Source organism: Streptomyces sp. NPDC005962, from assembly GCF_040629205.1.
GTDB lineage: Bacteria > Actinomycetota > Actinomycetes > Streptomycetales > Streptomycetaceae > Streptomyces.
Window position 1 is genome coordinate 283,693 of sequence record NZ_JBEXVE010000005.1, and the last position, 57,671, is coordinate 341,363.

Annotated in this window: 43 protein-coding genes, 1 tRNA gene and 2 pseudogenes (2 of these 46 only partly in view); 22 read left to right on the top strand and 24 right to left on the bottom strand. The window is 68.4% G+C overall.

Going from position 1 to position 57,671, the window contains the following annotated elements:
* From ABZ370_RS11605 to ABZ370_RS11630, 6 genes and pseudogenes are all read right to left on the bottom strand, one after another.
* Nucleotides 1-321, bottom strand: a pseudogene (locus tag ABZ370_RS11605) (ATP-binding protein) (its annotated part extends 3 nt beyond the left edge of the window); the annotation flags it as partial.
* Between the two features lie 557 nt (nt 322-878).
* Entirely contained in the window at nt 879-2,132 is a 1,254-nt protein-coding gene (locus ABZ370_RS11610) for a HAMP domain-containing sensor histidine kinase (RefSeq protein WP_358619213.1), read from the bottom strand.
* Between the two features lies 1 nt (nt 2,133).
* Nucleotides 2,134-2,880, bottom strand: coding sequence for a two-component system response regulator CseB (gene cseB, locus ABZ370_RS11615; protein ID WP_358619214.1), 747 nt, complete (start codon nt 2,878-2,880; stop codon nt 2,134-2,136).
* A gap of 129 nt (nt 2,881-3,009) precedes the next feature.
* A complete protein-coding gene (locus tag ABZ370_RS11620) occupies nt 3,010-4,575 on the bottom strand; it encodes a serine protease (RefSeq protein ID WP_358619216.1) in 1,566 nt (521 codons plus the stop codon).
* 611 nt (nt 4,576-5,186) lie between these two features.
* On the bottom strand, nt 5,187-5,387 hold the full coding sequence (locus ABZ370_RS11625) for a hypothetical protein (RefSeq protein ID WP_358619218.1): 201 nt from the start codon (nt 5,385-5,387) through the stop codon (nt 5,187-5,189).
* Nucleotides 5,388-5,539: 152 nt separating this feature from the next.
* Entirely contained in the window at nt 5,540-6,361 is an 822-nt protein-coding gene (locus tag ABZ370_RS11630) for an SDR family NAD(P)-dependent oxidoreductase (protein WP_358619220.1), read from the bottom strand.
* Nucleotides 6,362-6,477: 116 nt separating this feature from the next.
* On the opposite strand from ABZ370_RS11630, the gene ABZ370_RS11635 reads away from it, so the two are divergent.
* The gene (locus tag ABZ370_RS11635; RefSeq protein ID WP_358619222.1) at nt 6,478-7,095 is read left to right on the top strand and encodes a TetR/AcrR family transcriptional regulator; all 618 of its coding nucleotides are present in this window, start codon (nt 6,478-6,480) and stop codon (nt 7,093-7,095) included.
* A gap of 195 nt (nt 7,096-7,290) precedes the next feature.
* Here the strand turns inward: ABZ370_RS11635 and ABZ370_RS11640 are convergent, their stop codons facing one another.
* From ABZ370_RS11640 to ABZ370_RS11650, 3 genes are all read right to left on the bottom strand, one after another.
* Nucleotides 7,291-7,809, bottom strand: a complete 519-nt coding sequence (locus ABZ370_RS11640) for a helix-turn-helix domain-containing protein (RefSeq protein ID WP_358619223.1) — start codon at nt 7,807-7,809, stop codon at nt 7,291-7,293.
* Between the two features lie 160 nt (nt 7,810-7,969).
* Nucleotides 7,970-8,620: a nucleotidyl transferase AbiEii/AbiGii toxin family protein gene (locus ABZ370_RS11645; RefSeq protein WP_358619329.1), complete on the bottom strand. Its 651-nt coding sequence runs from the start codon at nt 8,618-8,620 to the stop codon at nt 7,970-7,972.
* Nucleotides 8,610-8,936 carry a hypothetical protein gene (locus ABZ370_RS11650; protein ID WP_358619225.1) on the bottom strand — a complete coding sequence of 109 codons (327 nt, stop codon included), beginning with the start codon at nt 8,934-8,936 and terminating at the stop codon, nt 8,610-8,612. Before ABZ370_RS11650 ends, ABZ370_RS11645 begins: the two co-directional genes overlap by 11 nt.
* A 1,106-nt stretch (nt 8,937-10,042) precedes the next feature.
* On the opposite strand from ABZ370_RS11650, the gene ABZ370_RS11655 reads away from it, so the two are divergent.
* Genes ABZ370_RS11655 through ABZ370_RS11665 form a run of 3 tightly spaced genes read left to right on the top strand, consistent with a single transcriptional unit; the run spans nt 10,043 to nt 15,413 of the window.
* Nucleotides 10,043-10,411: an SseB family protein gene (locus ABZ370_RS11655; protein WP_358619227.1), complete on the top strand. Its 369-nt coding sequence runs from the start codon at nt 10,043-10,045 to the stop codon at nt 10,409-10,411.
* Between the two features lie 2 nt (nt 10,412-10,413).
* Entirely contained in the window at nt 10,414-10,971 is a 558-nt protein-coding gene (locus ABZ370_RS11660) for a hypothetical protein (RefSeq protein WP_358619228.1), read from the top strand.
* Nucleotides 10,968-15,413 (top strand): DUF6531 domain-containing protein, encoded by a 4,446-nt coding sequence (locus ABZ370_RS11665; RefSeq protein ID WP_358619230.1) that lies wholly within the window; start codon nt 10,968-10,970, stop codon nt 15,411-15,413. The genes ABZ370_RS11660 and ABZ370_RS11665 overlap by 4 nt, the downstream gene beginning before the upstream one ends.
* 331 nt (nt 15,414-15,744) lie before the next feature.
* On the opposite strand, the gene ABZ370_RS11670 is transcribed toward ABZ370_RS11665, so the two are convergent.
* The 6 genes from ABZ370_RS11670 to ABZ370_RS11695 form a co-directional block, all read right to left on the bottom strand.
* The gene (locus ABZ370_RS11670; protein ID WP_358619232.1) at nt 15,745-16,032 is read right to left on the bottom strand and encodes a hypothetical protein; all 288 of its coding nucleotides are present in this window, start codon (nt 16,030-16,032) and stop codon (nt 15,745-15,747) included.
* 256 nt (nt 16,033-16,288) lie between these two features.
* Nucleotides 16,289-17,335 (bottom strand): transcriptional regulator, encoded by a 1,047-nt coding sequence (locus ABZ370_RS11675; RefSeq protein WP_358619233.1) that lies wholly within the window; start codon nt 17,333-17,335, stop codon nt 16,289-16,291.
* A gap of 293 nt (nt 17,336-17,628) precedes the next feature.
* On the bottom strand, nt 17,629-19,350 hold the full coding sequence (locus ABZ370_RS11680) for a mobilization protein (protein WP_358619234.1): 1,722 nt from the start codon (nt 19,348-19,350) through the stop codon (nt 17,629-17,631).
* Nucleotides 19,347-19,988 (bottom strand): plasmid mobilization relaxosome protein MobC, encoded by a 642-nt coding sequence (gene mobC, locus ABZ370_RS11685; RefSeq protein WP_358619330.1) that lies wholly within the window; start codon nt 19,986-19,988, stop codon nt 19,347-19,349. The genes ABZ370_RS11680 and mobC overlap by 4 nt, the downstream gene beginning before the upstream one ends.
* A gap of 139 nt (nt 19,989-20,127) precedes the next feature.
* Nucleotides 20,128-20,973: a DUF2637 domain-containing protein gene (locus ABZ370_RS11690; protein WP_358619235.1), complete on the bottom strand. Its 846-nt coding sequence runs from the start codon at nt 20,971-20,973 to the stop codon at nt 20,128-20,130.
* Between the two features lie 159 nt (nt 20,974-21,132).
* Nucleotides 21,133-22,326 carry a DUF3631 domain-containing protein gene (locus tag ABZ370_RS11695; RefSeq protein WP_358619237.1) on the bottom strand — a complete coding sequence of 398 codons (1,194 nt, stop codon included), beginning with the start codon at nt 22,324-22,326 and terminating at the stop codon, nt 21,133-21,135.
* 261 nt (nt 22,327-22,587) lie between these two features.
* On the opposite strand from ABZ370_RS11695, the gene ABZ370_RS11700 reads away from it, so the two are divergent.
* The 4 genes from ABZ370_RS11700 to ABZ370_RS11715 all read left to right on the top strand — a co-directional run bounded on the left by ABZ370_RS11700 (nt 22,588) and on the right by ABZ370_RS11715 (nt 29,854).
* On the top strand, nt 22,588-23,145 hold the full coding sequence (locus ABZ370_RS11700; RefSeq protein ID WP_358619239.1) for a helix-turn-helix transcriptional regulator: 558 nt from the start codon (nt 22,588-22,590) through the stop codon (nt 23,143-23,145).
* 191 nt (nt 23,146-23,336) lie between these two features.
* On the top strand, nt 23,337-23,549 hold the full coding sequence (locus tag ABZ370_RS11705) for an excisionase family DNA-binding protein (protein ID WP_358619241.1): 213 nt from the start codon (nt 23,337-23,339) through the stop codon (nt 23,547-23,549).
* Nucleotides 23,549-24,697: a site-specific integrase gene (locus ABZ370_RS11710; RefSeq protein WP_358619243.1), complete on the top strand. Its 1,149-nt coding sequence runs from the start codon at nt 23,549-23,551 to the stop codon at nt 24,695-24,697. Before ABZ370_RS11705 ends, ABZ370_RS11710 begins: the two co-directional genes overlap by 1 nt.
* Nucleotides 24,698-24,850: 153 nt before the next feature.
* Complete coding sequence (locus tag ABZ370_RS11715; protein WP_358619245.1) at nt 24,851-29,854, top strand: hypothetical protein; 5,004 nt, start codon at nt 24,851-24,853, stop codon at nt 29,852-29,854.
* A 392-nt stretch (nt 29,855-30,246) separates the two neighbouring features.
* Here the strand turns inward: ABZ370_RS11715 and ABZ370_RS11720 are convergent.
* Nucleotides 30,247-30,320 (bottom strand) — tRNA-Gly (locus ABZ370_RS11720).
* A 549-nt stretch (nt 30,321-30,869) separates the two neighbouring features.
* On the opposite strand from ABZ370_RS11720, the gene dcd reads away from it, so the two are divergent.
* The 3 genes from dcd to ABZ370_RS11735 all read left to right on the top strand — a co-directional run bounded on the left by dcd (nt 30,870) and on the right by ABZ370_RS11735 (nt 32,652).
* Nucleotides 30,870-31,463, top strand: coding sequence for a dCTP deaminase (gene dcd / locus ABZ370_RS11725; protein WP_358619246.1), 594 nt, complete (start codon nt 30,870-30,872; stop codon nt 31,461-31,463).
* A complete protein-coding gene (locus ABZ370_RS11730) occupies nt 31,453-31,965 on the top strand; it encodes a phosphoribosyltransferase (protein ID WP_358619248.1) in 513 nt (170 codons plus the stop codon). Before dcd ends, ABZ370_RS11730 begins: the two co-directional genes overlap by 11 nt.
* A 306-nt stretch (nt 31,966-32,271) precedes the next feature.
* Nucleotides 32,272-32,652, top strand: coding sequence for a hypothetical protein (locus ABZ370_RS11735; RefSeq protein ID WP_358619250.1), 381 nt, complete (start codon nt 32,272-32,274; stop codon nt 32,650-32,652).
* A gap of 227 nt (nt 32,653-32,879) precedes the next feature.
* Here ABZ370_RS11735 and ABZ370_RS11740 read toward each other — a convergent pair whose 3' ends face one another.
* Both ABZ370_RS11740 and ABZ370_RS11745 read right to left on the bottom strand, forming a co-directional pair.
* A complete protein-coding gene (locus tag ABZ370_RS11740) occupies nt 32,880-33,878 on the bottom strand; it encodes a Yip1 family protein (RefSeq protein ID WP_358619251.1) in 999 nt (332 codons plus the stop codon).
* A 138-nt stretch (nt 33,879-34,016) separates the two neighbouring features.
* Nucleotides 34,017-35,519 carry a VCBS repeat-containing protein gene (locus ABZ370_RS11745; protein WP_358619252.1) on the bottom strand — a complete coding sequence of 501 codons (1,503 nt, stop codon included), beginning with the start codon at nt 35,517-35,519 and terminating at the stop codon, nt 34,017-34,019.
* Between the two features lie 551 nt (nt 35,520-36,070).
* On the opposite strand from ABZ370_RS11745, the gene ABZ370_RS11750 reads away from it, so the two are divergent.
* Nucleotides 36,071-39,034: a SpoIIE family protein phosphatase gene (locus ABZ370_RS11750; RefSeq protein ID WP_358619254.1), complete on the top strand. Its 2,964-nt coding sequence runs from the start codon at nt 36,071-36,073 to the stop codon at nt 39,032-39,034.
* A 68-nt stretch (nt 39,035-39,102) separates the two neighbouring features.
* Here the strand turns inward: ABZ370_RS11750 and ABZ370_RS11755 are convergent, their stop codons facing one another.
* The gene (locus ABZ370_RS11755) at nt 39,103-41,367 is read right to left on the bottom strand and encodes a (Fe-S)-binding protein (protein ID WP_358619255.1); all 2,265 of its coding nucleotides are present in this window, start codon (nt 41,365-41,367) and stop codon (nt 39,103-39,105) included.
* A gap of 272 nt (nt 41,368-41,639) precedes the next feature.
* Between ABZ370_RS11755 and dnaK the strand changes: the two genes are divergently transcribed.
* From dnaK to ABZ370_RS11780, 5 genes are all read left to right on the top strand, one after another.
* Complete coding sequence (dnaK, locus tag ABZ370_RS11760) at nt 41,640-43,511, top strand: molecular chaperone DnaK (protein WP_358619257.1); 1,872 nt, start codon at nt 41,640-41,642, stop codon at nt 43,509-43,511.
* Nucleotides 43,508-44,167 carry a nucleotide exchange factor GrpE gene (gene grpE / locus ABZ370_RS11765; protein ID WP_358619258.1) on the top strand — a complete coding sequence of 220 codons (660 nt, stop codon included), beginning with the start codon at nt 43,508-43,510 and terminating at the stop codon, nt 44,165-44,167. Before dnaK ends, grpE begins: the two co-directional genes overlap by 4 nt.
* Before the next feature lie 63 nt (nt 44,168-44,230).
* Nucleotides 44,231-45,418 carry a molecular chaperone DnaJ gene (gene dnaJ / locus ABZ370_RS11770; RefSeq protein WP_358619259.1) on the top strand — a complete coding sequence of 396 codons (1,188 nt, stop codon included), beginning with the start codon at nt 44,231-44,233 and terminating at the stop codon, nt 45,416-45,418.
* Nucleotides 45,419-45,422: 4 nt separating this feature from the next.
* Nucleotides 45,423-45,908, top strand: coding sequence for a helix-turn-helix domain-containing protein (locus ABZ370_RS11775; protein WP_358619260.1), 486 nt, complete (start codon nt 45,423-45,425; stop codon nt 45,906-45,908).
* A gap of 103 nt (nt 45,909-46,011) precedes the next feature.
* A complete protein-coding gene (locus ABZ370_RS11780; protein ID WP_358619261.1) occupies nt 46,012-46,383 on the top strand; it encodes a cupin domain-containing protein in 372 nt (123 codons plus the stop codon).
* A 65-nt stretch (nt 46,384-46,448) separates the two neighbouring features.
* On the opposite strand, the gene ABZ370_RS11785 is transcribed toward ABZ370_RS11780, so the two are convergent.
* Nucleotides 46,449-46,886 (bottom strand): pyridoxamine 5'-phosphate oxidase family protein, encoded by a 438-nt coding sequence (locus ABZ370_RS11785; protein WP_358619262.1) that lies wholly within the window; start codon nt 46,884-46,886, stop codon nt 46,449-46,451.
* 123 nt (nt 46,887-47,009) lie between these two features.
* Between ABZ370_RS11785 and clpB the strand changes: the two genes are divergently transcribed.
* The 3 genes from clpB to ABZ370_RS11800 all read left to right on the top strand — a co-directional run bounded on the left by clpB (nt 47,010) and on the right by ABZ370_RS11800 (nt 50,771).
* Entirely contained in the window at nt 47,010-49,604 is a 2,595-nt protein-coding gene (gene clpB, locus ABZ370_RS11790) for an ATP-dependent chaperone ClpB (protein WP_358619264.1), read from the top strand.
* Between the two features lie 102 nt (nt 49,605-49,706).
* Nucleotides 49,707-50,240, top strand: a complete 534-nt coding sequence (locus ABZ370_RS11795; protein WP_358619266.1) for a YbjN domain-containing protein — start codon at nt 49,707-49,709, stop codon at nt 50,238-50,240.
* Between the two features lie 186 nt (nt 50,241-50,426).
* Nucleotides 50,427-50,771 (top strand): ATP-binding cassette domain-containing protein, encoded by a 345-nt coding sequence (locus ABZ370_RS11800; protein ID WP_358619267.1) that lies wholly within the window; start codon nt 50,427-50,429, stop codon nt 50,769-50,771.
* A gap of 10 nt (nt 50,772-50,781) precedes the next feature.
* Here ABZ370_RS11800 and ABZ370_RS11805 read toward each other — a convergent pair whose 3' ends face one another.
* From ABZ370_RS11805 to ABZ370_RS11815, 3 genes and pseudogenes are all read right to left on the bottom strand, one after another.
* Nucleotides 50,782-51,645, bottom strand: coding sequence for an immunity 49 family protein (locus tag ABZ370_RS11805; RefSeq protein WP_358619268.1), 864 nt, complete (start codon nt 51,643-51,645; stop codon nt 50,782-50,784).
* Nucleotides 51,642-54,440 (bottom strand): hypothetical protein, encoded by a 2,799-nt coding sequence (locus ABZ370_RS11810; RefSeq protein WP_358619270.1) that lies wholly within the window; start codon nt 54,438-54,440, stop codon nt 51,642-51,644. Before ABZ370_RS11810 ends, ABZ370_RS11805 begins: the two co-directional genes overlap by 4 nt.
* Before the next feature lie 306 nt (nt 54,441-54,746).
* A pseudogene (locus tag ABZ370_RS11815) lies at nt 54,747-55,037 on the bottom strand (aminotransferase class I/II-fold pyridoxal phosphate-dependent enzyme); the annotation flags it as partial.
* A gap of 281 nt (nt 55,038-55,318) precedes the next feature.
* On the opposite strand from ABZ370_RS11815, the gene ABZ370_RS11820 reads away from it, so the two are divergent.
* A complete protein-coding gene (locus ABZ370_RS11820) occupies nt 55,319-56,425 on the top strand; it encodes an aminotransferase class I/II-fold pyridoxal phosphate-dependent enzyme (RefSeq protein ID WP_358619271.1) in 1,107 nt (368 codons plus the stop codon).
* 24 nt (nt 56,426-56,449) lie between these two features.
* Here ABZ370_RS11820 and ABZ370_RS11825 read toward each other — a convergent pair whose 3' ends face one another.
* Nucleotides 56,450-57,013 (bottom strand): flavoprotein, encoded by a 564-nt coding sequence (locus ABZ370_RS11825; RefSeq protein WP_358619273.1) that lies wholly within the window; start codon nt 57,011-57,013, stop codon nt 56,450-56,452.
* Between the two features lie 137 nt (nt 57,014-57,150).
* Between ABZ370_RS11825 and ABZ370_RS11830 the strand changes: the two genes are divergently transcribed.
* A protein-coding gene (locus tag ABZ370_RS11830) for a helix-turn-helix transcriptional regulator (protein WP_358619275.1) crosses the window boundary here: on the top strand, nt 57,151-57,671 show its 5' end (the start). It continues 664 nt past the right edge of the window; 521 of the gene's 1,185 nt are visible here — the first part of the coding sequence; it begins with the start codon at nt 57,151-57,153; its stop codon lies off the right edge, out of view.

Genomic DNA, 57,671 nt, shown 5'->3' on the forward strand with positions numbered 1-57,671 from the left:
GTCCGTGCTGAGGGGAATCCGCAGCCGCACCCGGTAGCCGCCCTCGGCGGTCGGGCCGGACTCCAGGGTGCCGTGCAGGATTTCGGCCCGTTCTCGCAGACCGACCAAGCCCTGCTGCGAACCGGGGAGGGCCAGGGAGGGACGCGTGGGCGGGGTGTTGGTGACGGTTACCCCGGCGTCGTCGCCGTCCTGCCACAGCTCGACTGTGGCGGTGGCGCCAGGGGCGTGCTTGCGGACGTTGGTCAACGCTTCCTGGACCGTACGGTAGAGGGCCCGTTGGGCGGGTGTGCCCACAGTGGGCGGAAGCCCACCCGTCAGCTGCGCCTGAGGGTGGCGACCTGCAGGGCTCCGGCCCGTACGGCGATCAGGCTGACCCCGACGCATCGCCTACGCGGTGGTCGGCGGCTCTCTGGAGCCCACGCACCGCAGCAGCGCGGGTCCGGGACAGCCGACCGGACCCGCGCCCCGGCCCGATCGCGGCTCGCGACAGCTCCTGGTATCCGCTGTCGCCCGTGGCCCCACCGCTCGTTCTCGCCCGCGTCTGGAACGCCTGTACCGCAGTCGCCTTCGCGGTAATTCGGTTGCCCCGGCGAATTACTGATCTGTGGCGTCAGGTGCTGATGGGCGAGGCAAAGACGACGGTGATGTCTACCGCCTTGGTGCCGGTGCGGTAGAAGTGTGGGGCGTCCCCGGCGAAGGCGAGCATGTCGCCGGGGCACAGGTCCTGCGGGCCGCGTACCGCTGCGATCAGGCCGCCTGGCCGGGGAATCGGCGGCGGCCCGCCGTATCCCGGCGGAGGGGGGGGAACGAGTTTCTGGCCCGGCGCCTCGCGGCCAGGTTCCGCCGCAGAAGCCGTTATCGCGGCGTTCCGTGACGCGTCAGTCGGCTGCCGGGAGGCGAAGCGTGGCGACGGCCCCGCCGTCGGCCGCGTTGGCGAAGGACAGCGACGCCCCGATGACCTGGGCCTGGCCGAGCGCGATGGTCAGCCCGAGGCCGTGGCCCCGGCCGCGTTCCGACGCCCCGGTGCGAAACCGCCCAGGCCCGTCGGCGAGTAGCTCGCGGGGGAAGCCCGGGCCGTGGTCCCGTACGGTCACGCAGGTCCCCGCCACCTCGACCTCGACGGGTGCGCGACCATGCCGGTGGGCGTTGACGACCAGGTTGGCGACGATCCTGTCGAGCCGGCGCGGGTCGGTGTCGGCGGACAGGGCGCCGGCCGTGGTGAGCTGTGTCTGCAGCCCGGTGCGGACCAGCGACTCCCCGACCGCCTCGGCGAGCGGAACGGGTCTGAGGTCGGCCCGCTCGGCGCCCGCGTCGAGCCGGGAGATCTCCAGCAGGTCCTCCACCAGGGTCCGCAGTAGCGCGACCCGGTCCCTGACCAGTTCCGTGGCCTCCCCCTCGGCGAGCAGTCCGCTCGCGACGACCAGACCCATCAGCGGGGTGCGCAATTCGTGAGCGACGTCGGCGGTGAAGCGCTGCTCGGCCAGCAGCCGCCCGAGCAGGCTGTCGGCCATCGAATCGACGGTGGCGGAGATCTCGGCGATCTCGTCGCTGCCGCGTCCGGTCGCGGTCCTGGCGGCCAGATCACCGGCCGCGATCCGGCGTGCGGTCCACGCCACCCGCCGCAGCCTGCGGTTGGGCAGTTCCGCGGCAAGCGCCGACAGTGGTACGACGACGGCCAGCGCGACCAGGGAGTACTTCCACATGTGCCGGTCCAGGGCGCGCCGCGTGAGCAGGTCGGGCGTCATGTCGACCTCCACCGCCACGGGGCTGCCCCGGTACATCTGCGCGGCCCACATCGAGGGGTGGTCCCCGGGGCCGTCACCGTCGTACCAGGTGGCATACCCGTCCCTCAGACCCTGCGGGGCCCGGAGCCGGCGCAGCAGTTCGACAGGCATGGCCTCGGGCGACATCCGAAGGGACTCGGGTGGGGTGGCGTCCCGCTCGTGGTCCCGCAGGTCTCGGGACAGCTGCGTCACGGCCTTGGCCCTGCCGTCGTTCAGCGACCGGGCCAGGGTGCTGCGGTGGACCAGCACTCCGACGGTCAGCGCGATGGCGCAGCAGGCCACGGCGACAAGCGCAGCGATCTTCCAGCGCAGCGAACGCCAGTTCAGCAGGTCGCGCAGGACATCCACGTCAGCGCCGCAACTTGTAGCCGAACCCGCGGACGGTCTGGATCCGCTCGGCTCCGATCTTCCTCCGCAGCCGCTGGACGCACAGGTCGACCACGCGGCTGTCGCCGTCCCAGCCGTAGTCCCACACGTTGCGCAGCAGTATGTGCCGGTCCAGAACGATGCCGGGGTTCGCGGCGAACTCCAGCAGGAGCCGCAGCTCGGTGGGGGCCAGCACAACCGGTTCGCCCGCCTGGAACACCTCGAGGCCGGCGGTGTCGATGGTCAGGTCGCCGAAGACCAGCGGGGCGTGGTCGCCCGGGCGACCGAAGTCCTGCGGTACGGCCGGGGCGGCCGGGGCGACGGCGGGGCTGAAGGTCGCCCGCCGCAGCAGCGAGCGGATGCGGGCCACAAGCACCGCGGTGTCGACGGGTTTGACCACGTAGTCGTCGGCGCCCGCCTCCAGGCCGGAGACCACGTCCAGGGCGTCGCCGCGCGCGGACATCATCAGGATCGGGTCCATGCTGGTCTCTCTGATCCGGCGGCACAGTCCGATGCCGTCGAGGGCGGGCAGCATCACGTCCAGCAGCAGCAGGTCGTGGCGGCCTTCCCGGAACAGTTCGAGTCCGGTCAGACCGTCACCGGCGGAGGTGACACGGTAGCCGTAGCGCTCCAGTGCCAACGTGACCGATCTGCGGATCACCTCGTCGTCCTCGACGAGCAGGATCGTCACGGGCGCCGGGGCGGTCCCCCCGGCCACTGGAACCGACATCTCTCCCCATCGGACGCAGGTGGTGGAGGTCCATCATGCGACGGGGCATCCTGCCCTGCCGAATTCTGCCTCCACCGCGCCTACGCCTACGCCTGGGCCGGGTTCGCCGGTGACAGCGATCGGTCGGAGTCAGCGGGTCCGGGGCGTGGCACCGGTGAGGGTGCAGCCCTGGCGGGACAGGTCCAGTTTCGATCCCTTGGCCAGGCACTTCGTGATCGTGTGAACCTGCTGGCCATAGCTACGACCCTTTTGGGAGGTCACCTTCCCGTCCGGGCCCACTTCGCAGGGGTTGTTGTCGGTGCATTGCGCGCCGTCGTCGTTGTGCGTGTTGTGGATTCCCACGACCGTGGTGCCGTCGGGGGCCAGCAGCGCCGAACCGGAGTCGCCGTGCCAGGGGGCGCAGTTGTCGCTCGTGGCGTAGCGGATCGAGTTGTCCATCTGGTAGCCGCCCTCCCGCAGGTGGGGGACCACGGCCTCGGCGGTGCACTTGTGGCGTTGGCCGGCGGACGCCACGGTCAGCGAGTCGCCCGCGCGTACGGGGGCGGAGGCGAGTTGGAAGACTTTCGCGCGTTCGGCCTTCAACTGCGCGTAGGTCTTGTCCAGGCGGTAGAGCGCGATGTCGGTGCCGGTCATCGTCGCGTACACCAGGCGATTCGCACGGGCGGTGGCTTGGGTATAGCCCTGACGGTCGGCGATGGGCACTTCGCGGTCGGCCGGCTGGTCCACTGTCGCGGTTCCGGGCGCGGGCCAATCTCCTTGCACGCAGTGACCGTTGGTCAGCATCAGCGCCGGGTCCTGCGGCCGGGAGGCGGGGGTGCGGACCACCGAGCCCGCACAGCCGCTCAGGTCCGTCGTTCCTTCCATGTCCGGGATCAGATCATCGGGGGGCACGTCGGTACCCTTGATGATGCCGTTGATCCAGTCGGCGTGCTTGGTGACATCCGTGTACAGCGTCTTGCCGCTCTCGTCGGGGCCACTGACCACACCGGCCACCGCCCACTGGCCGCTGTCGCGGACCAGCGCGGGCCCACCGGAGTCCATGTTCGACGCGGTGACGCTGCCGTCGCTGCTACCGATACACAAGTCTCCGCCGCCCGGCTCGGCCGACGGACACTTCGAGATCGGCTGCACCACGGTGTCGGCCTCCCGCAACCGCGTAGAGAAACACGCCGCGTTGTTGATGTCGTCGCAGGTCATGCCCCAACCCATGATGCGGACGGGCGCGTTGTCCGGCGGAGTGTCCGAGGCGATCCGCACCGGCTTGGCCCGGACCGGGGTCCGCAGATGCATCAACGCCACGTCCCGGCCCCAGAACCCGCCCTCATCGCGACTGGTCGCCAGCCGGTAGTAGTGGTCGACCTCGGCGACCTCGCCGCCGGAGCCGGTGTCCAGTGACCCGACCCGGACCTTCCAGCCACGCGGGACACCCGCCTTCGCATTGGTCGGGTTCCTGCCGGCGCAGTGGCTGGCGGTCAGGACCCACTGCGGCGCGATGACCTCCACCCCACAGCCGTGCTTGTCCGGGTGCGGCGAGGCGGGGTACGAGGGCTGGAACGAGCCCATGAACGAGTAGGCCCGGGTGGACTCGGTGCCACCCAGGACGGCCTGCGCCGATGAGGGTGCCAGAAGCGTCGCGGCCAGCGCGATCCCCGTAGTCAGGGCGGCGGCCGCCCTTCGGCCTGTCGACGTGTGCATGAGCGGCTCCCCTTGCGTCTGCCGCCGGCCATCGCTACGGCGGGCTGGTGCGCGGGACAGCAGTCGGCCGCCCCGTCCGGCACCGAGCCTGGACCCAGCGGCTCTCCGGAGGGTCTCTCCCGCGTATCAGGCGCGGCGCGGCAACCGCTCAGTTGTGTATCGAGCGCGTCCGGAACAGGCCGGATGATGGCGTGGACACGCATGGGGAGCGGACCGCCGCTGTTGTCCGTCGCAGCGTGACGGGGGAGGCGGAGGCCCGGGTACGACATTTCCGCCAAGGCGGCCGGGCCCGCCTACGCCTGGCGCTGGGACGTGGAGATGTGGCCGATCGGCCGTCGTGACGACAGAGCGCGGTTCAGAGGAGTCGCTGTTGCCAGGCGCCGAAGGTGTCGCGAATCGCCGCAGCCTCTTCTCGACGGTGTATCCGGCGGCTTCGTAGCCAGTGGTGATCCGCTCCGCGGCTTGCTCCATCTCGCGGCTTGCCCTGTCGAACGGCGCGAAGAGGTCCACATCGTCACTGACACGGTTGACGATGTGGTGGGCCTGGACGGCGTAGCCGCCTGCGAGGGCGTATCCGTAGTCCTCGGCGAGAGCGTCCAGCCCGATGCGGATCAGTCGGCGGTGCAGCTCGTCCACGAGGCGGCCGCGGTCGTGGCGCCCGGTTCGCGGAGTGCGGGGAAGCGAGCCTCCCACGCCGTCTTGACCGGGACGGGGAGGAACAGGTCGTGCCACACCTTTCGCAAGGACATCGCGTTCAGATATGCGTTGAGATCCTCGCGCGTCTGCGCCTCACGGATGACACGCTCGTACATCAGCCGGAAGTCGGCCTCGTCGGCCAGGTCAGCCTGTCTGCTCTGCGGTCGACTCCGGCGGCTCCTGCCGGGACAGTGCGTTTCTCGGCATGCGCCCGCCCCGGCGACTGCGCAGCGGGGGCGGGCGCGGGGGCGTCGTGGCGCGGCCCCGGTCAGCCCGGGGCGATACGGCTGAGGTGCTCCCAGGACCGGTACAGATCCGCTTGGGCCCGGTCCATCTCCATGACGTGATCGAAGGACTGGCTGCCGACGATCAGCCGTCGGGGCGGGTCCGGCAGTGCGGCCAGCTCCATGATGACCGGAGCAGCGGTGTCTGGTTCCGGGGCGACGGCGTCGCCCCACATCGCCTCCATCTCGGTGCGCAGGGGCTGATACTGCGCCAGGGGTTCGGTGGTCGTGGTGCCGGCGGTGAACAGGCCGGTGTTGTAGCCGCCCATCTGCACGTTGGTGACCTTGATGCCGAACCCCTCGACCTCCATTGCCAGTGCCTCGCTGACCGAGTCCAGCGCGGCCTTGCCCGCGCCGTAGAAGCCGACGGTGGCCATGCCACCGCCGCTGCCCATCGAGGTGACCTGGAGGAGCCGTCCCCCGCCGTGGGCGCGCAAGTGAGGAAGGACCGCCTGAGCCACCCACACAGCGCCGAAGAAGTTCACATCCAGATGCGCCCGGATCTGCTCCTCCGTGGCTTCCTCCACCATGCCGTAGAGCATTCCGCCGGCGTTGTTGACGACGACGTCCAGCCTGCCGAACGCGGCTGCCGCCCGCTCCACTCCGTCGAACACGGTCCGGCGGTCGGCGACATCTAACGGAAGCGGGGCCAGGTGGTCGGGGTACTTCTCGGTCAGTTCCTCCAAGGGTTCTACGTTGCGGGCAGCGGCCACTACGCGATCGCCACTCGCCAAGGCGGCCTCGGCGAAAGCCCTGCCCAGGCCGCGGGACGCGCCGGTGATGAGCCAGACTCTTGCATTCGTCATGGTGCCTCACTCTCAGTAAACGAAACGGTTCGTATCGATTCGTTTTGAGTGTAGGACATCGCTCCTGGTCTATCAATACGGTCCGTCTCGTTTCGTTTCGAGGCTAGACTGGACGCATGTCCAACGAGAAGGGGCCGGACCACTCCCGGCGCAAGGAACGGTCCCGGCAGGCAATCCTCGCGGCCACCCGCGCCCTGGTCGCAGAGGAGGCGTACGAGAAGGTCACGGTCGAAGCCATCGCTGCCCGTGCCGGCGTCGGCAAGCAGACGATCTACAGGCGGTGGCCGTCGAAGAGCGCAGTCGTCTTCGCTGCCCTTCTGGCTCTGAGTGAGGATGCGGACGGGCAGTCGGTCGCGCTGCCGGACACGGGCGACCTCGAGGCCGACCTCAAGCTCGTCATGCGTGCCACGGCGGAGGAGTTCGCCGCCCCGGCCTTCGACAGGCTGATCCGGGCCCTCAACACCGAGATCGCCAACGATGCCGCGCTGGCGGCCGAGTACCGGGAGAAGCTGGCCCAGCCGCTGGAAGAGGCGAAGAGGGCGCGCTTGCGCAGCGCCCAGGAGGCCGGCCAGCTCGACGCCGACGCCGACCTCGACCTGGCCCTCGAAGTGCTCTACGCCCCCCTCTTCCAGCGGTGGCTGCACCGCAGCGGTCCGCTGACCGCCGCATACGCCGACTCGCTTGTCGACGCGACCCTCAGAGCGTTCGGTCCTCGTATGCCGCTCCGCAGATGACCTGCCCTCGACAGAGGCGGCTCACAGGCTCGTGACGGCTTGCCCGGTGAGTGCCACTCCTCCCGAGTCGTTGAGAACTGCCGCTCACGGTCCGGCCACACGACGCCCGGCCGAACCGCCGGTGCCGCCGGGCCGATCAGGTACGGCCCGTGCTTCCGGCCCTGCTGGGGCCGTACGAGGCTCTTCCGGGCAGCCCTACGCCTCTTCCGCGGGAATGGCCGGCCGCGTCGCGTAGCGGATGCGCATCGTGTCGCTGGCTGCGGGGCCTGCGGTGAAGACGTAGGCGGCGCTGTCGTCGAGTCGGCGGCCGGTTTTGGCGTCGACGACGACGGGCTCGACTTCCTCGCCGCTGTGCGCGTCGACGAGGATCATGCTGCGCTCCGTCCGGGTGAGGCGGGAGTTGCCCCAGGCGGCCAGGGCGACGATCACCGGGCGCAGGGAGTGCCCGAGTTCGGTCAGGACGTACTCGTGCCGGACGGGGCTGGTCTGGTAGGGCCGGCGCTCCAACAGGCCGTCCGCGACAAGGGTCTTGAGCCGGGTGGTGAGCATGCTGGAGGAGATGCCCAGGCTCTCCTGGAACTGGTCGAAGCGGGTGTAGCCGTCGAAGGCGTCGTGGAGGATCAGCAGTGTCCACCACTCGCCGACGTGTTGCACCGTCGTGGACAGCGGGCACTCCCGGTCCTCCAGCCTGATCCGGCTTGCCACGGCGACCATCCCCTCATTACGACGGCCCATCGTCCTCCGATTCGCGTTCCGACAAGCGCCGCCAGAGCGCCCACTACCGCTGCTATTCCCGCGTCCACGCCGCGGTGCCCGTCGAACGGTTCCGGGCCCGTAGACGAGCCCTCGGCCTGCGATGCGGAGGCATGCGGGGTCAGAGCAATTGCTGCTGCCAGTCGGCAAAGGTGGCGCGGATCGTGGCCGCTTGGTCGGCGTCGAGATCGTAGGCGGCGAACTGTTTGTCGCTGTACCGCTGGATGCGGCCGAGTGAGTCGGCGAACATACGGCGGTCGAATCCGGCGTCGTTCTGTGCGGCGAGCTCCATGAGCTGCTCGCGGGTGTAGCCGGCGCCCAGCAGCCCCGCGACGTCGATGGCGTCGCGGACCTCGGCTCGGGTGAACAGTGCACTGGTCTTGCCTGCAGCGACATCGTCGCGGTGCAGGACCGGACCCAGCTCGGATTCGACTGGTGCGTGGTGCAAGAACTCGGCGACGAGCTCCACCTTGCTCTGCGTGCCCGAGGCGGTGTCGGTGACGTTCAACCTGGTGTAGGTGGGGGTCAGATGGGCTTGCTCGACGGCGTATCCGGCGGCTTCGTAGGCGGTGGTGATCCGTTCTGCGGCCTGGCTCATCTCACGACTGGCTCTGTCGAACGGTGCGAAGAGGGCCACGTCGTCACTGACACGGTTGACGATGTGGTGGGCCTGGACGGCGTATCCGCCCGCGAGGCGTACCCGTAATCCTCGGCGAGGGCGTCCAGCCCGATGCGGATCAGTTGGTGGTGCAGTTCGTCCACTAGGCAGCAGCTGTCGTGCTGGACCCGTGGAGTTCGGGGAAGCGAGCTTCCCAGGCGGCCCGGATTGGGGAGGGCAGGAACAGGTCTCGCCACACTTCTCGCAGAGGCGTGGTGTGCAGATAGGTCTTGAGGTCGTCGCGCGTCTGGGCCTCGCGGATGACGCGCTCGTACATCAGCCGGAAGTCTGCTTCGTCGGCCAGGTCGTAGACGTAGTGCGGTCCCCAGTCGATGTGGCGCGGCAGGGTGACGCTGCCGGTCGTCGGCCCGTTCAGCTCGGCGAGCGATTCCGGCAGTACGTACGGCTTCGCCGCTGCATACCTGCTCATGGGTCCAGCATGCCTGATGGGACTGCCGAGGGCATCGGTAGTACGGATGAGCGCCCTAGGGAGTGAACGCGGAGGATGCCGGGGCGCGGAACGGTATCTGGCACGGAACGGGCACGGAGGCGTAGAGAGGTCTAGACAACAAAGAGGCCCGGGTCTGTGACCTGGGTCTTTCGCATGGAGCGGGTGACGAGAATCGAACTCGCGCTCTGAGCTTGGGAATCAACGACGCTTGTGGTGGCTGTATGCCGCTGACCAGCAAAAATGCACCAGCAGGATCCTGAAGGGCGGGCATGGCCGAGCCTACATTTACCGCTGCTTACCGCCCCGTAGGGCACGGATGGGGCACGAGGGGTTTCGGTATCTGCTGATCGTCACCGGTTTCACCTGATGACAGCGGTCTGCGCATGTGCGCCGTTCATGGCCACGGGCTGACTTGCACACGCAACCGGACATGCCCCGTCCGCCGTGGCGGGGGTGGTGTCGTGTGTTGACGAGCCCCCCATCAGCAGCTCGGCGCTTTTGAGCCCGGCCTCTGCTGGGGCTCCACGGCATTGGTCACGATGAGTAGCTATTTTGGGGTGGTTTGGAGGCTCTGGGGGCGGTGACGAGTTAGCGGATCGCGGAGGTCCTGCCGCTCTACAGCGGGACGACGATCTTCCGCGGGCAGACCGCTCCAAGGTCAGTTCTCCCCAGCGAGCCGGGAAAACCGGTGGGAAGCGTCCCGGAGTCGCCGGACGAGAACCCGCCCGGAGAGCCGCGGGTGCCTGCCCGGCGGGTATCCGGCGCACCTGCTCGTGCGGTCAATGAGCATCCGTACAGCCGAGGCGGTCGACAGTCTCGGGTCTCGTCCCCCCAGGTCACCTAAGATCAGATTGCCCAGTTCGGCAGGCGCGCCGGCATGGCCGAACCGTCGTACCGGACAGCCAACTGCTGACACCAGCATGCCAACTTCCCCGACAGAGTCGCTCACGGTGACACTGGCAACTGAGCCCCGTTGCTGAACTTCGTCATGTCGCGGTGTCCCGGGGCCTTGGCCGAAAAAGTCGCATGGCTGTGTCAGCATGCTTGCTGTGATGCGTACGGTGGCGTGACGGGAGGGGGATGGCATGTCGCTGCGTGACCTGGTGCGCCAAGAGGCCGCCGCGCATATGACTCCGGTGGAACGCCTCGCGCAACTGCGGTCCGCGCGGCTCTATTTCCGGCGGCCCGAGCAACCCGGCTTCTTCGTCTCGGAGACGGTGGAGGGACCGGTGGTGGCGGTCTTCACTTCCTGGGAGGGGCTTGCTCTGTTCGCGGGCGTATGTGACTGGGCATCCACCACCGCCGAGGATCTGATGGAGCAGCTGCCGGAGGGGGTCAGGGCGCTGGTCGATCCGCTGGGTCCGCATCCGTTCGTGCTGGACGCGGTAATGGCCGACGCGTCGGCGGATGCCGCTGGAGCGGCGCACGAGACAGCCGAAACCCGGGGGGAGTAGACGTGGCGGGGGATGAGGGAAGCGGCAAGGGCACTCCCGGCGGGAATGGCCCGGCGCCCGGTGCGGGGTACGCGGTGGAGATATCCGGGGTCCGCAAGGTCATGCAGCCGCTGGAGGAGTCCGTCGTAGCGGCCCGCAAGATCAAGGACGACTGGAAGGCGATGGCCGGGGATATCGACTTCGCGGCCACGATCGATATCGAGAAGCCCGCCAAGGACGTGCTCTCCAAGTGGGGCTACGGTATGGGCCGCATCGCCCAGCATACTGACGAGATCATTGAGACCTTGCGGCAGGTTCTCTCCGCCTACGTCATGGCCGACTTGCTGCGCATCAAGGACTTCTCCCCGACCGAGGACAACATGGCCAAACTTCCCGTCGGCGACCACGGTCTGCAGGTTTGGGATGAAGGGTACCGGGGCGAATTCGACTCCGCGCCGAAGAGCCTCCAGCAGCAGTGGGACGAAGAGCCGAAGCCGGAGAAGACGCCTCGGATCCGCCGCTTGGGGAAGGACCATGTCATCGACTGGGAGAGCGATGACAATCGGGGGCCCATCGCATGACCTCGAAGGACGCGACAGAGGGCGCCTCACCCGGTGCCACCGAGCGCATACCGCCGCACGCCAAGCCCAGCGATGTCATCATCGGCAGCCCCGGCAAGATCGATGACCTGGTCGTCAAGCTCCGCGCCTATGCGGAAGCGTTCGGTGACGGCAACGACAAGCTGGCTGTCCTCGTCCGTATGCCGTGGACGGGCGAAGCCGCCGAGGGCTTTGAGGGCGCCGTCAAAGCGCTTCCAAGGGAGCTGAAGGCGGCACGCAAGTACTTCAAGTCCGCAGCCAGTGCCCTGGACGCCTATGCCGACAAGTTGCGGTCCGTCCATAAGCGGCTCAAACCGATCATCGCGGATGCGGACGCCGCCCGTGCCGCGTCCACAAAGCACGCCGGTCAGGTGGAGAAATACAACGCGGCCGTGGACCGCAAGGACGACAACCTTCCGGACAAGCCATCGAACGAAGATCCCGGCTCCACCGCGCTCCAGGACTGCTATCGCCGTCTGGATCTCCTGGAGAAGGAACTTCAAGACGTCGTCGACATCTCCAAGAAACAGTTGGAGGCGGCGGCGGAGAAAGCCCCTGACGCGCCCAAGGGCTGGGACCGCGTCTATGAAAAGGGACAGAACTACCTCTACGGGGCGTGGGATACCGCGCGCGGCTTGTACAAGCATGGCGAATACCTGGTCGAGGACGGTTTCGGTGGCTGGTCCATGCAGCTTGCCGGAATGGCCGACGGCATCGTCTACGCGCAGGAACATCCCAAGGAGTTCGCCAAAGCCGCCGTCAACTGGGACGAATGGCAGCGCAATCCCGCCCGCGCGGCCGGCCAGCTGACCCCCGACCTGCTGCTCGCGCTGGCCACCGGCGGCGGGTCCGTCGCGCGCAAGGGCGCCTCTGCCGCCAAGGACGCCGCCAAGCGACTGGCCGGCCGCGAGCGGGCACTGCGCAGGGACGGCAGCGGGCGCGAACGCGCGGACAGCGAGCCGCACAAGAACGACAAGTGCAAAGGCGAGAAGTGCGGCCTCAACGAGCCGGTGGACGCCGCCACAGGGGAAATGTTCACCTCGGCGACGGACGTCGGGCTCCCCGGTGCCCTCCCGCTCGTGCTGGAGCGGCACTACGTATCGGGGCACCCGTGCGGCGGCTGGTTCGGCCCCACCTGGGCGGGGACGCTGGACCAACGGCTGGAGCTGGACGACAAGGGCGTCGTCTACATCGCCGACGACGGCATGGTGCTGACCTACCCCGTCCCCGAACCCGACGTGCCCACCCTCCCCACCAGCGGACCCCGCTGGCCGCTGTCCTGGGACGGCAAGCCGGACAGCACCATGACGATCAGCGCCCCCGAGCGCAACCGCACGCTGCACTTCACCCCGCTGCCCACCGGCGGATCGGAGCTGGCCCTCTCAGCGATCACCGACCGGGCGGGCAACCGCATCACCTTCGCCTACGACACGAAGGGCGCCCCGCAAGAGGTCACCCACTCGGGCGGCTACCGCATAGCTGTGGACACCGATCCCGAGCTGCTGCGCATCACCCGCCTTCGTCTGCTGCACGGCCAGGACGGAGAGCGCAGCACCACTCTCGTCTCGTACGCCTACGATGCGGCGGGCAATCTCGCCCAGATCATCAATTCCACGGGCGACCCGCTCCGCTTCCGCTACGACGACCAGCACCGCATCACCGCTTGGGAAGACCGTAACGGCACCGCGTTCGGCTACGTCTACGACCACCGAGGCCGGGTCCTGCGCACCGTCGGCCCCGACGGCACCTTCTCGGGACGCTTCCGCTACGACGAGGCAGCGCGCACCACCCGCTACACCGACTCCCTTGGCCACGAGTCGGTGTACGTCTACAACGAGGCGTACAAGATCGTCTCGGAGACGGACAACCTCGGTCACACCACCCGAACCGAGTGGGACGAGACCAACCGCCGCCCCGTGGCCGTCACCGACCCTCTGGGCCACACCACCCGTTACACCTACGACGACCTCGGCAATCCCACCCGCATCGAACGCGCGGACGGCACCGCCCTCACCGCCCTCCACGACGACGACTGCCTCCCGCTGGAGATCCGCGACCCGAACGGCGGCGTGTGGCGCCACGTCTATGACGACCGGGGCAACCGCACCTCCACCATGGACCCCACAGGCTCGGTAACCCGCTACACCTACAACGACGCGGGACACCTCACCGGGATCACCGACCCGCTGGGCCACACGACGACCGTCACGCCGAACGCAGCCGGCCTCCCGACCACCCTCACCGACCCACTCGGCCACACCACCCACGTCCAGCGCGGTCCCCATGGTCGCCCCACCGCACTCACCGATCCCCTCGGCAACACCACCTGCCACGGCTGGACCATCGAAGGCAAGCCCGCCTGGCGCGAGAACCCCGACGGCACCCGCGAAACCTGGGAGTGGGATGGCGAGGGCAACCTCGTCACCCACACCAATGCCGCAGGCCACACCACCTCCTACACCCACACACACTTCGATCTCCCCGCCACCCGCACCGACCCCGACGGCGCCCACTACGCCTTCACCTACGACACCGAGCTGCGCCTCACCACGGTGACCAACCCCCAGGGTCTGACCTGGGACTACACCTATGACGCGGCGGGCCGCCTCACCGCCGAGACCGACTTCAACGGCCGCACCCTCACCTACACCCACGATGCGTCCGGAAACCTCGCCTCCCGCACCAACGGCGCCGGCGAAACCCTGCACTTCACCCGTGACAACCTCGGCCGCACCACCGAACAACGCAGCGACACGGGCGAGATCACGTGGTATGCGCACAACGCCGCAGGCCACCTCCTTGAAGCGACCAACGCGGACGCCGAGCTGACCATCGAGCGGGACGCCCTGGGCCGCGTCCTGTCGGAAACGGTCAACGGCCGCATCACGACCTACGCGTACGACGCAGCGGGCCGACGCACCAAACGCACCACCCCGGGCGGACTTCGCTCCCGTTGGACCTACGACCCCGCAGGCCGCCCCACCCACCTCGACAACGTCGCAGGCACCCTGTCCTTCGCCTACGACGCGGCAGGCCGCGAAACCGAGCGCTTCCTGGGCGACGGCGTCTCCCTCACCCAGACCTGGGACACGTCCGACCGCCTCACCGCCCAGACCCTCACCCGCGCCCCGGAGGCTGCAGACCGCCTCCTCCAGCACCGCTCATACACCTACCGCGCGGACGGCTACCTCACCGAGATCCGCGAACTCACCTCCGGCACCCGCCGCTTCGACCTCGACCCGGTCGGCAGGGTCACCGCCGTGCAGGCTCACGGCTGGACCGAGACGTACGCGTACGACACGGCGGGCAACCTCACCCACGCCACGGCCCCGGACCACGACACCCCCGGCGACCGCGCCTTCACCGGCACGATCCTCCACCGCGCGGGCCGCACCACGTACGAACACGACGCCCAGGGCCGCCTGACCCGCCGCACCCGCAAGCTCCTCAACGGCCAGACCCGCACCTGGACCTACACCTGGAACGCCGAGGACCGCCTCACCGGCGCGATCACTCCCGAGGGCGAGCGGTGGCACTACACGTACGACCCCCTGGGCCGCCGCATATCCAAACACCGCCTCACGGACGACGGCACAGCGGCCGACGCCCTGCACTTCACCTGGGAGGACACCCGCCTGGCGGAACAGTCCACCCCGGACGGCGCCCAAACCACCTGGGACTACACCCCAGGCACCCACCGCCTCCTCACCCAGACCAACCGTGACCTGGGCACCTCCCGCTTCCACGCCGTCATCACCGACCTGGTCGGCACCCCCACCGAACTGGTCACCCCAGACGGCACCCTCGCCTGGCAACACCGCACCACCCTTTGGGGTACCCCCCTCCCCGCCCCCTCCGGTTCGGCCGACTGCCCCCTCCGCTTCCCCGGCCAATACGCCGACCCCGAAACCGGCTTCCACTACAACTACTTCCGCCACTACGACCCCGAAACGGCGCGGTACGCCACACCGGACCCGCTCGGCCTTCGGCCAGCCCCCAACCATCATGCCTATGTGCGCAACTCCCTCACCCGAATAGATCCGCTGGGGCTGGAATCTGGAGCAGGCGACGAAGATCAATACTTCTATCGCGGAGTCCCAAACGGGCACTATAAGTACGATGAGGCCAAACAGGGGCGCGCAGTGCCGCTGGGTGGTCACGATGATCCCGCAAGTCATAATGGAGGGAACACAAACAGCGAGTTCACCTCCTGGACCACGGACTTCGACGGCGTAGCGGTGGACGCGGCCGATGAATTGGGATCTGGAGGATTGGTTATGCGAATCCCGAAATCTGCCGTACCTGACTCAAGAATAGTGGAGTCACCCGACATCTACGGCGAAAGTGAGGTACTGATCAGAGGTGAAGTAACGGGGGCTCAGATATCCACCAACAACGGAAGGAGCTGGAAGTGTCCAGGTTGATCGAATCCCTCGAAAAGGCAATCGATCAAGGAGTGGTCGACGAATCATTTCGCTCACTGGTCGGAAACATCGAGAGGGTTGACCACGCAAACTCCGGAGTGACCGTCGACTCTCTCAAGCATACCTACGGGAGGAGGGTCAATAGATTCACCCCGGACACCACCGAGCACGCGGAGATAAGTCGCCTACTACAAGCTCTCGAATCGGTTACGACAGATTATGTCAGATTGTTGACGCTGCACGGCAGTAAGGGCCGAAAGACGCTTCTCTTGGCTGACGAATCTGGCACAAAGGTCCTCTACTGGTCCCCTATGTGGGTAAGCCAATAAGCTCAGCCGACTGCTCCCTCCGTTTCCCCGGGCGAAATCATGGAGCGGTACGCGGTGAGGATCGCACCGGCCTCGTCGGCCTTGATGCGCTCGATGGCCTCGGACAGACCCGTGCGCCCCTGTGGGGCGGAGAGGCCGGTGTTGTCCACGATGGTGGCCACGACGTCCCAGCCGTACATCTCGGCGTGCTCGATGCACTCCTGACGAGGCAAGGAGGGATCCGCGTTCGCGGCGGTGCACACGTAGACGATGACCTTGAAGCGCTCGACCCCCACGGTCGCGTCGGTCAATTCCCGCCTTCGCCAAAGTTGTTGTGACGTGAAGCGAGGTGACCGGTCAACAGGCGCCGTCGTGTGCGCGTTTCCAACCATGCGCCATATCGTGTCGGCGTGCTCACACGGGGTGAACAGACGGAGCGTACGACCCTCCAAGGTCGCATGGGCGTGACTCGTACGCTGCGTACGACTTAAACGATCAAGGGCACGCCGATAATCTCGCTGATCGCATGAACCTTCGACGTGGAGACCTTCGCCAGCCGCCTGCCGATCACCCCGGGGAGCGCCTGGTGCTTGACCCACTCCGGCGCGTCGAGCCCGACCTCGATGAGGGTGTCACCGGCCCTGTCGTAGAGCTTGGCTTCGACCTGGGCGAGCGCGACGTCCAGCTTGTAGCGGTTGCGCGCCAGCTTCGGCATGGACTTGGGGAGGGGGTCTCCTTTTCGAGCTTCAACGCCTGTCCGAAGTCCCCGAGCGCGACCCGGATGCCCACCGCTTCGGTGTTCGCCGCGGTCGGGCCGAAGTGGGTGCCGTAGAGCGACTTGTCGCGGCCCACGCGATAGGCCGCCGCGTGCGCCCGTGAGAGGTACTCGTTCGCCGCCGCTTCGCCCCTGCCCTTCTCGAAGCGCGAGGCTGCGACGGCCGCGGAGATCATCAAGCGACCGTAGGCCAGCAGCTCGGGGCCGGGTGCCTTGCTCAGCGGCGGTTCGATCCGGGCGGCGGCGCGCTCGGCCACCATCATCGCCCGCTCGACCTTCGCGTCCCGGAGGTAGGCCCACGAGAGAGTGGAGTCCAGGAGAGCCGACAGCGCCGGATCGCCCGCCTCCGCACTGAGGTGATGGGCGGAAGTGAGCGCGGCGAACGCGAGATCGCGCTGACCGAGCAGGATCGCGTTCGACGCGGCGGCCTGATAGGTGCTCGCGAGCAGGCGGCCGAGCTGTTCCCGCTCCCAGCCGGAGACCTGTACGTACCGGGCGCGTCCTTCTTTGAGGATCTTCGAGGTCAGATTGCTGAACTGCCCGTTCTCCCCCTGCCAGTACGCCTCGTAGGCCAGCCCGTGGGCGCGGGTCAGCTCATCCAGACTGCTCGGCTCCCCGATGCCCTGCCAGTCGCCGAGGGCACTCTCGTGCACGGCGTCCGCGAGCTGCCGCAGCGCCGCGCGGGCCTCCAGGCTCATGTCGTGGCGCGGTGCCTGCTGGCCGAGGATGACGGCGACGTCCGTACGCAGCCCCGCGGCGAGCTTGAGCAGGTAGCCAATGGACAGCTCACCCTTGTTCTGCTCGGCCTTCTGCACGGTGGCGACAGAGATGCCGGCCAAGTCGGCGAGCCGTGTCTGTGTAAGTTCCGCAGTACGGCGGAGGTACCTGATGCGCTCCCCCGTCGTGCGGCTGGCCCAGTCGCTCACGTTCACCCCAGCGGGTTCGGTCAGGCATGGTCGCGTATTCCGATGGTACGGCTCACGCCCAGCGGTGCGAGGGGCAAAGGGGACAGAAAGATCGAGCCCGACTCGGGCGGTTGACCCGACGGGCGACGACAGGTAGAGGACATGCACTCGGCTGTCGGCCCGGCGCTGGGTGCGCCGGGCCGATCGTGTCGCGGAGCCCCTCTCGCTCAGCGGCGATGCACGCGCGTCCGCTCAGCCGGGTCGCGAAGGTGGGGCGATGCCGAGCCCTGATTCAGTAGCTGTTGCCCTGACGGCACCTGCTGGACGCTACTGCGGGCTTGAGCCGCGAGGGCGCGAGCGCTGGGCGCCGGCCTTTCGGCGAGGCGGTGGACACGCCAGACCAGAACTTGGGCCGGGGAACGGGCGTCGTCGAGCGCACGCTCGTTGGCGGCTTGCTGGAGGATGCGCTCGGGGACGTGGCCGGAGTGCTCGGCATCTGTGAGGACGGTGGCGAGAGCGTCCCACGCAGGATCGCTGAGGACCTGCTCCGCGTGTGCGGGTACGACCTGGTGCAGCTGGTGGGCGAGCCGGTCGACCACCCGTTGGGGCGGTTTGCGTTGAGCGAGGGCGGCCAGGGGCGCTGCGGCGGCCTCTTCGTAGGCGGTGCGCAGGTGGAGCAGGGTCTGGTGGGCTGCGGCGACCTGCTGGTCGTGTTGGCGGAGCCGGTGCCATCGGACGGTGGCGGTGACGACCAGGAGGGCGACGTCGAGGAACATCGCGAGGCCGGACCCGTCTCCGGTGACGGGAGCGGTGCGCAGAGATCGGATAGCGCTGCGCAGGGCTCGGGCCTGGTCCTGATGGGCGCGGATGCGGGAGCGGGTTGCGCGTTCGAAGACGATCGCGGCTTGCTGGAGTTGGGGTCGGAGGTCCTTGGGAGCGAGGAGTGGCAGGGCGTCGAGGGCTTCGCCGAAGGCGGCGATGTTGGCCTGGGCGGTTGCGTCGTCGGATCGTGCGAGGCGGGTGGGGATGCGTTCGGCGGCTGCGGTGGCTTGGCGCCACGGGCTGGGACGATGGCGGTCTACCGGTGCCATCGTTGGGGTGTCGAGGTCGGTGAGGCGCTCGCGGATCTTGGGGAAGGACAGGTCGGGGGCGAGCTTGGAGCCGGAGTGCCAGATCGGGTCGCCTGCGGCGTTGGTGTCGCCTGCGAGGGCGACCTTGTAGCCGCGTATGTCGCCGGACGGGAAGTACTGGATGTCCACGTGCACGTTGTCGGTGCGGGCGAGGATGTCCAGGAATTCCTCGGGGCTGGTGGCGACGGAGACTGCGGTACGGACGGTGGAGCGCAGGCGCTCGCGGGCGGCCCGCGGGTGGCCGGTGCGGAGGGCCTTCTCCCGCTCGGCACGGGTGGGGCGTTTCGCCGCGGTGCGGTCGCCGCGTATGACCTGCTGGAGGCCGTAGTCCTTCTCGACGGCGGCCAGTTCTTTGTCGGCGGTGAGGTAGTCGTTCCAGTGGCGGGCGGTGCGCAGGTCGCCGCGGACCTTGGTGGCGGCGATGTGGATGTGGTCCTCCGCGTGGCGGACGGCCACCCAGCGACAGCCGTCCGGGTCGCCTTCGGGGGCGATTCCGGTGGCGGCCACGATGCGGCGGGCGATCGTCGCCCATTCGTCATCGCTGAGGAGCCGGTCCTCGGGGGAGGCGCGCAGGGAGCAGTGCCACACGTGCTGCTTCGGTGCTCGGCCGAGGCGCCCGGCCTGGTGGACGCGTAGGTCGAGGTCTTGGACGAGGAGTTTCCTGGTGGCGTTGAAGTCGTTGCTGCGGCCGGGGTCGGGGGCGAAGCCGTCCCAGGAGGCGACCAGGTGAGGGTCGGTGTGCTCGTTGGCTCGGCCGGGACCGTAGAGGTACCTGATCAGGCCGGCGGTGTCCTTGCCGCTGCTGATCTTCGCGATCATCCGACCGCTTTCGCGGAGACGGCGTGATTCATGACCGCCGCGATGTCCTGGATCGTCACGCGGACGGTGTCCAAGGTGCGCTCCGCCTGGGCCAGGACGTTGGTGTCCACAGGGTGTGAATCGCCTCCGGAGTTGAGGCGGAACGCGATCTGGTTGACGTTGTTGCCGATCGCGGCAACCTGCGCGCGCAGGTTGGCCAGCTCGTCGATCACGTCGTCGAACTGGGTGCGCTGGCCGGGGAGGCGGAGGTTGCCGTCGAGGTAGGCCATGACCAGGGCGCCGACGAGGTGGGCACTGGCGATCTCCATCTCCCGAGCCAGGGCGACGATCGCGCGCTTCTCGTCGACGCTGTAGCGGACATCGACACGCTCTTTGCGCTGGACGTCTTCGCGGGCGCGACGGCGGGCGACACGATGCACAGCGTCGTCGGCGCGGGCGACGGGCGCATGCTCGGGGGCGTCGGCGGGCTGTTCCTCCTCGGGCACCTCCTGGTGCCCGAGGTCCTCCGCCTCCCCCGGGGCGGAGGCATCCGCGTTGGACCGGCCCTTGGACGGTCCAACGCCATACCTTGCTGCGCTGGTTGCGGTGGTGGTCATCTCCTGCTGGCTGGTGGCGGGTTCGTGGTGCGGGTTGTGCATGGAGGCGTCTCCGTGGACGGGGTGGCGGGGGTTGATGTCGGGTGGACTCGTCACGGGCTGGATACCCGTCCCCGTGTTGACCTGCGCGGGGACGGGTGGGACGGGTCAGCGGCGTGCGGGACGAGTGCGGTCTTCGAGGTCAGTCGGCCTTGGCGCGGGCTGTGTCGAGTTCGCCTTGGAGGATGTGGGTGGCTTCGTCCAGGCGGGCTCGGCCGACGCTGTGTCCCTTGGCGCGGATCGCCGTTTCGACGGCGCGGCGTGAGATGCGGCCGTCGCGTCCCGGAGGAGCGGTGCGTCCGATGCCGACGAGTTCGTCGATGGTGGCGCTGGGCTGTCGGCCCTTGGGCTTGGCGAGCGGTTCCTCCGCCACGTCGTCGGCGTCTCCCGCCACATCCGTGGCGCTGGTCGCCAGCGCGGTCTCCAGGTGTTCCGGCTCGTCATCGGAGTGAGTGGGGTGTGGGCGTCCGGTGGGCTGGTGGTCGTGGCGGCTGGTGTCGATGTGGCGGTGCGTGGTGCTGTCCTCCTGGCGGTGCCGGGGGCTGGTGGTGTGGCGTTGGATGACGAGGTAGAGGTGGACGGCTCCGGCGAGGGCGAGTGGGGCGATGGCGGAGAGGGCGCCGACGGTGAGGTCGTCGAGGTGCAGCCCGGTGTGGCGGGTCTGCTGGTTGAGGCGGATGGCGTGCAGCGCGTTGGCCCAGATGCTGGTGGCGGTGGCCAGTCCCACGAGCGCCCATACGTACAGGCGGGAGCGCGAGGGGGCGGTGCGCAGGATGAGCAGGGCGCGGACACCGATGGCGATGAAGCCGTCGATCACGAGGGGAAACGCGTAGGTGAGCAGTCCGCGGATGTGGATGGCGACGGCCATCTGGCGAAGCGCATCGTAGGAGAGAGCGAAGCCGATCGCGCCGAGCAGGGCGATGCCGATGCGGATCGCACCGGTCCCGGACGTGGGAGCCGGGGCGGTGGTGGAGCTGAGGGAAGGCAAGCGGTGGCACTCCGGGAGGTGCGGTGACTCGTCCCACCCGTCGCATGCCTGGTCAGGGCAGGTACGGGTGGAACGGTGATGTCGGGTCGACCCGTTGCGGGCCCCACACCCGTCCCTACGCTGACCTGCGCGGGGACGGGTGGGACGAGTGGAGTCAGGTCAGGCGGCGGTGCCGTCGGAGGACCTGCTGGCCTCGGTGGGCCCGGGGGCTGGTGCGGGGCAGTAGCGGGCCCACGCGTCGAGGAACTGGGTGCGGGCGAAGCCCTTGGCCTGGGTGCCGCCGGGGAAGCGGTGGTTGGCCGAGCTGACGCCGTAGTCCTTCAGCAGCACCCGCAGGCTGCACGGGTTCAGCCCGTGTGGGCCGTATCCGGCCCAGGGGGCTTCGGTGTCCGCGTTGAGCTGCTCGATGAGGCGGCTCGTGCGCAGGATGGCGGGCTCGTCCTCGGCGGCGAAGACCCGGCGGATGTCGACCAGGATGCGGGTACGCAGTCCGGCGTTCTCGTCCTGCCCGGCCTCGTGGGCGGACATGGTCCGGCAGGCGGTGCGGGCGAGCGAAGGCCAGTCGCCTCCGGCGAGGTCGGCGACGATGACCAGGGGCTCCCAGGTGTCGGCCGCCCGGTCCTCGACGGGCATGTCCGGCTCCATGTCCATCGCCTTCGCGTGCAAGCGGCGGAGCCATGCGGTGAGGCGGTCGCGGATGGCGCGGAGGGCGGGCGTGTCACGGCCGGTGCGGAAGGCCGACACGCTTTCTCCGGCAGCTCGTCGGCGCATGCGAACGACCACCGACCGGTCCATGATCGTGTCGGGGAGGTCGCCGATACCGGCGAGCGCGGCCATCGCGAAGGTGGGGAAGGCCACGGGGGTGTGCTCGGGGCCGGTGACGCGCAGGGTAGGCCGGTTGCGCTGGTGTCCGGCGTTGAGCAGGCCGCGCAGATCCTCGTTGCGCTCGGCCGCCTTCTGGCTGCCGAACAGGGTGTCGGCCTCGTCCACCAGCAAGGTGGGCGGGTTCTTCTCGGTGATGGACCGGAAGATCGCCGCAGGGCTGGCGTTGACCGTGATCAACGGGGCGCGGACGGTCTCGGTCACCACGTCCAGCAGCCGCGACTTGCCGCACCGCTTGGCCGGACCGACCACGGCCAGGCGCGGGGCGTGCTGCCACGCAGTCTGCAGATGCGTGGCCGCCACCCACAAGGTCACTGCGGTGAGGGCTTCCTCGCTGGGCGGCACGACGAACCGCTTGATCTGCGCCCGCAGATCGCGCAGCACCTCCTCGCCCGCGGGCGGTGAGGTTGGAACGTCGGTGGGGTCGCCGGGCGGGGTGAGGGATGGCGTGTTCGGCTGGGCGTCGTCCATACTGGGCGTCGAGCTCCTCTGCTTGCGGGCCATATGGGACGGCAATCCCGGCCTCGCAGGTTGATCGCTAGGGATGGCGGTTGAGAGGTTTGCGCTTCAGCCCCCCGGCAGTCGCCGGGGGGCTTTGCGTTGTGGCGTGTGGGTCGGGTCGTGCTCCTGGTGTGTGGTGCGGGGGTACCACCAGCATGCCACATGAATTGCGATTCGCAGAAGTGTTCTGCATCTCGCAGAAGTCATGTTACTGTTGATGAGTCCTTGCGAATGGCAGGGGCTTGCTACGCATGGAAGGAGGTGGCTGTGGTTGACGACGACGCTCCGCAGGGGGTCCTGCTCAGCGGCGAGGAGAACGTGGCGGTACGGATCAAGCTGGAGCGCGAGGCGCGCGGCTGGAGTACCAACGCCCTGTCCGACCGCCTGAACGAGGCCGGCTTCGAGATGAACCCGTCCGGGGTCTGGCGCATCGAGAACCGCAAGCGCCGCATCAACCTCGACGAGGCCATCGGGTTCGCCGAGGTCTTCGGCCTCGACCTGCGCAACCTCGTCGGCCCCCCGAAGCTCGCGGCCAAGGCCCGCGCCATGGAACTCATCAACGCGGTCGTCGACACGTTCCGTGAGACGCAGCGCGCCAACGCCGACCACACCCGCGCCCGCGACGCCCTCGACGCCTACCTCACGGAACACCCTGAGATCCGCGAGGAGGCCGACGTGGCGGTCTCTCACGCCATCGCCGAGGCCAGCGCCACCCACTTGATGGAGACCTACGGACCTCCGCAGGGCGGCCCCCCGGACGCCGGAAGCGGATCCAGCGGCGAGGCATAGCCCGTCGCCCCCATCCCGCCCTGGGCTCGCAAACCCCCAGGACGGGAGTCACACCACATCCCTCACGATCGACCGGCAGGCCGGTGTTGCCGCACCTACGCCTGCCAGAAGCGGACTTCACCCTTTGCGCCCACCGGCGATACCCCATGCCTCCACGCGGATTCCGAGCGCCGCTAAGGAGGTGATCATGCATGGCTGAACGCCTCCTCACCGTGGAAGAGACCGCCGAGCGGCTCGGCACCGGCGTGCGCTTCGTGCGGCGGCTCATCGCCGAGCGACGTATCCGCTACGTCAAGATGGGCAAGCCCGTCCGCATCCCCGAGAGCGTTCTCGACGAGTACGTCCAGGCCCACACCGTCGCGTCCCGCCGCGATATGCGTTCGCGCTACAGGAGGGCGGCTTGATGGCGGGACGCAAGCCGCAGCGGCGGCGTGAGTTCGGCACGGTGCGTCAACTGCCCTCGGGCCGATGGCAGGCCCGGTACTGGGCGCCGGACGGGGCCCGGCGGAAGGCGCCGGAGACCTTCGACACCAAGACCGACGCGCAGACCTGGCTCACGCTGACCCAGGCCGACATCGAGCGCAATCACTGGGTCGATCCGGACGTCGGAGCCGTGAACTTCGAGGCGTACGCGCTGAAGTGGGTGGAGGAGCGCGGCCTCTCCGCGACCACGGATGAGCTGTACCGCAGGCTCCTGCGGCTGCACGTCCTGCCCGCCTTCGGCGACATGGATCTGGACGAGATCACGCCGCCTGGTGTCCGGAGCTGGCGAGCCGAGCGGCTCAAGGTGACGGGTGCGACGACGGTCGCCAAGTCCTACCGGTTGCTCAAGGCCATCCTGGAGACCGCGGCCGACGACGAGTTGATCCGGCGAAACCCCTGCCGGATCAAGGGCGCTGGCACCGAGAAGGCCAAGGAACGGCCGACCGCGACCGTCGAGCAGATCGACGTGCTGGCCGATGCCATGGGCCCGAGGTGGCGGCTGATGGTGTACTTCGGCGCCTACGGCCCCATGCGCCCGGAGGAGCAGGCGGCTCTCCGGCGCTCCGACGTCACGCTCGACCCCCTCGCGGTACGGGTGCGGGAAGCGGCTCCTGAGCTGACCACCGGCCGCCGGGTTGAGGGCGACACGAAGTCGGACGCCGGTGTGCGCACCATCTACCTCCCCGGCTTCCTCTACATCGAGGTGAAGCGGCACCTCGACTGGTTCGCCGAGAAGGAGCCCGACGGCCTGCTGTTCGTCGGCGAGAAGGGCGCCCCGTTCCGGCGCTCCTCCTTCGGCCGGAAGTGGCGAAGGGCCCGAGCCAAGGCTGGCCTGTCGGAGGACTTCCGCTTCTACGACGTCCGCCACACCGGCCACAGCCTGTCCACCCAGTCTGGGGCAACGCTCAAGGACACGATGGTGCGGGCCGGGCAGTCGTCGGAGAAGGCCGCGTTGATCTACCAGCACTCCGACGACGAGCGGCAGCAGGAGGTCGCGGAGGGCATCGATGCCATGGTTCGGCAGCGGCGTAGTCAAACCGTAGAGCGGGAGTCTGCGGCCGAAGCGTAAGCATGCAGCAGTGAGGTGGGCGCGCTTCTGTTGGCGCGCCCGCTCCTGCTTCTTTCAAACCGCCGGGAGGGAATGAGATCTTGCCTTGGCGGCTGCCCAGGAATCGCTGGCGCACCCGCTTCCGGTGACGGTTACCCGCCATATGCTGTGTAGATGGTGGGCCGAGATGAATCGGAGCAAGGGGCCAACCCGTACTCGACGGGTGGCGGCGGCACCGTACTGGAGCATCGCTTCGGCGCCGTCCTGCTGGCGCACCTTCTTCTATCTGATCCGGTGCCAGCACTGGGCGATGACGTAATGCCTGTGGCGGTGCGGTTTCAGGACAGCGCCTTCAGCCCTGTAGATGACCTCGTTGTGGTGGGCGGCACAGCGGATGGTGGGGAGCGGCGTCTGTCGATCGGTGTACGTCGCGCCCCGAAATTCACGACCAGCGACGACGCCACAGGGGACCTACTGGTGTCCTACATACGGGTCGTCACCGATCACTGGGACCAGGTACGGGCAGGCCGTTGGCGGCTCGCGCTGGCAGTTGCCAGCCCGAATCCGGCCGTGCAACAGGTGCGCGAGCTGGCTGCAATCGCCCAAGGGCAGCCCAGCGAGGCAGCGTTCCGTGCCGAATTGGAGCATGCGCGTCGCACGAACAGTGCAACTCGTACGCGGCTGACCCATCTGGATGCACTGATCGCTCAGGCAGCGAACAGCCAGAAGGTGAGCACGGAGGTGTCCGACTCCGAACTGACCTGGCGGGTTCTGCATGCGCTGTGGTTGTGGGAGCTCAGGTTGGAGGGCATCGACGTATCCGACCGAACAGGGATCGTGGGACGTTTGCGAAGCGTCGTCCCCGATTCATCGGTGACAGGTGCTGACGCACTCTTCGAAGAGCTTGAGAGGCTTTCCCGCAGATACGGCCCAGCAGCGGCCTCTGTCACCGAAAGCATGCTTCGCCAGCATCTTTCAGGGACAGCGATTAGCCGTTCCCCTTCCCATGCTCCTGCGTGGCGTGCTCTCGATGCCCTCTCGGAGACGGCCGAAAATCTCGTGCGGTTCTGTTTGACGGGCTCTGGTAACAATCTTGAGTTGGAGCGGGCGAGAGCTGGGGAGGCTTTGGCCGCCGAGATGAAGATCGCAGCATCCCATGCGACTGGCCTGGTGGTCACTGGCGAACCGGATGCTGGCAAGTCGGCACTCGTCTTGCGTACCGCACGGCGACTGCGACTCGACGGAGCAGCGATCACCCTTCTGAACTTGCGAGAAGTGCCTGCATCGCTGGTGGAAATCGAGGCGTTGCTCGGTGCTCGAATTGCGGCGGTGCTGGGTGCCTCTGCTGTAGGGACTGGTCGCCTCTTGGCTGTCGATGGTGCGGAGTCCGTCCTGGAAGGTCGTGCTCCCCTGCTGTCCGACCTCGCCCGAGCGGCCATGACTGTCGGACTAGGGGTGGTGGCGGTCACTCGCACCGATGGCTCTGGAGTAGTCCTTGACGTTCTTAATCAGGCTGCGCAGAACGTTGATCGTGCCAGCCCGGTCGGTGAGGACGTCGTCCGCGCGCATGAGGTGTCCCGACTGACCGCGGCGGAGATCGAGCAGTCAATCGAAGTCTTCCCACAGCTGAGGCGCTGGGCCAGCGACCAGCGGACCGCCTGGCTGCTCGGCAGACCCGGCCTGGTTGAGATGCTGCTCCGGGCTGGCCCCGAGGTGACAGCTCCCGAGAAAGCAGCCTCGGAGGCCGACCTGTTTGCCGCTGTCTGGCATCACCTAGTGCGCCGAGGTGGGGTGATGGCGCAGGGAGCGCCTCCTCCTGACACGCGTGACCAGGCTCTTCGGGCGCTGGCGCGGCGAGAACTGTTGCCGCGGGATCAATCTGTGCCCCCGGATGCGCTGGCGCTGCCATCGCTGCGTTCTGATGGGCTTCTGGCTCCGCTCAGTGCGACCAGTGCCTGGAATCCGTCCGACCGATTCGCCAGTGATCTCGTACGGGATATGGCAGTCGTGAGTTTGTTCATCACGGACGGTTTCGAACTTCTAGCTGCTGCTGAGGCACCGCGCTGGGCCTTGCGTGCCGCACGCGTCGCTTGTCAGGCCGACCTCCTCAACTCCGCCGATATGCGGCGATCATTGCAACGCCTCCGTGCCGTCTTCGACCAGATCGCAATCGACCACGGTGAGCGATGGTCGGATGTGCCGTGGGAGGCAGTGCTCACGCTGGGCACCGCCCGGGAAGCCCTCGGCAGGACATGGCCTGAGCTGCAGACCGACCGGCAGACCGGCCTACGTACAGCGTTTCGTCTAGCCATGCAGCGGTACGCGACCAATGAGGTCGGTGACCCGGTGGTACTCGGACCGTTGGTTGAAATGACCTTCTGTCGCGACCACAACGCCGATTCCGCTGCAACTTTCCCGACTAGCCATGACATAAATCGCTCGGTCCGTGACCTGGTGCTGGCCTGGTTGCGGGGGCTAGTGCTGGCCGACAGAAGAGAGGCAGTAGCGCTTCGACAGACCGTACGTGATCGCATTCTCAGCGCGGAACCAAAGCTTTGGGATGAGTTCGCGATGGAAGCTCTGTCGATGCTTGGGCCGGATTTCGATGAGCGGGTTGAACATTTCCTCAGGGACATCGCCAACAGGAAGGCTGCACACCTCAACGTTGTTGTGGAGCGCTTGTGGCCCGTGGTGATGATGGCTAGGCATCAACCGGACGTCCTCTTGACCTTGACAGAGTCGTACTACATCGAACGGCGCGACACTGAAGGGGACAACTGGCCTCGATCTTACTTGTTTGACGACGGCATCCGGAGTCATCGCGGCGGCGTTGGACCCCTTGGCCGGATGGCTGGCTGGCACTACGGCCCTTTCTGGCAGCTGCTGAATGTCCGGATGGTGCCGACGTTGGCGTTGATCAATCGGATGCTCGACCATGCCGCGTCCATACGTGTCGGGTATCGCCATGACCTGACCCAGGTACCCGAGGATGAGCTTCTCGGAGTGGATCTGGATCTACCGGGACTGGGCGTCCGGCACTGTACCGGGGACGGGAGCGTCTGGGCCTGGTATCGAGGTTCGTCGGTCGGTCCGTACCCGTGCATGAGCGCGCTACTGGCGGTGGAGCGCCTGGTTGAACAACTTGTCGCCATCGCCGGCCTTCCGCTGCATCAGGTTGTGCAGTTGCTGATGCGCGAGTGCAATAACCTGGCTATGCCTGGCCTGGTACTCGGATTCCTCGTGCGGCATCTGGAGCACGCAGGCCATCTGTTGGATCAGTGGATGCGCAACCCCGACGTGTGGCATCTGGAGTTCGCACGAGTCGCAGGTGAAGGAGCACTGCACGTTCAGGGTCCGGACGACACCGAACTCGTTGGCCGGTCACGCCGCCGGAGCAATCTGCGCGATGTCGCCGCCGCACTCACTATCCGGGCGGTCCTCGCTGCGGACCAGACCCGACTCGACGAACTTGCCGCCATTGGCGATGAACTGGTGCGTCGTGCTGAAGAACTCGTTGCTGGCTCGGCAGGAGGTGAGGAAGCAGATTGGTTTCTTACCTCGGTGCAGGGATGGGCGTCGACGTTCCTACCTGAGAACTATCACTCGGAATCTGACGAGTTGGGCAACTTGGCTGTGCAGTATGAGCATCCGGAGCCGCTGGCGACCCGCATGCGGCCCGAGGCCGAGAGGTTTGCCCGCAACAGCCAGGCATTGCGTTTGTTGAACACCTACGCGAAGACTGACGATCGCGTTGCATCGGTGGACACTCTGTTGGCCGACGTAGCCCTTGCCCGGTCGTTCGGAGCCGATGAGCCCGACGCCACCCTCAACCCGTTGGACCCGATTGCCGCGATCGCCGCGGCCGCCGCCGTCGCTCATTCCCACGGATACATCTACGTGCCTGTTGACGACTTGCGCTGGGCAGCGGAAGTTTTGATCAGGGCGATCAGCGAACCGAGCCGGGCCGAGTATGTCGCCTCCTCCTTCTACTCGATCGGCGCCGATCGTTCCGCAGCGGTCGGCTTGCCGGCCCTTTTGGCCATTGGGACAGACGTCCCCGAACTCGACCGATCGGCGATCATTGAGGTCCTGGAACGCTGTACAGCCAACCGCTTCTACGAGGTCCGAATCGCGTTCGCACTGGCGGTCGGCCGTACCTGGGCCGCGCCCTGCGACAGGACCCTCCAGACAGGCGAGTGCCACCACCAAGCGCTACTCAATGCTGTGCGAGCGGGGCTAAGGGACTGCTGCCTCGGTGACTGGGATCCTGTCACAGGGCGACGCGGCCGTCCCCGGCTCGATGGCCCCTACGAGCGGACGCTGCCCCAGGTGGAGACAGATCGGCTCTACCTCACTTCCCTCATTCCGCCACTGATCGCGGTCGCTTCTGCGTCTCGTAGTGAAGCCTGTGTGGCAGGCCAGGCCAGTGGACTTGTCGACGTCCTTCTCGACGCCCACGCCCGCGCTACCGACCACTGGGCGAGGGAGGGGTACGAGAACCGACATAGCGAGCCGGGTGCGCGCGTGATCGTCGACCTCGCCGTCAGAGGCAACGCTGAGCCGCTGAAGGCGTACGTGCAACGGTTCGCATCCAACGGCCGCGCCTTGCACGACCTCCTGCAAGATTTTGCCGTGCTCTTCACCTATGACGATGACCTCCGACCGTCCCTGCCAAGTATTTGGGCAGTCGCGATGGAGTGCGCCTTGGACGCCATAGATGATGGGGCGGAACTGCGCACCGATCACCACTGGGGCGACTACGCCTTGGGGGCGCTGCTGCCCGCCCCCTCGATCCGCGTCAGCGACACCGACATCGACGCGACCCTGGCCCGTGCTAGAGCAGGCTGGCTACATCCCGGCTCCATCGCGCATCTCGTAGACCGCTGGATACCGATTGCCTGCCAGGAACCGAAGGCTGTCGACGCGCTCGCGCAACTCGGGAAGTGCGCTTCACTTGAGTGGCAGCGCGACACAGGGTTGACCTGGGCCGAACGATTGGTCGCTGGCGCCTACAGCGCCATTGCCAACCACTGCTTCTACTTCGTCGACTGGCTTGAGGAAGTCCACACTCACGATGGCATGTTGCCGGATCACATCATGCGATGGCGACGCATCGTCGACGGACTGGCAGCCGCAGGGGACCACCGGGCAGCCAGACTGCAACGTATCGAGGAATGATCTTCGTCGTTGACCGCCTCGTGGATCTACCACCACTCTGACGCCGAGGCGCAACGCCAGGTCGCGGAGAACATCGGCGCGAGGGGTGCGTCAGCAGCGCAGTTGGCCTGTGGCAACAGGAAGACACCCACAGCTTGCGGTGGTGCGGTGAGACGTCCCGGTGCTTGCCGTTTCGCGATCGCGATGAAGTGCGGAAAGTCATCTCAGCGGCGCAGGTCACTAAAAGTGCGTCTCTGAATGTGAGACGAACCGTCGCCGCGCCACCCAGGAGTGGCGCGGCGGCCTCATTTGGGTGGCTGTTCTTGTCGAGTTAGGGCACGTGGAGGGCACGGCGACCTCTGAGAGGTCTAGACAACAAAGAAGCCCCGGGCCGCTGGCCTGGGGCTTTGCTATGGAGCGGGTGACGAGAATCGAACTCGCGCTCTGAGCTTGGGAAGCTCATGTTCTACCATTAAACTACACCCGCGAGGAGGCGACGATACTCTCGGTGCCGCATCGTCGCTCACTTTACCCCATGGCTGACCCCCAGTGCATTCGCTGTGGGGTTTTCGCGCTTTTCGGGGGGAGTTCGGGGTGCGGTGGCAGGGGGTGGAGTGGGGGAAGGCGCTGTGGGGGTGCGGGAGTTGGGGCGTACCGTGGGGGTGCGGAGTGCCGCTTGGAGCGGTGTGCGGTTGATCCCCTAATGTGGCTTTTGTCGCCAGGGAAGCCACTCGTTCACGTTATGGGGAAGGGACTCAATGGAGCGCACCGTCGTCCGTTGTGCCGAAGGGCATGTGTTCAGCACCGCTTCGTTCCCGATGCGGCACCTTACGGTCGACCGCATCGGTCCCGGGCGGCTGCTGCGGTGTCCGCGTTGCGCCAGGCTCCGGCATGCGGTGCCGGTGGCGCGCGAGGAGCTGTAGCGGCGGGTAGTCGCGGGTAGTTGCGGTAGTCGAACGAAGATCGTGGGCGCGGCCCGGTCCCCTGGGGCCGGGCCCGCGCCATGAGGTGGGGGTGGTTTGCGTATCCTCGTTCCGTGCTTCTCTCAGACAAGGACATCCGGACGGAGATCGACGCCGGACGGGTGCGAATCGATCCGTATGACCCGGCGATGGTGCAGCCGTCGAGCATCGACGTCAGGTTGGACCGGTTCTTCCGGGTCTTCGAGAACCATCGCTATCCACATATCGATCCGGCGGTGGAGCAGCCGGATCTGACGCGGCTGGTGGAGCCGGAGGGGGATGAGGCGTTCATCCTGCACCCGGGGGAGTTCGTGCTCGCCTCCACGTACGAGGTGGTCACGCTGCCGGTGGACCTTGCCTCGCGGCTGGAGGGGAAGTCGAGCCTGGGGCGGCTGGGGCTGCTGACGCATTCGACGGCCGGTTTCATCGACCCGGGGTTCTCGGGGCATGTGACGCTGGAGCTCTCGAACGTGGCGACGCTGCCGATAAAGCTGTGGCCGGGGATGAAGATCGGGCAGCTGTGCCTGTTCCGGCTGACCTCGCCCGCGGAGCATCCGTACGGCTCGGCGCGGTACGGGTCGCGCTACCAGGGGCAGCGTGGACCGACGCCGTCGCGTTCGTTCCAGAACTTCCACCGGACGAAGGGTGTGAGCACCGGTGGCGAGTGAGGAGCGGGAGAACCTTTCGTACGAGCTGTTCGGCGCGGCCGTCCGCGAGCTGGCGCAGACCATCGCGGACGACGGGTACGAGCCGGACATCGTGCTGTCCATAGCCCGCGGCGGGGTCTTCGTCGCGGGCGGGCTGGCGTACGCGCTGGACTGCAAGAACATCCACCTGGTGAATGTGGAGTTCTACACGGGCGTGGGGACCACCCTCGACATGCCGGTGATGCTCGCGCCCATGCCCAACGTGATCGACTTCTCCGACAAGAAGGTGCTGATCGCGGACGACGTCGCGGACACCGGCAAGACGCTGAAGCTGGTCCGCGATTTCTGCCTCGGGACCGTCGCCGAGGTGCGCAGCGCCGTGATCTACGAGAAGTCGCAGTCGCTCGTGAAATGCGAGTACGTGTGGAAGCGCACCGAGCAGTGGATCAACTTCCCCTGGAGCGTCCTGCCCGTGGTGCGGAAGTCCGGTGAACCGGTCACTCCGTCCAGGGAAGCTCTCTGACCTGTCGCTTCACGGCGTGGGGCTTCAAAACGGCTGATCAGCCGTGCTCGTGGTGACCGCCCATGATCAGCGGTTCAAGCCTCGATACCCCAAGCCGCCGAGCCGCTTTCCTTGGCGTCCGTGTTTTGGCCAAACGGCGCTTTGTTGACTGAAAAGCACTTCTTGACATGGACGCAACGCCGGGATTAGATCATGTCTCTTCCGGGTCATTGGATCTATTGTCTGGTATTTCCAGAAATACCCCCATGGGCCGGTTTGCTGTCCATGAAGGGGAGACACGTGTTGCGAACGAAGACACTTCCGGTAATGACGGCGATCGCTGCTGCCGCCCTCGTGGGAATCGCCGCGAGCCCCGCCAGTGCCGGCACTGGCCAGCTCTTCGCGGTTCAGATAAACAACTTCCAGGACTGGGGCAACTTCGAGCAGGACCCCTACCAGGACATACCCGGTGACTCCATCAGAGCCTGCGACTTCACAGCCGACGGCTGGGGAGTGACGGCGTACCTCGATTCCAACCACAACGGTGTATTCGACCGTACCGCCACGACGAGCGGGCATGCCTCGGATTACTGCAGCGGATGGGCGTCGGGCAATATCGCCGAAGGCGCCACGGTGACCCTGAAGGTATGTAACACAAAATCTGGCTATGCCCCGAAGAACTGCAAGCAAGAGGACTTCACCGCCTAGTCACACGGATTGCGATCCGCGCGGCTGACCGTGTTCCGTCCTTGCCGGGTTCTTTCGCCCTTTGTGGTGCATCGGCGCCCGTCGGAGCACCACGCTGTGCGCGGCACCCTGATCCCTGGGTCAGGGTGCCTGCACTCAGGCAGGTTCTCGACGCGTAAGACCCGTAGGGCGCGTACGTAGGACGCGTAAGACGTGAACGAGACGAGGGGCCCGGGTGGGCCCCTCGACTACAGGGTTCCCAGCTTCAGCAGCGACAGCAGCGCGATCAGCTGGATCGCCGACGCGCCCAGCGCCTTCTGCCACGGCAGGTCGTGCGACTTGCTCACCATGGACGTGAACAGCGCGCCCGCCGCCAGCCAGGTCGCCCAGCCCAGCACCTGCACCAGGGAGCTGTCGCCGCCCAGGAAGAGCGCGAACAGCAGCCGGGGCGCGTCCGTGATCGACATGATCAGCATCGAGAGGCCGATGGTCGGTCCCCAGGTGCCGTCGCCGCCGAGCTGACGGGCGAGGGTGTGGGTGACCGCACCGAGCACCAGGGCGCTGATCACGACGGCGACGCCCGCGCTGAGAATCCACGGGATGCTGTTGGCCATCGGGGCCTTGAGGACGTCCGCACGGGCGTCGTCGAAGCCGAAGACCGCCAGCAGGCCGTAGACGAATGTCACGATGAGGGCCGGGACCCACACCGTGTAGTCGCGCATCTGCCAGAAGGTGGCCGCCGGGCGCAGCACGATGCCGCTGAGCAGCTGCTTCCAGTGCAGCCGGGGGCCGGCGGGCGGGACGGTGGAGGAGCCGGCGCGGTAGGTGCTGCCGTCGTCGTACGAACCGGGGCCCTGGCCGTACGGGTCGTACGCGTCGGGCGCCTCGCCCACGCTGAACGACTGCGTATGGCCCGCGTTGTTGTCGGCGAACGAACCGGGGCCGCCGCCGGAACCCGGTCCGCCCGGACCGGGGCCGCCCGGGCCCGGTCTGTACCCGCCTCCCTGGCCGCCCTGCCCATAGCCCTGGCCCGGTCCGCCGCCGGGGCCGCCTCCCGGCCCGTAGCGCGGGTCCTGGCCGCCGAAGTACTCCGGCTCTCCCTGTGAAGCGGGCTGCTGCCACTGCGGCTGCGTCCGGCCGTACGGGTCCTGCGATCCGTGCGCCGGCTGCTGCGGTCGCTGCTGCTGCTGCCCTTGTTGCGCGGAGTGGGAGTCCCGTCCGCGTCCGATCCTGAATCCAGCCACCATTCGAACGTACCCGGTCGCGAGGGGCGGGGTGCCGGAGCGGCGGGACAGGCCCGGCTTTGCTGCCGAGCTGTGACATCCCTTAGGGGGACCCTGGGGGGTTTACCCCCCGCCGGGACTGCGGCTGGTGGTAGGGAACCGCTAACGCGCCGCCGCGAAGGGCCTGCTGGAGAAGGTGATCTTGTCTGAGACGCCGTTCGTGATCCACCAGCGCTCGGGCCCTTCGCCGTACAGGGAGAAGGCGATGCCGGGGCCCCAGGCGAGCACGATCTCGTCCTTGCCGTCGTGATCGTAGTCCGCTGCGCCGTAGAGCCGGGCGGCGCGCTCGTCGGGGCGTACGGCCTCGCCGTCCACCCGGGCCGGGACGGTGCGGGTGAGGGTGCGGCGGGTGACGGCGGTACGCCCGGGGCGCGGGGCCAGCAGCCGGGCGCCGCCGGAGCCGAGCGGGACGGCCAGTTCGTCGGCGCCGTCGCCGTCGGTGTCGGCGGCCATCATCGTGCCCGACATGCCCGGCACCGGGAGGGAGGGCGAGGAGCGCGCGTAGCGGCCGGTGGCGGTTCCGTAGTAGACGCTCACCGTGCGGCCGATGTCGGGCTTCTCCGTCGCGTCGCCGCCCTCGTCGGCGCGGGTGCCGCTGGCGCCGACCGCGACGTCCCGGCGGCCGTCCCCGTCGAAGTCGCCGAAGGTGATCGAGTTGCCCTCGCGGAGGGTGCGTCCGGTGTGACGCAGCCCCCGCGGGCCCGCGGTCAGCAGGGTGGAGCCGGACTGGGTGGCGGCGCTGATCCCGTGCACGACCAGGTCGGTGGGGCGGTCGCCGCTGATGCGGTCGGCGACGAGGTCGCCGATCTCGGCGTGCCCGCCGTGGAACGGGTTGCGGTACGGCACGGTCCTGGCGGCCCGGCCGGCGCGGCTGAACGGCCCGTAGAGGACGAGGAACGAGCGGCGGTCCGCGCGGACCACGGCCAGGTCGTGGTGGCCGTCGCCGTTGAAGTCGCCGACGGCCGGGCGCTGCGGATCGACGGAGTCGGTGGGGCCGGTCAGCTGGACGCGGGCGGCGGAGCGGGCGTGCGGCGGGCCGCCCGCGCTGCCCCAGGCGATGTACGGGGCGGTCCGGACCGTGGCGCGGGTGCGCTTGGCCTCGGCGGCGCTCAGCCGCTCGCCGCCGGTGGTGGTCACGTCGGCGTAGCCGTCGCCGTCGAGATCGGCGGTGGCCACCTCGGTCGCGCCCGCGACGGCGACGTCGTCGGCGGGCAGACCCAGGTCGGCCCGCCGGAGGACGGTGCGGGTGGTGGGGTGGAGGCCGTCGTCCGAGCCGTGGACGAACGCGATCCGGCTGGGCAGGCCCCGCTTGCGGGGCGGGACCGGAAGCTGGAGGTCCGGGTAGCCGTCGCCGTTGACGTCGTCGGGCAGCCTGCTGCCCTTGCCGCGCGGGACGGGGGCGGTCGCGGCCCCGGACGCGGACGCCCCGGAGGCGGCCTTGCCGGACGCCGCGCCCCGGTCCCGTGGCCCGTCGGCGGAGGCACCCGCCTCGCATCCGGTCAGCAGCGCGAGCACACCGGCCCAGACCGCGCAGGTGGCGAGGGCGCCGCGGCCGGTGCGGGCGGCGCGGCCGGAGGGTGGCGTGGGGGGAGGCGCGGGCGTCATCGGTCACCCCTAACCCATGCGGCACGGTCGCGGCAAGCCGGACGGCGAAACCGGAGGGCGACTCGGACGCGAATCAGGGCGGTGAATCCGGACGGCGACTCGGGCGGCGACGCGGGCGGCGAATCCGGGCGGCGACTCGGAGGGCACCCCGGGCGGCGACTCGAACGGCGCTCGCGGCGCGGTCGAGGGGCGCGGCGGAGCGGGACCTTGCGGAGGTTCCGGGAGTGATCAGTCCGCTTGACTGTAAAGATGACCTTTGGAGCACAAGGGCCGTCCAGGACATTTACCTACCCCTGGGTGGGGCATGATCCTGTAGGAATCCACAACCTTGTTGTGAGAAGGGATACTTCACGGCCAGGATCAGTACATGTTCGAAGCGGGCGAGCGGGGGCAGCCATGTGCGTATCGCACGATGCGTCAGTGACGGGTGAGGCACCGAGACCCACGGAGGGTGCGAGCGGGGTGTAGTCGCGATGTCGGACGGGAGTGGCCGGCCGGCAGCGGCGGATGCCGCTCGCCCGCCACAGCACGAGGGTGCTAGAAATAACGACATGGCCGGACTTTTCGGTCGATCACGGGTTCCCTTGGCCCGGACCGTGACCGAGTGGCGGAATCAGCGCGGCCATCAGGGCCCCCGCCGCCGGAATGCCCGCGAGCCGAACGGGCACGACCCCACCGTGCACGACACCGAGGGGCACCAGACGTACCAGGCACACCAGGCGCGGCAGACGCACCAGGCACACCCGACCCGGCGGGCGCGCGAGCGGTACGAGGGGCGCGGCCTCCTGGGGCGCGGGCGGCCGCGCCGCCGCACGGCGCGTGGTGTGCGTACGGTCGCGGGCCAGGTGTTCGTCCTCCAAGTGGGCGTCGTGCTGCTGCTCGTCGTCGCCGCCGTGGTGGCGCTCGTCCTGCAGTCCCGGTACGACAGCGAGCGCGAGGCCCGCAACCGCTCGGCGGCCGTCGCCGAGAGCTTCGCGAACGCCCCGGGCCTGGCCGCCGCGCTGCGCGGCCCCGACCCGACCGCCGCGCTGCAGCCGCTCGCCGAGCGGGCCCGCAAGGGTTCGGGCGTCGACTTCGTCGTGGTCATGTCGCCGCACGGAATCCGCTACACCCACCCCAATCCGAACCGGATCGGGAAGCACTTCATGGGCAGCATCGAGGGCGCGGTGAAGGGCCGGACCGTCACGGAGACCTTCACCGGCACGCTCGGCCTCTCCGTGCGCTCCGTGGTGCCCGTCTTCGACCACCGCGGGAAGGTCGTGGGCCTGGTCTCGGCCGGGATCACGATCAAGAAGGTGAGCGGCGCGGCCAACCACCAGCTGCCGCTGCTCTTCGGCGCCGCCGCGGCCGCGCTCGTCCTGGCCACGGTGGGAACGGCGCTGGTCACCGGGCGGCTGCGGCGTCAGACCCACGGTCTGGACCCGGCCGAGATGACGCGGATGTACGAGCACCACGACGCGGTGCTGCACGCCGTGCGGGAGGGCGTGCTGATCGTCAGTGGTGACGGACGGCTGGTGCTGGCCAACGACGAGGCGCGCCGCCTCTTCGCCCTGCCAGCGGACGCGGAGGGCCGTCTCGTCGCCGAGCTGGGCTTCGATCCGTACACGGCCGAGCTGCTGGTGTCCGGGCGCCCGGCCACCGACGAGGTGCATACGGCCGGGGAGCGGCTGCTGTCGGTCAGCCACCGCCCCACCGACCGGAACGGCGGCCCGCCCGGCAGCGTCGCCACCCTGCGCGACACCACCGAGCTGCGCGCGCTGTCCGGCAAGGTCGATCTGGCGCGCAACCGCCTGAAGCTGCTCTACGACGCGGGCGTGTCCATCGGCACCACGCTGGACGTGGTGCGCACCGCGCAGGAGCTGGCGGAGTACGCGGTGGCCCGGTTCGCCGACTACGTCTCCGTCGACCTCGCGGACTCCGTCCTGCGCGGCGAGGAGCCGCAGGAGGGCGCCGCCGGTACGACGGGGGGCGGGGGGAGCGCGGACGGCCGCCCCACGCCCCTGCGGCGTACGGCGCTCAGCGGCATCCGGGACGACGTGCCGCTCTACCCGCTCGGCAAGCTGATCCGGTTCACCCCGAACGCGCCCCAGGCCCGGGGCTTCCGCACCGGCGCCGTCACGGTCGTCCCGGTGCTGAGCGACCACGGGGGCTGGCAGGAGCAGGACCCCGACCAGGCCCGGAAGATCGTCGACTGTGGCATCCACTCGATGATCACGGTCCCGCTGCGGGCCCGGGGCGTGGTGCTGGGCGTGGCCAGTTTTATGCGCGCGGAGAAGCCCGAGCCGTTCGAAGAGGACGACATCTCGCTCGCCGAGGAGCTGGTCACCCGGGCCGCCGTCAGCATCGACAACGCCCGGCGCTACACCCGCGAGCACACCATGGCCGTCACCCTGCAGCGCAGTCTGCTGCCGCGGGTGCTGCCCGAGCAGAACGCGCTCGACGTGGCGTACCGCTATCTGCCCGCCGAATCCGGCGTCGGCGGTGACTGGTTCGACGTGATCCCGCTGCCGGGTGCGCGGGTGGCGCTGGTGGTGGGTGACGTCGTGGGGCATGGGCTGCACGCGGCGGCGACGATGGGGCGGCTGCGGACGGCGGTGCACAACTTCTCCACCCTCGACCTGCCGCCGGACGAGATCCTGTCCCATCTGGACGACCTGATCGCCCGCATCGACCAGGACGAGGTCCACAGCGCCCTCGCGGACGGCGACGGCGGCGGTGAGGTGATCATCGGGGCCACCTGTCTGTACGCGATCTACGACCCGGTGACGCGGCGCTGCACCATGGCGCGGGCCGGTCATCCGCCGCCCGCGGTGGTGAGCCCGGACGGCTCGGTGGAGCTGCTCCAGGATCTGCCCGTGGGCCCGCCGCTGGGCCTGGGCGGGCTGCCGTTCGAGACGGCCGAGCTGGTGCTGCCCGAGGGCAGCCAGCTGGTGCTGTACACGGACGGGCTGATCGAGAAGCGCGACCGGGACATCGAGACGGGTCTGGAGATGCTGGGCGACGCCCTGGCCCACCCCGGGCGCACCCCCGAGCAGGCTTGTACGGCGGTGCTGGACGCGCTGCTGCCCGAGCGCCCCAGCGATGACGTGGCGCTGATCGTCGCCCGTACGAGGGTCCTGGAGCCGGACCGGATCGCCGACTGGGAGGTGGCGTCCGACCCGGCCCAGGTCGCCGAGACACGGGCGGCGGTGGCTCGGCAGCTCGCGGAGTGGGAGCTGGGGGACGTGGCGTTCACGACCGAGCTGATCCTCAGCGAGCTGATCACCAACGCGATCCGCTACGCCACCGGCCCGATCCGGGTGCGGCTGCTGTGCGACCGCAGCCTGATCTGCGAGGTGTCCGACACCAGCAGCACCTCGCCGCATCTGCGGTACGCGGCGACGACGGACGAGGGCGGCCGCGGGCTGTTCCTGGTCTCGCAGTTCGCCGACCGGTGGGGGACGCGGTACACGGCGGAGGGCAAGGTCATCTGGACGGAGCAGACGCTGCCCAAGAACGGTAAGCCGAAGGCGTAAGCGGTACGAAGCGAGGCCCGCCCGCGCGGAAGGTGCGCGGGCGGGCCTCGTCATGTCGGTGCGGCGGGTTACTTCACCGGCGCGGGCTCCGGGGCCTCGGCCGACTCGCCGTCACCTTCCGGCTCGGCGGGGGTCCTCACCGAGTCGAGCAGCAGCTGCGCCACGTCCACGACCTGGAGCGCCTCGCTCACCTTGCCGTCGTTCTTTTTGCCGTTGATCGAGTCCGTCAGCATGACCAGGCAGAACGGGCAGGCGGTGGAGACGATGTCCGGGTTGAGCGAGAGGGCCTCGTCGACGCGCTCGTTGTTGATGCGCTTGCCGATCCGCTCCTCCATCCACATCCGGGCGCCGCCCGCACCGCAGCAGAAGCCGCGCTCCTTGTGGCGGTGCATCTCCTCGTTCCGCAGGCCCGGCACCTTGGCGATGATCTCGCGCGGCGGGGTGTAGACCTTGTTGTGGCGGCCCAGGTAGCAGGGGTCGTGGTAGGTGATCAGACCCTCGACCGGGGTGACGGGGATCAGCTTGCCCTCGTCGATGAGGTGCTGGAGCAGCTGGGTGTGGTGGATGACCTCGAAGTGGCCGCCCAGCTGCGGGTATTCGTTCGCGATGGTGTTGAAGCAGTGCGGGCAGGTCGCGACGATCTTCTTCTTCGCCTTCTCGACCACGACGCCCTCGTCAGCATCCTCACCGAAGGCCATATTGAGCATCTCGACGTTCTGCTGACCGAGCTGCTGGAAGAGGAATTCGTTGCCCAGGCGGCGGGCCGAGTCACCGGTGCACGCCTCGTCGCCGCCCATGATCGCGAACTTGACGCCCGCGATGTGCAGCAGCTCCGCGAAGGCCTTGGTGGTCTTCTTGGCGCGGTCCTCCAGGGCACCGGCGCAGCCGACCCAGTACAGGTACTCGACCTCGGTCAGGTCCTCGATGTCCTTGCCGACGACCGGAACCTCGAACTCGACTTCCTTGGTCCACGCCAGGCGCTGCTTCTTGGCCAGCCCCCAGGGGTTGCCCTTCTTCTCCAGGTTCTTGAGCATCGTCCCGGCCTCGCTGGGGAAGGACGACTCGATCATGACCTGGTAGCGGCGCATGTCGACGATGTGGTCGATGTGCTCGATGTCGACCGGGCACTGCTCGACGCAGGCGCCGCAGGTGGTGCAGGACCACAGGACGTCCGGGTCGATGACGCCATTCTCCTCAAGGGTGCCGATCAGCGGGCGCTCGGCTTCGGCGAGCGCGCTCGCGGGTACGTCCTTGAGCTGCTCCTCGGTGGCCTTCTCCTCGCCTTCGGCGTCCTTGCCGCCGCCCGCGAGCAAGTACGGGGCCTTGGCGTGCGCGTGGTCGCGCAGGGACATGATCAGCAGCTTGGGGGAGAGCGGCTTGCCGGTGTTCCAGGCGGGGCACTGCGACTGGCAGCGGCCGCATTCGGTGCAGGTGGAGAAGTCGAGGATGCCCTTCCAGGAGAAGTGCTCGATCTGCGAGACGCCGAACTGGGCGTCCTCGTCCGGGTCCTCGAAGTCGATCGGCACGCCCTCGCTGACCATCGGCTGGAGTGCGCCGAGGGCGACATCACCGTCGGCCTCACGCTTGAACCAGATGTTCGGGAAGGCCAGGAAGCGGTGCCAGGCCACGCCCATGTCGGTCTTGAGGGAGACCACGATCATCCAGATGAACGACGTCGCGATCTTGATCATGGCGACAAGGTAGGTGAGGTTCTGGATGGTGCCGAGGCTCAGCCCCTTGAGGGCGGCGATCAGCGGGTACGAGGCGAAGAAGCCGATCTCGTAGTGGTCCACGCCGTGCTGGACGCCCTCCAGGGCGCGCAGCGTCATGATCGACATGCCGACGATGAGGATGACGGCCTCGACGAAGTAGGCCTGGCCGATGTTGGAACCGGCGAAGCGGGACTTGCGGCCCGCGCCGTCGGGCCGGTTCAGCTGCCGGATGACGATCAGGGTGAGGATGCCGAGCGTCGTCAGCAGGCCGATGGCCTCGGTGAAGATCTCCCACGGCAGCCAGTCGCCGATCACCGGCAGCAGCCAGTCGGCCTGGAAGAGCTGGCCGATGGCGTTGACGATCGTCAGCAGCAGGGAGAAGAAGCCCACGGCGACGAACCAGTGCGCCACACCGACGATGCCCCAGCGGTTCATCCGGGTGTGCCCGAGGAACTCCTTGACCACCGTGACCGTGCGCCCGGCCGGGTCATCCGTCCGGGTGCCTGCCGGGACGGGCGAACCGAGCCGTACGAAGCGGTAGATCTGCAGGATGGCACGGCCGAACAGGGCGACGCCGACCGCGATGAGGACCAGCGACACGATGATCGCGGCGAGTTGCATAAGGGCTCCTCGAACCTGCGAGAGCGGGAATTACTAAGCGGTAACTTATTGTGTTCTACCGAGATTACCCGGCCGGGCGTACGCCCATGTAGCCGACCGGCCGGTGATCTGCGTCGCTCGCCCGGCCCCGCCGCTGACCTCCTCGGATGCTCTCTTGATCATAAGACTCATATAAAAGTTGAGCGGCGACGACTCATGTCTGTTGACAGCGAAAAGCGGATCATGCACGCTTGAGCCTGTTCCACTCAATGCTGTAGCTGGAGGATTGCGAAATGGCACGTGCGGTCGGCATCGACCTGGGTACGACGAACTCCGTCGTCAGTGTTCTCGAAGGCGGTGAGCCCACCGTCATCACCAACGCCGAGGGCGCCAGGACCACGCCTTCCGTCGTCGCCTTCGCGAAGAACGGCGAGGTACTGGTCGGCGAGGTGGCCAAGCGCCAGGCGGTGACCAACGTCGACAGGACCATCCGGTCGGTCAAGCGCCACATGGGCACCGACTGGAAGGTCAACCTCGACAACAAGGACTTCAACCCGCAGCAGATGAGCGCCTTCATCCTGCAGAAGCTGAAGCGGGATGCGGAGGCGTACCTGGGCGAGAAGGTCGCGGACGCGGTCATCACCGTCCCGGCGTACTTCAACGACGCCGAGCGCCAGGCGACCAAGGAAGCCGGTGAGATCGCGGGCCTCAACGTCCTGCGTATCGTCAACGAGCCTACCGCCGCCGCGCTCGCCTACGGGCTGGAGAAGGACGACCAGACCATCCTGGTCTTCGACCTCGGCGGTGGCACCTTCGACGTCTCGCTGCTGGAGATCGGCGACGGCGTGGTGGAGGTCAAGGCCACCAACGGTGACAACCACCTCGGTGGTGACGACTGGGACCAGCGCGTCGTCGACCACCTGGTCAAGCAGTTCAACAACGCCAACGGCGTGGACCTGTCCAAGGACAAGATGGCCCTGCAGCGCCTCCGTGAGGCCGCTGAGAAGGCGAAGATCGAGCTGTCCAGCTCGACCGAGACCACCATCAACCTGCCCTACATCACGGCCTCCGCCGAGGGCCCGCTGCACCTGGACGAGAAGCTCAGCCGCTCGCAGTTCCAGCAGCTGACCTCGGACCTGCTGGAGCGCTGCAAGACCCCGTTCCAGAACGTCATCAAGGACGCGGGCATCTCGCTGTCCGAGATCGACCACGTGGTCCTGGTCGGCGGCTCGACCCGGATGCCCGCCGTCGCCGAGCTCGTCAAGGAGCTGACCGGCGGCAAGGACGCCAACAAGGGCGTCAACCCGGACGAGGTCGTCGCCATCGGCGCGTCCCTCCAGGCCGGTGTCCTCAAGGGTGAGGTCAAGGACGTCCTCCTGCTGGACGTCACCCCGCTGTCCCTCGGTATCGAGACCAAGGGCGGCATCATGACCAAGCTGATCGAGCGCAACACGACCATTCCGACCAAGCGCTCGGAGATCTTCACGACGGCCGAGGACAACCAGCCGTCCGTGCAGATCCAGGTCTACCAGGGCGAGCGCGAGATCGCCGCGTACAACAAGAAGCTCGGGATGTTCGAGCTGACCGGCCTGCCGCCGGCCCCGCGCGGGGTGCCGCAGATCGAGGTCACCTTCGACATCGACGCGAACGGCATCATGCACGTCGCGGCGAAGGACCTGGGCACCGGCAAGGAGCAGAAGATGACCGTCACCGGCGGCTCCGCGCTGCCGAAGGACGACATCGACCGCATGATGCGCGAGGCCGACCAGTACGCGGAGGAGGACCACAAGCGCCGCGAGGCCGCCGAGACCCGCAACCAGGCCGAGCAGCTGGTCTACCAGACCGAGAAGTTCCTCAAGGACAACGAGGACAAGGTCCCGGGCGAGGTCAAGACCGAGGTCGAGGAATCGCTCACCGACCTCAAGGAGAAGCTCAAGGGCGAGGACACCGCCGAGATCCGCACCGCGACCGAGAAGGTCGCCGCGGTCAGCCAGAAGCTGGGCCAGGCGATGTACGCCAACACCGACGCCGCCGGTGCGGGCGAGGCCGGTGCCGCCGGTGCGGACGGTGCCGAGGGCGCCCAGGCCAAGGCCGACGACGACGTGGTCGACGCCGAGATCGTCGACGACGAGAAGGCCGACAAGGGCAAGGGTGGTGCCGCGTGACGGAGGAGACCCCGGGCTTCGAGGAGCAGCCCGAAGTCCCCTCCGAAGCCGCGCAAGCCCCTGACGACGCGGCGAAGGGCGCCGGGTCCGCCGACAAGGCGGGTCCGGGCGCCCCGGCCGGGGACATGGAACAGGTAGCCATTCAGGCGCAGCTGGACCAGGTGCGTACCGCCCTCAACGAGCGGACGGCCGACCTCCAGCGAATCCAGGCCGAGTACCAGAACTACCGGCGCCGGGTCGAGCGGGACCGGGTGCAGGTCAAGGAGGTCGCGGTCGCGAACCTCCTGACCGAGCTGCTTCCGGTGCTCGACGACATCGGCCGGGCGCGTGAGCACGGCGAACTCGTCGGCGGCTTCAAGTCCGTCGCCGAATCGCTGGAGACGGTGGCGGCGAAGCTGGGCCTGCAGCAGTTCGGCAAGGAGGGCGAGCCCTTCGACCCGCTGGTGCACGAGGCGCTCATGCACTCGTACGCGCCGGATGTCACCGAGACGACGTGCGTGCAGATTCTCCAGCCGGGGTATCGAATCGGCGAACGAACGATTCGCCCGGCGCGGGTCGCGGTCGCCGAGCCCCAGCCGGGTGCCTCGCCCAAGGGCCCGGGCGAAGGCGACGGCACGGCGCCGGACGAGGAGAGCGGTGGCCCGGAAGAGGGCTGACGCGACGGTGACTGCGGGAACAGCGGGAATATCAGGAATACCGAGAGAGGAGGGACGTCGGGGATGAGCACCAAGGACTTCGTCGAGAAGGACTACTACAAGGTTCTCGGCGTCCCCAAGGACGCCACCGAGGCGGAGATCAAGAAGGCGTACCGGAAGCTCGCCCGCGAGTACCACCCGGACGCCAACAAGGGCGACGCCAAGGCCGAGGAGCGCTTCAAGGAGATCTCCGAGGCGAACGACATCCTCGGCGACCCCAAGCGGCGCAAGGAGTACGACGACGCCCGCTCCCTGTTCGGCAACGGGGGCTTCCGCCCCGGGCCGGGCGGGGCGGGCTCCACCGGCAACTTCAACTTCGACCTGGGCGACCTCTTCGGCGGCGCCCAGGGCGGACCCGCCGGTGCGGGCGGCGCGGGCGGCTTCGGCGGCGGGCTCGGCGACGTGTTCGGCGGTCTCTTCAACCGCGGCGGGCCCACCCGGACCCAGCCGCGGCGCGGCCAGGACATCGAGTCCGAGGTGACGCTCAGCTTCACCGAGGCCGTCGAAGGGGCCACCGTTCCGCTGCGGATGTCCAGCCAGGCCCCGTGCAAGTCGTGCTCCGGCACCGGCGACAAGAACGGCACCCCGCGGGTCTGCCCGACCTGCGTCGGCACCGGGCAGGTCAGCCGGGGCGGCGGGGGCGGCTTCTCGCTCACCGACCCGTGCGTGGAATGCCGGGGCCGCGGTCTGATCGCGCAGGACCCGTGCGAGACCTGCAAGGGCAGCGGACGGGCCCGTTCCGCCCGCACCATGCAGGTCCGTATCCCCGCGGGCGTCAGCGACGGCCAGCGGATTCGGCTGCGCGGCAAGGGGGCCCCGGGCGAGACCGGCGGTCCGGCCGGTGACCTCTACGTCATCGTCCATGTGGACCCGCATCCGGTCTTCGGCCGCCGCGGCGACAACCTGACCGTCACCGTCCCGGTCACCCTTCCGGAGGCGGCGCTCGGCGGCGAGATCAAGGTCCCGACGCTGGGCGGCCCACCGGTCACCCTGAAGCTGCCGGCCGGTACGCCCAATGGCCGGACGATGCGCGCCCGCGGCAAGGGCGCGGTGCGCAAGGACGGCACCCGCGGCGACCTGCTGGTCACCGTCGAGGTGACGGTGCCGAAGGACCTCGGCGACTCGGCACGCGAGGCGCTGGAGTCCTACCGGGAGGCGACCGCGGGCGAGGACCCGCGGGCGGAGCTGTTCCAGGCCGCGAAGGGAGCATGATCCGATGGAGACGCACGGCCGAGGGGGCCTCGGAGGCAGGGGAACCGGCCGGTCCCGTAATCCGTACGAGCTGACCGACGAGTCCCCGGTGTACGTCATCTCGGTCGCCGCTCAGCTCTCCGGCCTGCATCCGCAGACCTTGCGTCAGTACGACCGCCTCGGTCTGGTCTCCCCGGACCGTACGCCCGGCCGCGGCCGGCGGTACTCCGCGCGCGACATCGACCTGCTGCGCCAGGTGCAGCAGCTGTCCCAGGACGAGGGCATCAACCTCGCGGGGATCAAGCGCATCATCGAGCTGGAGAACCAGGTCGCCGCGCTCCAGTCGCGCGTCGCCGAGCTCCAGTCGGCCGTCGAGGGCGCGGCCGCCGCCATGCAGCAGCGCGAGGCCCAGGTCCATGCCTCGTACCGCCGCGACCTGGTCCCCTACCAGGACGTCCAGCAGAGCAGCGCGCTGGTCGTCTGGCGGCCGAAGCCCAAGCGCAGGGACTAGCGTCTCCGTCGATCCAGATCGGCAGGCCCGGCGACCTCTTCAGGTCGCCGGGCTTCCCGCATGCCATGGGCGCACCATGGAGGTGTGGGAGGAGGTACCGCAGATGTTGGAGATCAAGACGCTGGAGACGCCGGATGAGCGGCGGGACTTCCCCGGCGGTCATCTGGAAACCCTGCACCTGACGGGGTACGACTTCGCCGTGGCCACCTTCGAACCGGGCTGGCGCTGGCGGGAGTCGGTCCGGCCGCTGGCCGGGACCCGGAGCTGCCAGGTCCGCCACACCGGGATCGTGATGAAGGGACGGATGCGGCTGCGCATGGACGACGGCGCCGAGGCCGAGGTGGGCCCCGGCGACGTGTACGTGGTGCCGCCCGGCCACGACGCGTGGGTGATCGGTGACGAGCCGGTGGTGGTGTACGACACCGGCGGGGAGATGGCCGAGGCCTACGCGCGGATGGAGCGGGCCGAAGCCTGAGCCGGGAGTTCCGTCGGGCAGCACCGTCGGGCAGCGGTCAGGAGCGGTGAGGCCGCGGGGATTCTTCAGGCGCGGCCCATCGCACGGGTGATCACGATCTCGATCAGGACGCGCCGGGGGTTGGGGCGGGGTGCGCGCTCGTAGCGTTCGGCGTAGCGGCGCTCGGCGTCGGCGATCAGCTCGGGTTCGGTGCGTACCCTCGCGATCCCCTCCAGCGTGGCCCACCGCTTGCCCGCCATCTGGCAGACGGCGACCCGCGCGCCGTCGCCCGGGTTGTCCGGGTCGCCTTGGCCGTCCGGGTCGCCCGCCGCTCTGACGTGGGCGACCTTACGGCTGTGGTCGCTCGCGATGACGCGGGCGAGCCCGGCTTCGGGGTCGTACGTGACGCCGACCGGGACGACGTGCGGGGTGCCGTCGGGGCGCAGGGTGGTCAGGGTGCACACATGGCGTTCGCGCCAGAAGGCGAGATACGCGGGGTCCGGGTTGCGTGGATCGAGGGCCATGGAGGGGAACCTATGGCCAGAACGCTGGCGGTAACACAGTTGAGTGGCATAGACTCAACTTTACGCATGTTGTGCAGGGCAGGATTCCGGGCCGCCGCCGCGCGATGAGGAGGAGCACAGGACGTGGACACCGAGCTGACCAACAAGAGCCGGGCGGCGCTGAGCGCGGCCAACGACCGGGCGGTGTCCGCCGGGCACGCCGATCTGACCCCGGCCCATCTGCTGCTCGCGCTGCTCCAGGGTCAGGACAACGAGAACGTCATGGATCTGCTGGCCGCCGTCGACACCGACGCGGCCGTCGTGCGGAACGGGGTCGAGCGGCTGCTCGCAGCCCTGCCCAGCGTGCAGGGCTCCACCGTGGCCCCGCCGCAGGCCAGCCGCGAACTGCAGGCGATCCTGGTGGACGCCGCGCAGCGGGCGAAGGACCTCGGCGACGATTACATCTCCACCGAGCACCTTCTGATCGGCACCGCCGCCAAGGGCGGTCAGGCCGGGGAGCTGCTCGACCAGCAGGGGGCGAGTGCCAAGGCGCTGCTCGCCGCGTTCGAGAAGGCCAGGGGTGGACAGCGGGTGACGACTCCCGATCCGGAGGGCACGTACAAGGCGCTGGAGAAGTTCGGCACGGACTTCACCGCCGCCGCGCGCGAGGGCAAGCTGGACCCGGTCATCGGCCGGGACCAGGAGATCCGGCGGGTGGTGCAGGTGCTCTCGCGGCGTACGAAGAACAACCCAGTGCTGATCGGCGACCCGGGCGTCGGCAAGACCGCCGTGGTGGAGGGGCTGGCCCAGCGCATCGTCAAGGGCGATGTGCCGGAGAGCCTGCGCGACAAGCGGCTGGTCGCGCTCGACCTGGGCGCGATGGTCGCGGGCGCGAAGTACCGCGGTGAGTTCGAGGAGCGGCTGAAGACCGTCCTCGCCGAGATCAAGTCCAGCGACGGCCAGATCATCACCTTCATCGACGAGCTGCACACCGTGGTCGGCGCGGGCGCCGGCGGCGACTCCGCGATGGACGCGGGCAACATGCTCAAGCCCATGCTGGCCCGCGGTGAGCTGCGCATGGTCGGCGCGACCACGCTGGACGAGTACCGCGAGCGGATCGAGAAGGACGCCGCGCTGGAGCGCCGCTTCCAGCAGGTGCTGGTCTCCGAGCCGAGCGTCGAGGACACCGTGGCGATCCTGCGCGGGCTCAAGGGCCGGTACGAGGCGCACCACAAGGTGCAGATCGCGGACGGCGCGCTGGTGGCCGCCGCGACCCTCTCCGACCGGTACATCACCTCCCGCTTCCTCCCCGACAAGGCCATCGACCTGGTCGACGAGGCCGCCTCCCGGCTCCGCATGGAGATCGACTCCTCACCCGTAGAGATCGACGAGCTCCAGCGCTCCGTCGACCGGATGAAGATGGAGGAGATGGCGCTCGCCAAGGAGACCGACGAGGCCAGCAAGCTGCGGCTGGAGAAGCTGCGCCGCGACCTCGCCGACAAGGAGGAGGAGCTGCGCGGCCTGACCGCCCGCTGGGAGAAGGAGAAGCAGGGCCTCAACCGGGTCGGTGAGCTGAAGGAGAAGCTGGACGAGCTGCGCGGCCAGGCCGAGCGCGCCCAGCGCGACGGCGACTTCGGCACCGCCTCCAAGCTGCTGTACGGGGAGATCCCGGCCCTGGAGCGGGAGCTGGCCGAGGCCTCGGAGGCCGAGGCGGAGGTGCAGCAGGAGGACCGCGGCACCATGGTCAAGGAGGAGGTCGGCCCGGACGATGTGGCCGATGTGGTCGCCTCCTGGACCGGCATCCCGGCGGGACGGCTGCTGGAGGGCGAGACCCAGAAGCTGCTGCGCATGGAGGACGAGCTGGGCAGGCGGCTGATCGGCCAGAGCGAGGCCGTACGGGCCGTCTCCGACGCCGTACGCAGGAGCCGGGCCGGGATCGCCGACCCGGACCGGCCCACCGGATCGTTTCTCTTCCTCGGCCCCACCGGCGTCGGCAAGACCGAGCTGGCCAAGGCGCTCGCCGACTTCCTCTTCGACGACGAGCGGGCCATGGTCCGCATCGACATGAGCGAGTACGGCGAGAAGCACAGCGTCGCCCGGCTGGTCGGCGCCCCGCCCGGCTACGTCGGCTACGAGGAGGGCGGCCAGCTCACCGAGGCGGTGCGCCGCCGCCCGTACAGCGTGGTGCTGCTGGACGAGGTGGAGAAGGCCCACCCCGAGGTCTTCGACATCCTGCTCCAGGTCCTCGACGACGGACGGCTCACCGACGGCCAGGGCCGGACGGTGGACTTCCGCAACACCATCCTGGTCCTCACCTCCAACCTGGGCAGCCAGTACCTGATGGACCCGCTGCTCGGCGAGGAGGAGAAGAAGCAGAGCGTCCTGGAGACGGTGCGCACCTCCTTCAAGCCGGAGTTCCTGAACCGGCTGGACGACCTGGTGGTCTTCTCCGCGCTCAGCCAGGACGAGCTGTCCCGCATCGCCGAGCTCCAGATCGCCGCGCTCGCCCGGCGCCTCGCCGAGCGGCGGCTGACCCTGGAAGTCACCCCGGAGGCCCTGGCCTGGCTCGCCGAGGAGGGCAACGACCCGGCGTACGGGGCCCGCCCGCTGCGCCGCCTGGTGCAGACCGCGATCGGCGACCGGCTGGCCAGGGAGATCCTCTCCGGCGAAGTGCGGGACGGCGACACGGTCCGGGTCGACCGGGCCGCCGACGGCCTCCTGGTGGGCCCGGCGCGGTGACCCGCGGGGGTCCGTCTTGATCGCGCAAAGGTCCGGTCAGGGTTGCACGGCGGGGGCGGGTGTGAGGGAGGATGGCGGTATCCATACGAAGGGAAATCCACGGTGAGCATCGACCCGTCCTCGATTCCGAATTTCGGGGGCCAGCCCGAGCCCGAACAGGCGGGTGCGAGCGGCCCCGTGCTGCCCGACCAGGACCTGGTCAAGCAGCTGCTGGAGCAGATGGAGCTGAAGTACGTCGTCGACGACGAGGGAGACCTCGCGGCGCCGTGGGAGCAGTTCCGCACGTACTTCATGTTCCGTGGTGAGGAGGAGCAGCAGGTCTTCTCCGTCCGGACGTTCTACGACCGGCCGCACGGCATCGAACTGAAGCCGCAGCTGCTCGAGGTGATCGACGACTGGAACCGCCGCACCCTGTGGCCCAAGGTCTACAGCCACACCAATGACGACGGCACGGTCCGGTTGATCGGTGAGGCGCAGATGCTGATCGGCACCGGCGTCAGCCTGGAGCACTTCGTATCCAGCACGGTCAGCTGGGTGCGGGCTTCGATCGAGTTCGACCGCTGGCTGATCGAACAGCTCGGTCTGGAGACCGACGCCGAGTCCGGCGACGAGAAGCCGGGCGACGACGAGGCCTGACCCGGTCCGTTCGGCGTCATACGTCATACAGGCACAGCGACAACCAGAGCACGAGACCAGAGCACGAGAACCCGGCCAGCGCGCCGCCCGTCAGGACGACGGCGCGCCGCCGGGTTCTTGCCATGTCCGGGGCCGTTGCGGAACGTCCCCTGCCGGATAGCGACCGGATAGCGAGAGGGGCTGTATGTGAACGAGGGCGCCGGGAGACGAACGGATCGCCAGGGGCCGGACCGGGCCGTGCGGCTGACCGGGGTGACCAGGACATACGGCCGCGGCCGCGGTGGGGTGACGGCCCTGGACGACGTCACCGCGGAGTTGGCCTACGGCAGCTTCACCGCCGTCATGGGACCGTCCGGCTCCGGCAAGAGCACCTTTCTGCACTGCGCGTCCGGCCCCTACCCGTCCCTCCCAGCGCCCACCCTCGCCCTCATCGTGGGCGGCGCGGGCGCGCTCGCGCTCGTCACCGGAGTGCTGACAACCCGCATCGCCCTGCGGCAACGCCCGGCCACCGCACTGCGGGGCGGCGGATAGCGGTGGTCGGTCAGGTGTCGAACTCGCCCACCCGGCTCCGGTTCAGCAGGAAGACCGGCAGGTACTCCGATTCGACCTCGAGGGGGAAGTCGCCGTCGTAGGCGAGGCAGGTGATGGCCAGCGGGGCGATGGCCCACAGGCCGTCGACGTCCTTCTCGCGGTCCTCTGTCGCGGTCCAGTACGCCTTGTGCAGCTCAAGGGCTTCCGTGAGGGATTCGTTGAAACGGTCGTGGTCCCGCTTGATGAAGCGGTAGAAGAGATCGACCGGCGGGTACGAAATGCACCGGAGCCAGTCCTGCGGGGCGATTTCGACCACGTCGGGGTGCGAGCGCTCGAACGTCGCCGAGAGTTCCTCCACCAAGGCCGACTTCTGCCCCGTCCAGTACGCCTGCAAGGCCGCGACCCAGTGGTAGAGGTAGTCGTCGTGCTCGGCCCCGGAAGCGCGCAGCACCTCCATCGGCACCTCGGACAGCTCGGTCAGCCGCTGCCGGTCGCGGCAGATGATGGCGAACCAGAAGGCGTCGAGCCACGCGGCGGCGTTGGCGAAGGGCCGGGGACCCATGGCCGGCAAGGTCCGCATCTCGTGATGGATACGGCACTCCAGCGTGCCCTCGGTGGCGCTCACGACCCGGAAGACCGCCGAGCCCACCTGCATCGCGTTGACGACCGCTTCCCAGGTGTCGATGTGGGAGCCCTTGGGGTCGATCGTGGCGCGGCCCATGACGCACGTCTGCACCGAGTTCCACAGGGCGTCGATCATCCCCGGGCTCTGCTCCAGAGAATCGATCTCCTCGATCGTGCTCTCGACGAGCCAGCTCGCATAGCCCTCGTCATCAGGGCCGGGGGCGCCATGGCGGGGAATGGTCACGGTCACGAGGGCTCCCTGATATCGAACTTCTGCATGGTGTAACCAGTGTACTTTCCGGGGTTGTCCTGGCCCTTGACGACGACATAATCGAGGCGGCCTTCGTCGAGGGCCTTGCGCAGCTCGGTGGCGAGATGCCCTTCGCTGTGATACTCACGACGCCGCTTTTTCATCTCTTTGAGAATGTCAAGGAAGTACTCGCGCGAACCCTGGGAGTGCCTGATGCCTTTGACGCGACGTTCGCCCAGAGGTGTGTCGACATGGCTTTTTGCCTCGACGACGATGTACCGATCGCCTTCCTTGTAGACCTGGTCGAACTGGTCCTTTCCGTTCTTCGGCCCGTGCAGGGTGAATTCATCGGCATTCGGGTAATGCTGAGGAATCGCATGTTCGCGCGCTATCGCCTCGCCGTAGGCTTCATTTGCCTTGGTGGCTGTGGCGTGCGGTTCCCTGTGCCTTTCGGCGGCCTCGTCGAGGAGGGCCTTCAACTCGTCCGTCCCGTGCAGCTTGTATGCCTTCCTGGCATCTCCGTGCGCAGTGTGGAATGGCCGGTCCGCGGCATTGGCCTGGCGACGTGCGTCGGCAAGATCATTGAGATTCTCTCGCGTCGCGGTGTCGGCCGACTTGGGGCCCTCTTGGTGTGGAATGTCATCGAGGTATTCCGGCTTGAGCGGCGGCGCGAGATCCGATTTCGGCTTCCAGCTGCCATCCGCCATCTTGACGAGCTGTGGAGGCACGAGGTTCGTCCCGTCGGCGCGATCGACGTCGATCCGGTAACCGGTCTTCTTGTAGTACTCCTTGCGGTACGCGAGGTCGTTGTTCGCGCGCTCGACCTGGTAGTGCATGATCGACTGGCGCTCTGCGGCGGTGTACGTGTGCGGATTCCGGGGCTCGGGCACTCCGTGGTCGGCCCAGGTGGTGCCGTGGGGAGGGCCGCCGATGTCGGCGCGGCCGCCGCCCTGGTGCGGAATGCCCGGGCCGTTACCGATGCCGCCCGCCGGGGGCCCGGCGTGTCCGCCGCCCGGTGTGACGTCCGTGTGCCCGCCGCCGCCCGGTGTGACGTCGGCGTGGCTGCCACCGGTCGCCACGTTGTCCGCGGCACCGGTACCCGGGGTGTAGGGCGTACCTCCGCTGTCCGGAGTGTTGTGGCTGGCGTGCGGCATGTTGTCCGCCGAGCCGCCCACCGGGTGCGTCGCGCCGCTTCCAGGAGTGTTGTCGCCCGCACGGCCGCCGGGGATGTCGTCGCCCGCGCGGCCGATGTTGTCGGCGTCGTTGCCCAGGCGGATGTGGGCGGCGTTGTCGGCGGTGCGGGCGCCGACCCCGACCAGGGCTGGTTCCTTGACGGGGTTGTCGACGTGGGGCACGTTCGCGTCGGAGGCCGGGTTGGTGTTCGGGGAGGGTTCATTGCGGGCGTTGTCGATGCTGTCCAGGACGTTGCCGTGTTCGTCGAGGAAGTTGCCGTCCAGGTCGTAGTACCGGGCGGGGTCGCCCGGGGCGGTGGGTAGCTTGGTGGTGCCTTCCGGGAGCGCGGGTGCGTCGTCGGGCAGTTTGATGGTGCCGTCGGGGAGCTTGGCCGCGCCGTCGGGGATGGCTGCTCCCTCGGGGAGCTGGGCGGTGCCGTCGGGGAGTTTGACGGTGCCCTCGGGGAGCTCGATCGTGCCGTCGGGGAGTTTGGGGATCTCGATGGCCTGGATGCCTTTGAGTCCCTTGGCGATGTCGCCGATTTTGGACAGTCCGGCTCCGGCGCCCTTGGCGACGTAGGTCATGGGGTCGATGACGCGGCCGACTTTGCCGGTCGCGGAGAGGACTTTGGCGATGGCGCCGGCCTTACCGGCTCCGGCGGCGGCGCCGCCTGCTCCGCCGGTGAAGACGGTGGTGACGACGTTGAAGGTGACGGCTCCGGCGGCGCGGCCGGGGTTCTTGCCCCATTCGTCCCAGGCGACGAGCGCTTTGCCGGTCTGTTTCATGGTGTTGCGGGAGTCGCGGAGCCAGGAGGGGAGCTGGTCGTCGGATGCGGACCAGAAGGCTTCCCTGGCTCCGGGGATGGTGCTGATGGCGAGGCCGGTGCCGAGTTGGGCGAGGCCTTTCCAGGCTTTGCCCATGGCGTCCCAGCCGCCGCAGCCGACGAGGGTGCCCAGGCCCTTGATGGTTCCCCAGACGCCGTCGACGATGACGCCGTCCCAGACGAACGATTTGACCCAGTGGCCGATTTCCCAGGCGTGGTGCTTCTCTTCGACCGGGTCGCCCCAGGGGAGCTTGGCGTTCTTGAGGTCGTCGGCGGCGAAGCCGTATTGGTTTTTGCGGTCTGATCCGTCGCCGGCGACCATCTGGGTGCCGCCGAAGAGGGCGGTGATCTTGTTGTGGCAGGTGCGTTCCGCTGCCCAGAAGGCGGCGACGGTACTGGTGATGTCGTCGCGGAGCTGGTTGTGTTCGTCGACCTTGTCGCCGTCGTATTCCCAGTCGTCGTCGTCTTTGTTGTCGTTGACGAACGTGGTCGCGTCGGCTTTGAGCTGGGTCAGCTTGGTGACCAGGGGCCGGATCTCGGTGGCGTACTCCGACAGGGCGGAGGAGACCTTGCCCAGGTCGTCGGCGAAGCCGTCGGCCCGGTCCTTGACCGGCTTCGTGGACGCGAAGAGCCGCTCGGCCTCAGGCGCCTTGTAGTAGGCGGACAGGCCCTGGAAGTGGGTGTGGACATCCGCGCCGGTGTCGCGGATGTGCCCGGCATCGGTCTTCAGGTTGCCGTGGGCCTTTTCCAGCAGTTCCAGGTTGCCGGTGTACTGGGGAATTTCCTCCGGCTTGATCATCCGACCCGCACCCCCGGTATCTCCGGGCCGGGGCCCGACGCGCGCCGTGCCGCGCTGCCGGGCCTCCCCGTGCCCTCACCTGTCGTCCTCGTCCTGCCCGAGACGCCCCGTGGCCTCGGATCCCAGCCCGTCATGTGCTCGCTCACACCCGCCCCGTCCGCTGGTGAAGATCCTGGTCGCATGGACCGCATCAACGGATCCATGGTCACCGGTCCCGCGTCACGAGGCGACCAGCACGGCCATTTTGTGACACACGCATGACAGCGGTGGCCCCTGCATGCGGCCTGATGGCAGCCCCTTCGCGGATCACAGCCGCTTGAGGCGGGTTGTCGCCTTCTTGAGGACGTCCTCGCGCTTGCAGAAGGCGAAGCGGACGAAGGGGGCGCCCTGGGGCTGGTGGTCGTAGAAGACGGCGTTCGGGACGGCTACGACGCCGCAGCGTTCGGGGAGGGCGCGGCAGAAGGCGAAGCCGTCGGTCTCGCCGAGGGGGCGGATGTCGGTGGTGATGAAGTACGTGCCCGAGGGGCGGAAGACCGTGAAGCCCGCGTCGGTGAGGCCGTCGGCCAGGAGGTCGCGCTTGGCGCGAAGGTCGTCGCGGCCGTGACCAGCTCGGGAGTGGCGGTGACCCAGGTCAACCCCTGTTCGCACACATCTTGCGCATGCCCTCTGACCTCCGGTGATGGCTTGGCGCTGGTCACCAGAGGTCCGGTGCCCGGCCGTCTGCGCCTATCGTGAGGGTCGAACCTCCTGGACGGACGCACGGGAAGCAGGGGCGCATGGGGACGAGCGGGACGGCCGATGCACGCGGCATGGTGGGTACGGCGGACTGGGCTCCTGCGGCGCGGGTGCGGGGCATGGGAACGTCGATCTTCACGGAGATGACCGAGCTGGCCCGCCGTACGGGGGCGGTGAACCTCGGGCAGGGTGTACCGGAACTCGGCAGCCCTGAGACCTTGCTCAAGGGCGTCGTCGTAGCGGTGATATCGGGTAACAACCAGTACCCGCCCGCTGCCGGTTTCCCGGCGCTGCGTGAGGCTGTCGCGGAACATCAACTGCGCCGGTACGGCCTCGACTACCGCCCGCAAGGTGAGGTGCTGATCACTACGGGCGCGACGGAAGCGCTCGCTGCGGCTCTGCTGGCGCTCTGCGATCCGGGTGACGAGGTCCTGGCCTTCGACCCCTGCTACGACGCGTATGCGGCGGATGCTCGGCTGGCTGGCGCTCGGTTGGTAGCCGTGCCGCTGGTGGGCGACGGTGACGGCTTCGTCCTTGACGCCGACGCGCTGCGCGAGGCTGTGACGACGCGGACGCGGGTCCTGTTGCTGAATACGCCGCACAATCCCACGGGCAAGGTGTTCACGGCCGATGAGCTGGCCTTGATCGCCGAGGTGGCGCGGGAGCACTCGCTGACGGTCGTCACGGATGAGGTGTACGAACACCTGGTGTACAACGGCCTGGACCACCTCCCGATTGCCTCGCTGCCCGGCATGAGGGAGCGGACGCTGACGATCTCCTCGGCGGGCAAGACGTTCAGCGTCACGGGGTGGAAGATCGGTTGGGTTTCCGGTCCGGCTCCGCTGGTCGCTGCGGTCGCTGCGGCAAAGCAGTTCCTCACCTACGCGTCGGGGACGCCGTATCAGGAGGCGCTGGCCCATGCCCTCGGCTCGGTGGAGGAGTGGGCCGGGACCCTGCGCGAGACCCTGCGGCACAACCGGGACCTTCTGAGCGACGGCCTGACTCGGGCCGGACTGCGCCCGTACCGGGCGGATGCCGGGTACTTCCTCCAAGCGGACGTACGGCCGTGGGGCTACGCGGACGGCGTGACGTTCTGCCGTGAACTGCCGGAACGGGCAGGCGTGGTGGCCATTCCGACATCGGCCTTCTACCAGAGCGCTGACGCTCCGGAGTGGCTCGTCAGGTTCTCCTTCTGCAAGCGGGAGGACTCGATCCGTACGGCTGTGGAAAAGTTGCTCGCTGCGTGCTGAGGTTTCGCCTCTGCCAACCCCTGTTCATGCCCGCCTGGGGGCGCGGGCACTGAGGGCTGACGCAGCCGCCTCAAGGGCCAGGTGCCACGGGTAGTTCTCCGGTCGGCCCTGGCCCGGCTTGTTGGGTACGAATCCGCCTTCCCCGTACAGCACGCGCACTCCCATCGCGCGCAGCGTGGCAACGCTGGTGTCGAACTGCGTGTGCTGGACGTAGGCGGCGTTGACGCACGGCATGGCCACGGTGGGGATGCCCTTGCCGATGGCCTCGGCCACGAATCCCACGATGAACTTCTCGGTGATCCCCAGGGCCCACTGGTTGATCGTGTTGAAGGTGGCGGGTGCCAGGACCGCGGCATCCGCGGGTGGCCATGCGTCGGGCTCTCGGGGCAGCTTGTACTGGCTGCGCACCGGGTGCCCGGTCAGTTCCTCCAATGCTGGCAGCTCGTCGTCAAGCCAGCGTGCGGCCGTAGGGGTCAATCCGAGGCAGACATCCCAGTCGGCCGCCTGCGCTCGTTCGATGACGCCAGCGATGTTCAGGACAGGCGGGGCGGCGCTTCCGAACAGGTAGAGGACACGGTTCGCGGTCATGCGTGCAGTCCACCGTGCGCCACCCTCCGTCCGCAAACCCCGCGCGCTCGGGGTTGAGATCGTCGTTCACCGTCTTCTGCCGTGACCGAGCGGGTAGCGTCTCCGTTGAGTGAGTGAGTGACGACAGGGAGGCATGTGTGTCGCTCCCCGACGACGAGCACCCGGGCGCTCGGATCGCACATCACCGGAAACGGTCTGGGCTGACTCAGCGTGGGTTGGCTCAGAAGATCCCTTACTCATACAGCCTCCTGACCCAGGTTGAATCCGGGCACAAGCCAGCCAGCCCCGACCTGGTGGCCGCTGTGGCGAGAGCGCTGTGCATCGATGTCACCGCGCTGACCGGCCAGCCCTACGTCACCGAGCTGCAGCAGGACCGGTTGGCGGCGCTGGTCCGCCCGATCCGTGAAGCCCTCGACCTTTACGACCTGGGGGCCGATCCGGCGATCAAGCCGCGTCCCACTCCTCAGCTCATCGCCGCTGCTCAGACTCTGTGTGATCAGGTCCGGGCCACGAAGCTCCATGACGCTGCTCTTCATCTCCCCGGCACGATGGCGGAGATCACCACAGCCGCGTATCAGACGCCGTCGTCCGAGTTGTGGGCCGCTTTGTCGAGTACCTACCGCACTGCGCATGACCTGGCCGTGAAGCTGGGCTATTA

Coding starts and splice junctions, on each gene's coding strand:
- ABZ370_RS11695 (WP_358619237.1), bottom strand. CDS start 22,326: ATGGACGACGCCCAGCCGAACACGCCATCCCTCACCCCGCCCGGCGAC.
- mobC (WP_358619330.1), bottom strand. CDS start 19,988: ATGCACAACCCGCACCACGAACCCGCCACCAGCCAGCAGGAGATGACC.
- ABZ370_RS11745 (WP_358619252.1), bottom strand. CDS start 35,519: ATGACGCCCGCGCCTCCCCCCACGCCACCCTCCGGCCGCGCCGCCCGC.
- ABZ370_RS11785 (WP_358619262.1), bottom strand. CDS start 46,886: ATGGCCCTCGATCCACGCAACCCGGACCCCGCGTATCTCGCCTTCTGG.
- ABZ370_RS11655 (WP_358619227.1), top strand. CDS start 10,043: ATGTCGCTGCGTGACCTGGTGCGCCAAGAGGCCGCCGCGCATATGACT.
- ABZ370_RS11665 (WP_358619230.1), top strand. CDS start 10,968: ATGACCTCGAAGGACGCGACAGAGGGCGCCTCACCCGGTGCCACCGAG.
- ABZ370_RS11775 (WP_358619260.1), top strand. CDS start 45,423: ATGGAGACGCACGGCCGAGGGGGCCTCGGAGGCAGGGGAACCGGCCGG.
- ABZ370_RS11820 (WP_358619271.1), top strand. CDS start 55,319: ATGACCGAGCTGGCCCGCCGTACGGGGGCGGTGAACCTCGGGCAGGGT.
- ABZ370_RS11705 (WP_358619241.1), top strand. CDS start 23,337: ATGGCTGAACGCCTCCTCACCGTGGAAGAGACCGCCGAGCGGCTCGGC.
- ABZ370_RS11740 (WP_358619251.1), bottom strand. CDS start 33,878: ATGGTGGCTGGATTCAGGATCGGACGCGGACGGGACTCCCACTCCGCG.
- ABZ370_RS11630 (WP_358619220.1), bottom strand. CDS start 6,361: ATGACGAATGCAAGAGTCTGGCTCATCACCGGCGCGTCCCGCGGCCTG.
- ABZ370_RS11825 (WP_358619273.1), bottom strand. CDS start 57,013: ATGACCGCGAACCGTGTCCTCTACCTGTTCGGAAGCGCCGCCCCGCCT.
- ABZ370_RS11755 (WP_358619255.1), bottom strand. CDS start 41,367: ATGCAACTCGCCGCGATCATCGTGTCGCTGGTCCTCATCGCGGTCGGC.
- ABZ370_RS11680 (WP_358619234.1), bottom strand. CDS start 19,350: ATGATCGCGAAGATCAGCAGCGGCAAGGACACCGCCGGCCTGATCAGG.
- ABZ370_RS11780 (WP_358619261.1), top strand. CDS start 46,012: ATGTTGGAGATCAAGACGCTGGAGACGCCGGATGAGCGGCGGGACTTC.
- ABZ370_RS11625 (WP_358619218.1), bottom strand. CDS start 5,387: ATGTACGAGCGTGTCATCCGTGAGGCGCAGACGCGCGAGGATCTCAAC.
- ABZ370_RS11710 (WP_358619243.1), top strand. CDS start 23,549: ATGGCGGGACGCAAGCCGCAGCGGCGGCGTGAGTTCGGCACGGTGCGT.
- dnaK (WP_358619257.1), top strand. CDS start 41,640: ATGGCACGTGCGGTCGGCATCGACCTGGGTACGACGAACTCCGTCGTC.
- ABZ370_RS11650 (WP_358619225.1), bottom strand. CDS start 8,936: ATGAGCAGGTATGCAGCGGCGAAGCCGTACGTACTGCCGGAATCGCTC.
- ABZ370_RS11810 (WP_358619270.1), bottom strand. CDS start 54,440: ATGATCAAGCCGGAGGAAATTCCCCAGTACACCGGCAACCTGGAACTG.
- ABZ370_RS11620 (WP_358619216.1), bottom strand. CDS start 4,575: ATGCACACGTCGACAGGCCGAAGGGCGGCCGCCGCCCTGACTACGGGG.
- ABZ370_RS11700 (WP_358619239.1), top strand. CDS start 22,588: ATGGCAGGGGCTTGCTACGCATGGAAGGAGGTGGCTGTGGTTGACGAC.
- ABZ370_RS11750 (WP_358619254.1), top strand. CDS start 36,071: ATGGCCGGACTTTTCGGTCGATCACGGGTTCCCTTGGCCCGGACCGTG.
- ABZ370_RS11735 (WP_358619250.1), top strand. CDS start 32,272: ATGACGGCGATCGCTGCTGCCGCCCTCGTGGGAATCGCCGCGAGCCCC.
- ABZ370_RS11715 (WP_358619245.1), top strand. CDS start 24,851: ATGGTGGGCCGAGATGAATCGGAGCAAGGGGCCAACCCGTACTCGACG.
- ABZ370_RS11640 (WP_358619223.1), bottom strand. CDS start 7,809: ATGGTCGCCGTGGCAAGCCGGATCAGGCTGGAGGACCGGGAGTGCCCG.
- dnaJ (WP_358619259.1), top strand. CDS start 44,231: ATGAGCACCAAGGACTTCGTCGAGAAGGACTACTACAAGGTTCTCGGC.
- cseB (WP_358619214.1), bottom strand. CDS start 2,880: ATGTCGGTTCCAGTGGCCGGGGGGACCGCCCCGGCGCCCGTGACGATC.
- ABZ370_RS11635 (WP_358619222.1), top strand. CDS start 6,478: ATGTCCAACGAGAAGGGGCCGGACCACTCCCGGCGCAAGGAACGGTCC.